The sequence below is a fragment of the Megasphaera sp. NM10 genome, from assembly GCF_000417505.1.
GTDB classification, from domain to species: Bacteria; Bacillota; Negativicutes; order Veillonellales; family Megasphaeraceae; genus Megasphaera; species Megasphaera intestinihominis.
This window is the reverse complement of the sequence record NZ_APHY01000001.1, coordinates 1-53,294: the sequence shown is the minus strand read 5'-3', so window position 1 is coordinate 53,294 and position 53,294 is coordinate 1. Positions and strand designations below refer to the sequence as shown.

The following is a 53,294-nucleotide window of genomic DNA, read 5'->3' as shown; positions in this document are numbered from 1 at the left end:
TCAGGCAGAATCTGTTATTCATGCCGTGACGGAAACCGTTAAAGCATGCGGCGTTCCAGCCATTATCAATTCAGATCAAGGCAGCCAGTTTACCAGTGATGATTACAAGAATCTGCTTCGTAACCTCAATATCCGTCAAAGTATGGACGGCAGGAGCCGCTGGGCAGACAACATCATGATTGAACGTTGGTTCCGTAGCCTCAAAACGGAGCAGCTCTATCCGAACGAATATCGCACCCCAAGAGAGCTTCGACGTCTGATTAACCAATACGTAGATGATTACAACAACATACGGCCCCACGAGGCATTAGGCTACAAGGTTCCCAACGAGTTTTACTTTGCTTGCTTCGCTGCTTAGAATAATTCTGCTTACTGCCACTCTTAAAATTTTAGAACGTGGTCTTGACAAGGGGCCCATTATAAAATACTTTCAGCATAGCCGGATCGCGCTGGTCCAATAAATCCGCTAATCGCTCTTCATGGACAGCCCGTAAAAATTCATAAAAAGATAGCGGATACAATTGCATTGTCGTCACTTTTCCAACAGGGAATGAAATACCTTTATGCAGAGCAATCCCTAATAAAGAGCCGGCAGCTATTACAGGGTACTCCGGTGCATTTTCACAAAAATACTTTAACGCAGAAATCGCTTGTGGCGCTTCCTGGACTTCATCTAAGATGATCAAAGTTTCTTGAGGCCGGATACTTTCACCAGTTTCTACCTGAAAAGCTAATAAAATGCGACGGATATCATAATCTTGTTCAAAAATCTGCTGCATCCGTGGATTATTATCGAAGTTGATGTACACTATATTCTGAAAATATCGGCGTCCGAACTCTTTCATGAGCCAAGTCTTGCCAACTTGGCGAGCGCCTTTCAAAATCAACGGTTTCCGACGAGGCGCCGTTTTCCACTTTACCAATGATTTCATTAATTCTCTTTCCAAGATTCCACCCCCTAAACAGAAAATCTTTTCCTTATTATAACATTTTTTCGCGCGACTTTTGCGTCTATCTCTACATTTTTATGCGCGACTTTCGCGGTATTCACCACATTTTTCCGCACGACTTTTCATTCTTGCATAAAAAAATTCCCCGATGCTATCGAAATAGTGGACAGCATCAGGGGATTTTATATGTTATCAAGGAAATCAACCTCTCAGACCGCCTCAGGCGGTCAGCTCTCCTATGAGGAGAGCCTTTTTAGAAGCCCGCTTTGGATAGTTCGTCTTTCATGGCCCGGCGGTTCCGGTAGGTTTCCCGCCATTCTTGGGCAATTTTGCGGGCCAGGTGCAGGCCTTCGGGATAGGTGCTGAGTTTTTTCAGGTAAAAGATGCAGTTCCGATATTGAGCGCGGCTATTCAGGCCAGGCATGGTCTTTTTCACATAGTCTGCATAGTAATCCCGGATTTCATTGCCGTATTTGTTCTTCAATACGTCTGCATATTGATCTACGTCATAGGGATTCAAATTTTCCTGCAAATCGGCCCAGAGTTCGTCGACCATTTTTTCTTCTGCCCAAAAGCGTTGACGCAGATATCGGCAAGACGGCAGCTGAAGGATTTTTGTTTTCAGTGTATTCCATTCGTCCGCATCGCAGCAGGCCTTCAAGGCTGAGACTTGCTCCAAATCATCCTGGTTGAAATGCTGAATATTTTCCCATAAAGCCTGTTTGTATCCCTCATCGTCTCCCAATGCTTGGTAGGCATGAATGAGCTTGGTGCTGTAATCCTGCTGGCAATAATCCTTATCGTCATCGATGGCCTGAGAATCACGGAGCAGTTTGACGGCTCTTTGGTAATCATTGTCTTTAAACGCATCGGAAATCAGCATGTTCCGTACCTGTCTGTTTTCATAATGGGCCTGGATATATTGCTCAATATCGGTTTGCGGATAGCCTAATTGCTGCATCGTATGAATCCGCATGACCAGATTGGTGCCATAGGTATAGCCGTAATTCCAGTCGTTGGGGTCGGATTTCGCCGATTCATGATGCTCGATTTCCGCATCCAGCCGTGCAAGCTTCCATTTCAAGGACGCCGGGTCATCAAAATCATTGTACAGCACCTCTTCGTAATAGCCGTATAGCTCATTGCCCTTGTTTTTGATTGCATCCATCTGCTGTATAAACCATTGATGCAGCTTCGGCACGTCTTCCGGTTTGGCATGACCAATGATATCGGCCCAGTAAGTTCGACATTCATCCAGACAGAGCTGCTGGTCATCTTCATCTTCAAAAGATATATCCGCCACATTGGCCGCCATGATATTGACCAGTTCCAACGCTTCCATCGTACAGGAGCGCTTAATCAGCGGCGGTATGGTGCTGCTCAAATAATCAAGGACCTTGTCCGCGAAAGCCTTACTGGCATTATATTCAATATATCCCAAGAGGTCGTAAGGAGCCAATACCCGATCTATTTCGCGTTCATATCGATGCATTTCCTGAGCAGACGGTTTGCCCCTGGAAAAATCCAGTACGATTTTCTTCTGCAAATCCCGATTGTCTTCGGCTAGCTGAAAGACGAAGTTGCGCAAATCCGATTCAGACAGCTTTTGTAAAATATCCTGCCACGACGCTTTTCCCTTGCCAGCAACAGTCGTTTCATCCAGCTCTTCATCTTCGGCGGCCAGCAGTACGGCGACCATATGCTTGCAATATTCTCCCTTTTCGGCATAGGGACAGGTGCAGTCCATTTCTTCGACCCGGCCGTCGTCCAAATCAATGGTAACTTCATATATATCACTGCCATAGACGTCGGCCGTTATCTGCTTCTCCGTGCACTTCAGATTGGAGACGTCGCCTTCTTCGTAATAGCGTTCGCCACGCTTATAGATTTTAGATGAAAAGAAGTCTCTCCAATTCCCTAAATCCATTTTTCTCACCCCTGCACGTTGTGATTTTCTTTCTTGATGCGGTTCAAATAGCGGTAAATTGTCGGTTCTGAAACGCCCAGGATCTGGGCCAGGGCATAGACGCTGCCTTTGAGGACGAAGAGGCCGTTCTTGTAGAGGTCTTCGACGACAGCCAGGCGTTCTGCCTGAGATAGGCGTTTGGCCTCGGTCCCGTAAGGGGCCAGGGTCCGCTGGATGAGATGCTGGATGGCATCGTCTACGGTCGGATACATGCTTTCTGAGATTTCGACGCTCAGGAAATGGTCATCTTCCTTCTTAGCGTTATCCTGAGGCATGCCGTCGATATGCTTCCCCGGGTCCATCAAGATGAAGGCATCCAGTTGTTTCCGCACGTCCAGATAGCGCTGGACATCGTAATTCAGACAGAGGGCCCCGATGATATTGTCTTCCTCATCATGAATAAAAAAGGTCGAAGACCGCAGGGTATGGCCGTTGACGCTCTTCCCGTAGTAATTGGTCATATATTCCTGGTCCCTTTTCTTACCGACCTGCATGAGTTTCAAAATAAAATCCGTCGCCGGCGCTCCCAGTTTACGGCTGCTGATGTCGCCATTGGCAATGGCGATGACCGATTCATCGGGATAACGCAGATCATGAAGGACGACTTCACAGTCCTTGCCCAAGGCAGCTCCCAAAAAAGGCACGATACGTTTATACATCTCTAAAATGGACATGACGTCACTTCCCCTATGTAGTATAAGAAAATTTTATCACAATGAGAATGTATAGGGCAAGAAAAAAGAGGCCGCCCCATAAAGACAGTCTCTTTTTACGTTAATCGTAGGTTGTTCATCGTTTGTCGTACGGGATTAAAAATATCACCCCATCGCAATGACCGATGAACTACGAACGCAAAACGTTTAAGCGGCTAGCAGTTAGTGGTTAGCCGCTGGTTTTAAATTTAAAGCCATTTTCTACAAACTACAAACTCCGAACTCCAAACTAATACTTACACTTCTGCAATGACTTCGATTTCGCAGAGGAAATGAGCCGGAAGTTCTTTGACGGCTACGCAGCTGCGGGCCGGTTTGCTGATGAAAGCTTTTTCGTAAATGGCGTTGAAAGCGGCAAAGTCTTTCATGTCATAGAGGAAGCACGTCGTCTTGACGACTTTCGAGAAGTCCGAGCCGGCTGCTTCGAGGATAGCGGCAATATTTTTGACAGCCTGTTCCGTCTGGGCTTCAATGCCTTCCTGGAGTTTGCCCGTCTGCGGATCGACACCAGCCGTCCCGGAAATATACAACATACCATTCGATACCATAGCCTGCGAATAAGGACCGATAGCTTTCGGTGCATTAGGGGAAACAATTACGTTCATGGAAATACCTCCTGTAAGATAGCTTTATTTTTACTAATAAAATATTATCGCGATAATAATTGATTTGCAAGCGTTATTTCGACATTTTTTATCCGAAAATGCGTCATAGCCCCCTTACAATGTTGACATATGTCATCTATAAATCTATAATAAAAGGCGTAAAGGAGGGGGTACTATGCCGAGACCACCGCGGTGCCGACGGGTCTGTTCGTTGCCTGTTTCGGCGGCTTTCGAGCCTATAGATGGCGCACAGTCAGACGATGTGATTGTCATGGGCATTGACGAATACGAAGTCATCCGCCTCATCGACTGGGTCGGCCTGACGCAGGAACAGTGTGCCGCTCAGATCAATGTGGCGCGCACGACGGTAACCGGCATTTATGATTCGGCCCGACACAAGTTGGCCGACGCCCTCATCCATGGCAAACGCCTCGTCATCGAAGGCGGCCATATCCAAGTTTGTGAACGTTCCGGCACGTGTTGTCATACCTGCTGCCGCGCCGGAAAAAAGAATACAAAGGAGAATGATCCCAATGAGTGAAAATTGTACACACGACTGTTCCAGCTGCGGCAGCTCCTGCGCTGAACGCACACAGCCCCAGAGCCTGCAGGCCGCCCCTCATGCCGGCTCGCACATCAAGCATGTCATCGCTGTCGTCAGCGGCAAAGGCGGCGTCGGTAAATCCCTGGTAACGTCCCTTATGGCCGTTGAAATGCAGCGCCGCGGCTTCAAGACGGCTATCCTCGACGCCGATATCACGGGCCCGTCGATTCCGAAAGTCTTCGGCCTGACCGACCACGCTACGGGCGATGAAAACGGTATCTATCCGGTAACGACCAAGACGGGCATCAAGGTCATGTCCATGAACCTCCTGCTCGAAGACGCAGCGGCTCCTGTCGTATGGCGCGGCCCGGTCATTTCCGGTGCGGTAAAGCAGTTCTGGACCGATGTCATCTGGGGCGATATCGACTACATGTTCGTCGACATGCCGCCGGGAACGGGCGACGTCCCGCTGACGGTCTTCCAGTCCCTGCCAATGGACGGCATCCTGGTCGTCACATCGCCGCAGGAACTCGTTTCCATGATTGTCGAAAAAGCACTGAACATGTCGGAAATGATGCACGTCCCAGTCCTGGGCCTCATCGAGAACATGAGCTATTTTGAATGTCCTCATTGTCATGAAAAACTGTCCATCTTCGGCAAGAGCCACGTCGAAGAATCGGCACAGAAATATGATATCCCCCATACGGCAAACTGCCGATCGACCCGGAATTCGCAGCCACTGCGATAAAGGCGATATCGAAGGCTATGAAGCCAGCTATATGGCAGATACCGCTTCCTTCCTGGAAGGCGTGTTAGGGAAATAATAAAAAGGCGCTGTCGCACGAAGACAGCGCCTTTTCTTGTAGGGGCGCCACGTGGGGCGCCCGCTCTGGGATATGTACGATTTCCTGCCCTGTTTGCTAGAAGAATCATCCAAATCCCTAACGGGTCGCCCACGTGGCGCCCCCTACATACTCCGAATTACAAACTATAAAAGAGCAACCTTTCAGTCAGCTTCGCTGACAGCTCTCCTATGAAGAGAGCCACTGCGGGCCACGAGCCACTAATTATTTCACATTTTTCGTAGCATCGATGCCGAGGGCTCTCATGATGCCAAAGAATACTTCGGTGTTGTCCATGACGCCCTGGAAGTATTCCGAGCCAGGACCTTCAGCGTTGAGCGGTACGTCGTCGGCAGCATGGCATTCATCACCGATGGTATCGGGAATGTTGGCCGGTACGAGTTCCCAGGGATCGCCGTCGTGATGGCGGGCCGGATTGGCTTTTTCGACGACTGTCGATACCTGATGGTATTCGGTCTTATCGCCAGCCTGCTGAGCTTCCTGTTTGGTAACGGTCTGAGAAACAGTCGGCAGCGTCGGTTTCTGCTGGAAGTGGAAGTTTTCGTAATATTCCGGATGGTTGGCATACTGGATGGCCAGGGTGACATCGGGATCAGGATTATCCGGGAAGCCATCGTGGTTGGCATCTTTGAAGGTCGGGAAGATGGAGTCGGCATAAGTGCGGACAGCTGCCAGGCCCTTCTTGCCATCCCGTTCATGGTAGGTCCCGGTAATGGAAGCGCCGTGAGCATGGTCGGCGACGACGATGATCAGGGTGTTGTCCCCGTGTTCTTTATTCCATTTCTGGGCGTATTCGATGGCCTTGTCGAATTCGATGGTGTCATACGTTGCGCGCTGCCAATCCATGGCGTGGAGCTGTTTGTCGATGGAAGCGCCTTCAATCATGGCAAAGAAGCCTTTCGGGTTCTTGCTGAGGATATCCAGGGATTTCTTGGTCATGTTAATGAGGTTCGGCTGGTCCGTATATTTGCCGAGGACTTCCGGGTTCTTGAGTATTTCACGGTCGACATAGACATTCATCGTGCTCGGATGGAACAGGCCCAGGAGCGGTTTATTATCCGGAGCGGCCATCATTTCCTTAGAATTGCTGACAAAGGTATAGCCTTTATCCTTGAATTCCTGGATGACGTTCTGGTTGTCATGGCGCTTCGAGCCCTGTTCGGACTGCGGGATGTAACGGCGCGAACCGCCGCCCATGATGACGTCCGGGCGATGATAATCTTCGAGGTATTCCGAAGCGATGTAATCCTGGTTGGCACGGCGGCGCGTATGACCGACCATGGCTGCCGGCGTGGCGTCTGTCGATTCGGCCTGGGTGATGATACCGACAGACATGCCGCGGCTGCGTTTTACGATTTCCGAAATATTTTCGACGCGCGGATCATCGAAGGGGTCTTTCGTGGAGTCTTCATAGACGCCCAAGGCGTTGACGACGGATTTATGACCTGTTGCATAGGTAGACGCCGAGTTGGCACTGTCTGTCGTCAGGGAATCGTAACCGCTGGTCGTAATCAGGCAGTTATGGGGCATTTTTTCCATGGCCAGTAAGTCATTGTACTTGCCGTTAGTCATGCCTTTGGAAATAATACGGGCCATTTCGCGGGCCTGCAGGGACATGCCGTCGCCGACGAAGAGGATGACGTTCTTGGCCTGGCGCTGAGCTTTGTCCTGAACGACGGTATAGCGGGCATCGGCCGAATTAGCGCCATCGGCATCGGTAGCCGTCGCTTTTACCGTATAGGCACCGGCTTTGGGGAAATTGACCTGATTGGCACGATATGAAATGACGCCGTTGCCTAAATCTTTAGCATCTAATTTCTGACCAAAGAATTTATCAGCCTTCTGTCCATTGACCGTAATGTCGACATTCTTCAGATTCTTTGCTTTCGATACTTCGATGTCGAAATCGAATTTGGCACCAGCCAGGAATTTCGCATTATCGACGGGAAGGATGCGGACATCTGCCGCCTGTACTCCGGGAATGAATCCTGCTAATGAGCCGCAGGCTACCATGGAAAGAATTGCTCGTTTTAACCATTGTCGTTTCATATCGTGACCTCCTGAATTTTGTAACATATTCGACACGATAAGTATAAAGTCCCTATACATAGAAAAGGTCAAATCTATGTATAATTTATGTATAATCTCAGGAAGGAGTGTATACTCATGATTTACAGCTGCATAGATATCGGTGGTACAGCCATCAAATTCGGCCTCATCGACGAAACGGGCCGGTTCCATAAGAAAGGCAGCCTGCCGACAGAAGCGGCGACGGGCGGCGGTCCGGGCATTGTCCACAAAGTCCGCTCGCTCATCCAGCGCCAGCTGGCCGACCATCCCTTAGCGGGCATCGGCATCTCGACAGCCGGCATCATCGACACGGAAAGAGGGGCCGTCGACTACGCCCTGTCCATCCCGGACTATACGGGGACGGCCTGGAAATCGCTCTTGGAAAATGAATTCCAGCTCCCCTGTATCGTCGAAAACGACACGAACTGCGCCGCCCTGGGAGAATGGTGGCTCGGCGCCGGCCGGGACATGGACTCCCTCTTCGCCGTGACCGTCGGCACCAGTATCGGCGGGGCCTTCATCGAAAAGGGCCATATCCTTCACGGAGCCTGCCGGTCTGCCGGGGAAATCGCCTATATGCGCGTCCCTGCCGGCCGCCTCCACGACGTCGCTTCGGCGACATACCTCTGCCGGGAAATGGCATGCAAAAAAGCCGCCGACCCGGAAAAGGTCGACGGCCGTACTTGCTTTGCCTGGGTCCGTCAGGGAGATGCCACGGCAGCAGCTGTCCTCGATACATTCTGCCAGAATCTGGCCGATGGCCTGGCCAATATCGCCTGCCTGTGCAATCCCGATGGCATCGTCCTCGGCGGCGGCATCATGGCCCAAGAGGATATCCTGAGGCCGAAGCTGGAAACAGCCCTGGCGGCGCGATTGCCGGCCATGATGCTGCCGCCTAAGAGACTGGCCTTCGCCAAACGGCAGAACGACGCCGGTATGCTGGGCGCGTTGTATCTATTGCTGCATCGAAAAGGCAGCTATTGATGATTCAGTTTCGTGCGGACGATGCGGGTTACTTTTTCATCGACTAAGGCCCGGAATTCCGCGTTGCTCTTATATTCCTTCAAGAGGCCGTCATACGTTTCCCGTTCGTGGGCATATTCATGGCAGACCAGGACCATATCGGCACCGGCCTTGATGGCCATGACGCCCATGTCGGCAAAGGCATAGTGCTTGGCCATGGCGCCCATTTCCATATCGTCGGAAACGATGAGTCCCTGGTAGCCGAAAGTGTTGCGCAATAAATCGGTCATGATTGGCTTGGAGACACAGGCCGGAAGATTGGGGTCCAGCGCCGGGAAGGTGACGTTCGAGACCATGATGAACATTTTCTGATTGTCTTCGCTCTTGATGAGGTTTTCAAAAGGCTTCAAATCCTGCTTCATCAAGTCATCCTTGGAACTGTTGACGCTGTCGCCGTCGATATGGGGATCCGTCTTGACTTTGCCGATGCCCGGGAAATGCTTGAGGGAACACCAGATTCCCGTCTGTTCGTAGCCGGCAATGGCTTCATGGGCGAATTGGGTCACGACGCCAGGGTCGAGGCTGTACGACCGTTCAGCCTGAGAACCGAGGTCGACGACAGGCGCAAAGTTGACGTTGATGCCCAGCTTTTTCAGGGCATCGCCCGTCGTGACGGCCCACTGTTTCGCCTGGGCCGACTGGCCGCTCTGGCCGATGGACTGTTCAGACGGTACGGGCGGGAAGGCCTTGCGCATGCGCAGGACCTGGCCCCCTTCCTGATCGAGGGCAATGAAAGGCATGACGCCGCTCTTCTTGCGGATCGTCGTGTCTATTTTTTTTGTCAAATGCTGGACCTGTTCGGGTGTATCCATATTGCGGTCGAATAAGATAACATTCCCGGCATGGCAGTATTCCAGCTGGCGCTGGCCCTGGTCGTCGATGGTCGTCCCGGCCAGGCCGATCATCATGAGCTGGCCGATTTTTACTTCCGGTGACATCTTGGCGACGAGCCGCGATGCTTCATCTTCCTGAACAGCGCCTTTAGAGGGCCCTGCCGGGCCCGCTGGCGACGGCGAACGGTCCCAGAAGAACCAGGCGCCGATGGCTGCCAGCACCAGGATAGCCAGTGCCAGGAAAATGCCGCTCTTCGTATTAGGCTTCTTCATTATATGCCAGCTCCCCGGCGATGACCGTCTGTTTTACATGGAAATCGTTGCTGTCCAGGATGGTAATGTCCGCCTGCTTCCCTTCTTCCAGAGAACCGATGCGGTCGTAGACACCGAGGGCTTTGGCCGGGTTGACCGTAGCCATGGCGACGACATCGGGAATGGAGGCGCCGGAATTGATGAGGAAATGGAGGACCACTTCGTTCATGGGGGCAATACTGGCAGCCAGGGTCCCGTCAGCCAGGCGGGCTTCACCATTCTTGACGAAGACTTTCTGGCCACCCAAGCTGGATTCGCCATCGCCCTGCAGGCAGGCCCGCAACGAGTCGGTGACCAGGATGAGGCCGTCGCGGCCTTTCATCTGATAGGCCAGTTTCTGCGCTGCCGGATGGACGTGCAAATCGTCGCAGATCAATTCACAGCAGGCGCCCTTATGGAGCAGGGCCGCGCCGACGACACCGGGTCTGCGATGGTGGAACGGCGTCATAGCATTATATAAATGCGTAACATGGCAGCTGCCGAGGGCGTCCATGCAGTCCATGGCCTGGTCGAAATCGGCCGCCGTGTGCCCGATGGACACGATAATACCGTGGTCCTGGCAGTCCTTCAGGAATTTCTTGTTCTTCAATGTTTCCGGTGCCAAGGTGATGATCTTGATGACGTCGGCATATGGTTCGAGCCAGGAAAAATCGGCAGTCTGGATATTTTCTTCCGCCTGGGAGCCTTTGTAGGCCGGGCTGATGAAAGGCCCTTCCATATGAGCGCCCAATACCTGGGCGCCGCCCTGATAGTCGTCCCGGGCCTGACGAATCCGGCTGAGGGCTTTCTCGATGCGTCCCTGTTCCATAGTCATCGTCGTCGGTACGAAGGACGTAACGCCCGTCGCCGGCAGGGCCTGCTGCATGGTCTTCAGGGCCTGGTCATCGTCATCCATAGTGTCGGCACCGGCACAGCCGTGGATGTGTTCATTGATGAATCCCGGTACGACGAAGCCGCCATTGGCATCAATGAATTCCGAGCACATGCCGGCCCGGAACTGCTTGCGCGGTACGATGCGCCAGATATCCTTTTCATACATAATGACGTGACCGTTAATGATTTCGTTCGGCAGGACAATGAGTCCGTCGATGATAGCTTTCATGTTGATTTCCTCCTAATTGTGTTCATTGCCTCCAGTATACCACAAACGGCAAGGCTGTGGAAATTGTGGATAAATGAAGTGGATAAGTTGTGTACACACTGTCAGAATGGCTATTTTATGCTTTGTCCACCTGTGTATACCTTTCCACAATGTATCCACATATTGTGCATAAATTGCCGAGAACATTTATCCACATTTTCTCAGGAATTATGCACATTATCTGCGCCATTTGTTCGTCCATTATAAATCGCGTAATCATCCCGTTTTCAGGCCGTTTTCACCGGAGGTACACATTTATCCACGAAAGTTATCCACATTTCCCCTGCGAATCCCCAAAAAGTATGCACCTGAAAAAATCAGCATAACCGTGCGCTTCACAAAAAAAATATCCACATTTCTGTCACCCTTGTGCACATGAAATGTGGATAAATTGTTCATAGATTATGGTGGAGGCTTATCCCTTAATCGACAGGGCGGCTCCAGTCAATGTGGATGCCCGTAGCCCGCCAGATATAGCACAAGGCCAGTTTCAGCATTTCCAGGCTCGATGTCGGGACGGTGCTGATGGTCTTATACTGCGCTAAATCCGTATACTGGTGCAAGACTTTTTCTGTCGTCAAATACTGGCGGGCCCGTTCATTCATGACGTCGTCGTTCAAGTGGACGCCGAGTTCTTTCGTCTCTGTATCGTATTCGATGTACCCGTTGTTGTTATCACCCGTGTGGGCAGCTACTTTAAAAATTGCCATAACAAAAACTCCTTCTTTATCGTTCTTATGTATCTTTTTCATGGGACATTTCCCAAAGAAATCCTTTCATGATGGCCGTGCGGCCAAAGCGTTTCTGCAGCTTGTCGATGGCTTCCGTCACTTTCGCCTTCGTCTCTTCATCTTCCGAGAACAAGTCGCCCTGCACCTGATAGGCCTGGAGCTGGCTGACCGTCAGGCCCAGGAGGCGGATGGGCTCATGACCTCTGCTCTTATTATACAATTTTTTTGCCGAAAAATATAACTGTTCTTCCGAACAGGTCCCTATGCTGTGCAGCGTCAAAGAGCGGGTAATGGTCTTGAAAGAGGTATAGCGTATCTTGATGGTGATGATCCGTCCCATGAGCCGGTTCTGCCGCAGCCGCCACGACACTTCGTTGGCCAGGAGGCGGAACTGTTCATCCACTTCGGCGTCGCGCGTCAGGTCATGGCTGTACGTATGCTCATTGCCGACAGACTGGGGCCGCCGCCGTACTTCCAGCGGCCGGTTATCCTGGCCCAGGGACAAGCGGTAAATCCGCTGGGCCTGATTGCCTACGATGGGCTGGAGCGTTTCGGGACTGGCCGCGGCGATGTCGCCGATAGTATGATAGCCCGCTTTTTGCAGGGCCTCTTCGGTCACCTTGCCGACGCCCCACAGGCGGCTCAGCGGCAAGGGTGCCAATATCTGCCGCTCAGTCCCATAGGGAATCCAGACCAGGCCATCCGGTTTGCGAAGGTCCGATGCCAGTTTGGCCAGGAACTTATTCGGTGCTATCCCAGCCGATGCGACGAGGCCCGTCGTCCGCCGTATTTCTTCCTTTACGGCTTTACCCATGTCGACGATATCCGGATAATGGCGCTCCATGCCGGAGACGTCGAGGAAGGCCTCATCCAGGGCCAGCGGTTCGATGAAGGGCGAGTAATGGGACAGGATCAGGCGTATCTGATGGGAAATACGCCGGTAATGGGACATGCGCACAGGCAGGAAGACGCCATTCGGACAGAGCCTGCGGGCCAGTTTCATGCTCATGGCCGAATGGACGCCATAAGCCCTGGCTTCATAAGACGCCGTCGCGACGACGCCCCGCTCCATCAGGCCGCCGACGATGACCGGCAGGCCCTTCAGGGCCGGATTATCCCGTTGTTCTACAGAAGCATAAAACGCATCCATATCGACATGCATGATCCATCGCCGTGCCATAACCATCCCTCCTCCATTCTACTTTATATTATACAACGATTGGCCGCCCTAAATATAGAGGGGCGCATTAATTCGTACAAATTATTGTTAACAATTAGACAGTCTACAGAAACACAGATTGCTTTAAAATGGCTTAGTACCGCCATTTATAAAGAAGTATACATCATTGGATTTTCATTCCGTAATATGGTAAACTATAAGAATACTAAAGAGAGGTGAAACATTATATCATGGATTTATTCCAACTGACATACTTCATCGAAGTCGCTCACAAAAAAAGCTTTACCAAAGCTTCAAAATCGCTGCACATCAGCCAGCCGTCGATCAGCAAGGGGATCAAAGCCCTGGAAGAACACTGGGGTGTCCAGCTCTTCGACCGCAAGGGGAAAAATGTAGAGCTTACGGAAACGGGTTCCTATTTGCTTCCTAAAATCGAAGAACTCATCAAGGGATTCACCCAGCTGAATGAAGAAATGGAGTCGCCACAGCTGCTCAATGCCGGTAAATTGTCCGTCGGCGTACCGCCTATGATCGGCTCTTCCGTCATCGCGCCGTTCATCGCCCATTTCATCAACAAATATCCCAAAATCGAACTGGAAATGAAGGAAGTCGGTTCCCAAGACGTCGTATTCGCCATTGATGACGGCCTCATCCAGGTCGGGTTCGTCGCCCTGCCGATTACGACAGAAATTCCTTATGAATTTTTCATCTTCCACGAAGAACCTCTCGACGTCGTTCTCTGGCCGGATCACCCCCTGGCCTCCCAGCCATCGCTGACCTTGTCGGATATCAAAGACGAAACGTTCGTCTTCTACCCAAGCGGATTCTCCCTGAATCCCTACCTGCGTTCGGCTTTCCAGGAAATCATGGCCCATCCGAAGATCGTCTGCCGTTCCAGCAACTGGGACTTCCTGGCCCAGATGGTTGCCGGCCGCCTGGGGATTTCCCTAATGCCGCACACGATCTGTCAGCGGATTTCACCGGACCTTGCCGTCTCCGTCCCCCTCGTCCAGCCCCATCTCTATTGGACCCTGGCCCTGATCTGGAAAAGCAAGGGCTATTTATCGCACCCATCCCGGACATGGTACAGTCGTTTAAAGATTATTTCAAGGATGCCAACGCGGCCATCCAGAGTGCCGCAGCCGAACATCCTTACCTTTCAGAGGAGTAGATCACGATGTCCACATCATTGCTATCGGCAGCAGAAAAAGACGAAATTTTTTCACATCAGCATGATAACGGTCCCTTCAGCGCCCTGGCCCTGGAAACGGCCTGCCTGAACTATCTGGACCGGCTGAACCGTACCTTCCGCAATCCCCTGGCAGCCCCGGCCGACCGCCGGGCAGCCCTTAAAAAGGGGATGGCCCTGGAAGAGAAACTGTTCGAGTATATCCGCCACGAGACGCCGATCAGCTATTTTGACAGCGATTTCCGCAAACAGACGAAACAGTATATCCGCATGCGGGAAATCTATGTCGACGCCCTGAACTTCACCTTCAAGCGCCACCGCTTCTGCTTCGTCCTGGACCTGCTGCGCCTGTACAGCGAAGATCCGTGCCAGATTCTCCCTGAACGGGATATCTTTAAGGCAAAATGGGAACAAGTCCTGCTCTACGACTACCTGCTCCTCGACATGGGCCAGAAGAACACGGAAGACATCGGCCGCGAAGCCGTATCCAACGGCTATCACGAATGTGACTATACCCTGGAAATCGAAGAAGTATGGAAACAGCCGATGAAAGCCGTTCCCCGCTCCCACTTCCGCTACGTCAAAGCCGCCTTGCCCTATAGCCAGGGCGCCCGGGCCATCGCAACGTGGATGAAAGACCACGCCGCCGAACTGGCACCGGCCCTCTGGGTCGTCGATACCCAGGCCATCGAAGCCCTGCGCCAAGGACCGGACCTGACCGTCACTGATGAAGATATCGCGATTATTGAGAAAACATTTTAAAAAAAAGGCTTGTTGCATGTGCGACAAGCCTTTTTTTCGTAGGGGCCGTCCCAAAGGGCGGCCCGTTGTAGCTGGCTGTTAGCAGTCAGTGGATGGTTTCAAATTTAAAAGCCATCACATTAAATGGTGTTTCAAGGCGTAGTCTACGAGTTCGGCTTTGGTCTTGCAGTTCAATTTCTGCATGAGTCTCGTCTTATAAGTCGACACGGTCTTGACCGAGAGGTGCAGTGTGTCGCCAATGGCCGACAGGGAATGGCCATGGACCAGGGCCACGAGGACTTCCTGCTCCCGCGCCGACAGGGCCGGATGCTGGCCGGCACCATCGAGGACGCCATCGAGGAGGCTCCGGGCTTCGCGTTCACTCAGGTAGCGGTGTCCGGAAACGACAGAGCGCAACCCTTTGAAAAGTTCCGCATCGAGCGTGTCCTTGCAGAGATAGCCGTCTGCACCGAGCTGCATGAGTTCCGTGACGTACTGCTGCTCACTGTACATGGTCAGGACCAGGACTTTGACATCATAATGGCGGCGCCGGATTTCCCGCAGACAGTCGATGCCATTCATGACCGGCATGGAAAGGTCCAGCAGGACGACGTCGACAGGCGTGTCTTCCAGCCGCTCCAGGACTTCCTGTCCGTTCGAGGCTTCGGCGACGACATGGCAGTCGTCCTGAGAGGCCAGCAATAGTTTCAACCCCGTCCGCAAGATACGGTGGTCATCAGCCAAGAGAATGTTCATGTTCTTCCTCCTCACTCAAATACAACGGTAGAGAAATGGTCAGCGTCGTCCCTTTACCAGGATGGCTGTCGATGGCAAAGGTCCCGTTCAATACATCTGTCCGCTCGCGCATACTGACCAGTCCTAAATGGTTATCCAGGCGAGCCCGTTCGGCCCGGTCCGCACTGAAGCCGATGCCATCGTCGCGGACAGACAAGGTCAGCTTCGACGGCAGGACGTGGAGCCCGATGGTCACGGTATGGGCCTGGGCATGACGGGCAATGTTGGTCAGCCCCTCCTGGACCATGCGATAGCAAAACAAGGCCACTGGCCGGGACACGCGCGATATGTCGCCGTCATGATGGAAGATCACGGTCAGCCCCGGCTGTGTCTGGCGATACGTGTCCAGGTACTTTTCAATGGCTACGACCAGGCCCAGGTCATCCAGCAGGGGCGGATGGAGATTGACGGCGAGATGGCGCAGGCCTTCCAAAGTCTCGCGGGTCAAATCGCGGACACCGGCGACGAGTTCCCGGACCTTTGGCTCTTCTGTCTGGTCCATGATGAGCCGCAAATAGGCCAGCATCGATACCATGGACTGGCTCGTCTCATCGTGCAGTTCCCGCGAAATGCGGCGCCGTTCGTCTTCACGGGCAGAAAAGAGCTGGTCGATGAGCCAGATACGGGTCTTCTCCTTTTCCCGCAGGGCGGTCAGCAATTTCGAGTTCTCCCGGTCTTTTACAGCCAGGCGGTTGCTCATGACATTGAAGGCTTTCGCCAGGCGCCCGACTTCATCTTTCGTCTCGACGGGCACGCGGACACTATAATTCCCGCGGCCGATTTGGCGGATGGCCTGGGCCAGGGTCTGGACAGGCCGCAAAAAAGCCCGGGCATAGCGCGTAGCCAGTACGGAAGCTGCCAGACAGATGGCCAGGATGACCAGCATGGTCTGGACGAAGCGCTTCCACATGAGCTGCATCATCGGCCGTTCCGACAAGCCGATGCGGAAATAGCCGACCAGGCCGCCATCAATGGGATAGACGACTTCCCGTATATATCCTTCCGTACTGTCGAAGGTCACAGTCTTATCGGCTCTGTCGTGCTGCACGTCGCGCCGTTCCGGCAAGCCCTTTGGCAGGCCGTCCGTAAACGTGCTGGCCAGGATACGGCCATCGGGATAAGTCACCAGGATATACCGCACCTGGTCATTCGTCTGCTGAGCATGGAGCAGCTGTTCCGTCATGGCAAAGCGGTCATCGACGAGGATATCGTTACTGATGACCTGACTGATTGAGGCCGCCAGTTCCCGCCCGGATGTATCGAGTTCGTAATTCATATAGGTGCTCGTCGAGTAAAGGAACAGGGAAGCAGCCAGCAGGCCGCAGACAAAGATTGTGCCGACGATGAGGGCGTTAAATTTTACATAGAGTGTATAGTTTCTCATATCAAGTCCCTGCCAATCGTCTCTGTTCCGCATACTGCCGTTTGAACTGCTCATAAGCCGCCGTATCGGGAGCTACGAAGCGGTCGATGACAATAGTCTTCATGGACCGCGATAAATCGGGGTTTTCGTGCATCGTATAGAATATCCGCCGCAAGGACGCCTTTTCTTCCGAGTCCAAGCTGCTGCGCACGACGATAGGCCCTGTCGGCGCTTCCGGCATCTTTTCCAGCACCCGCACCTGCCGGGCCAGCTGGGGATTCGTCTGCTCTATGAGCTCATAAATCTGGCTGTCCACGCCAGCCGCGTCGGCCAAGTGATTGGCCACGGCCCAGATGGACTTGTCATGGCCGTGAGTGAAGAAGAAGCGCTTAAAGAACTGCTCTGGCGTCGTCCCCTGCTGGGCCAGGCGGAAAGTAATGGCCAGGCAGCCAGAATAGCTCAAGGGGTCCGTAAAAGCAAAGACCCGCCCCTGGAGCTGGTGTTTATCGGTGATGTCGCTGTCTGCGGCCGTAATGATGTACGTCTGATAATACGACGAGCCATTCGTTTCGGTCATGGCCAGCAGTTCAATGGGCTCATGACCTTGATAAGCCGCATAGGCCCCAGTCGAAGAAAAGGCCACGTCGGCATCGCCATTGGCCAGCAGCGTATTCAGTTCTTCATAGGTCCGGCGCTGGATGAGGATGGCCGGCCGGTTTTCCTGCTGCGAAATATAATTGACGATCTGCTGGTATACCTGCCGCGTTTCCTTCGGCGACATGACCGACGCAAAGGCGATGCGCAGCGGCTTCGTATCCGGTTCCTCTGCAGCCGGATGCGTATCCTGAGGCTGGGTGAAGTCGATATAGCCCTGCGGACGGGCACAGGCTGCGCAGAACAAAGAAAGCATGACCAGCACGATCAGTGAAAGGACCCGTTTCATCTGTTACCTCCATAAATCATTACGTTTACTATATCATACAGGATGGAGATGCGCAAAAAGAGGTTGTCACATTAAGACAACCTCTTTCAGATTAACGAATCAATCTTCTTTCGGTTTGGCGTTCCATACGAGGAGGGCCAATACGGTCGAAGCGATGGCGGCACCGACCCAGAATTCCGTAGCCATGCCGAAATCATAGGTCTTGACGCCGTTGACGACGGTAATCGTCATGAGCTTCCCAGTGATGAATTCCTGGATAGCTGCACCGGCATAACTGAGCAGGCCGATCATGCCCATGGCTGCCCCGGTGACGCGCTTCGGTACGATATCGACAGCCATGAGGCCGCCCATGTAGCAGACCAGGGCGCCCATCGTGAAGCCGTAGAAGGTCATGCACAGCATATCCATGGTGAACGACTGCGGTGCCCAGAGGAAACCGGCAATCGACAGGGAGTAGAAAATCCCGTACAGCAAGGCCGGCATGTTGCGCTTGTGGTTAAAGAATTTGTCAGAAATGACGCCGCACAACAGAGCCCCGAAGATACCGGCTACCTGCATGTAAGCCATGACGCCGGCAGCGCCCATGATGTCATAGCCCTTCTGCGAGGTCAGATAGACGACGCCCCAGCTTTCGATGGCATAGCGGGCAATATAGACGCAGAGCGAGGACAAGCCGAGGATCCAGACGGCCGGATTCTTGACGACAGCATTCCACTGCATGGCACCGACGGATTTTTTCTTTTCTTCGTCGATCTGTTCCTGTGTCTTTTCCCCATAGTAGACAGCCCCATTCGGCAGGCCCTGCGTTTCCGGGCGGTCACTCATGCCAAAGTAGATGAAGACCGTACCGACCAGGGAAATGATGCCGGCCGAAATGAATCCCATAGACCAGTTATACATGGAGACGATGGCAGCAATGGCAAAGTAAGCGAAAGAAGAGCCGAGATTGTGGCTCGTGAACCAGATGCCATATAAGGTCCCGCGTTGTTTATTGCTGAACCACTGGTTAAGGGAAACGATAGACGGCCCGGCACCATACGACTGGAACCAGCCATTAAAGCCCCACAAGACGGCCAGGGGGACAAAGGAATTGACCAGCCCCATGCCGACCATGGTAAGTGAGGAAATGAACAGGCCGAATGAGAAAAACCGTTTATTGTTCATCCGGTCTGCCAGGAAGCTGTTGGTGAACTTCCCAAGACCGTAGGTCACAAAGAAAATAGAACCGATGATACCGATTTCCGTCGGCGTGACGATCCCCGAAGCCAGGAGCGGCTTCTTGATGACCGAGTAACTCTGGCGGATGATGTAGTAAAAGGCATAGCCGATGGTAATGGACGCAAAGACGCGCCAGCGCATGGCATTGAATTTCTTCTTAATCGCCGCGGCATCCGTCATCTGCGGAGCATCCGGAGCGGTCTTGAAAAAATTCCAAATCAGGTTGAACATAGTGAAAAACTCCTTCCGTTGCAAAAATCCGTAATCATAATTCCGCAATTTACGGTTTCTATTATAAGGAACGGATTTTGCTGACGGTAGCCGAAAAATTCTGATTTTTCTGTAGGATTTTTTCTGACATTACATGACGCGTTTGGCTCCGATGTAGCGGGCAGCCCAATAACTGCTGTCCATATCGGAGATGCTGACGCCATCGCTGGCGGCATTGATGAACTGGTGATTGCCGATATAGATGCCGACGTGGGAAATGCCCGAGTCGTACGTCGAGAAGAAGACCAGGTCGCCAGGCTGCAGGTTAGCCATGGAAACGGAATAACCTACGCCATACTGTTCGTCGGCACTGCGCGGCAAGTCGATGCCGGCTGCCGAATAGACGTAGCGCGTGAAGCCGGAGCAGTCGAAGCCGGACGGCGTCGAACCGCCAAAGATATAGGGAACGCCGATATACTGGTTGGCAATGTCGAGGATATGCGTAGCCGCCGGACTTTCGACGCGGGCCAGGCCATTATATCCGCCATTGCCGAAACGGCGGATAGGACCGTTGGGCAGGCCCTGCCCGGTAAGGGCATAAAAAGTCGACTGGCCGACGATGCCGTCCGTTTCCAGCCCATGGTCGGCCTGGAACTGGCGGATGGCCTGCTCCGTCCCGACGCCAAAAACGCCATCGACATCGACGGTATAACCATTATTGGCCAGTGCCTGCTGGATCACGCGGACTTCATTGTCTGCCGTAACAGCCGGCAAAGCGTCCGAAGCCGCCCCTCCCTGCGAAGTCCTGTTTTCCGGCATGGCTTCCCCCATGAGGGCTTCATACGTAGCGGCGCCGATGATGCCATCACAATCCAGTCCGTGGTCTGCCTGGAACTGACGGACTGCGGCCTGGGTCGAATCGCCATAGTCGCCATCCGCATCCGTATCATAACCATGCGCCGTCAAAGCCTGCTGGATTTCAGTAATCTGATGTCCCTTGTCACCGGGATGGAACGTCGCACCAGCCACCGACAGGGACGTCATGAAGCACACCCCCAGCATAACGGCTATCTTCTTTGTCGTATCCATGGAATACCCCTTTCCCAAATTTGTAACATAGATAATTAATTATACCATTTTTTTCGCCACATTTATAGTATGGGGCCATTGTCGCACGAAGGCTTATACCATCATGCGAGATTCCTTTCACTTTATAGCTTGTAGTACGGAGTTTGTAGTTTTTAGCGAAAACCTTTAAATTTAAAGCCATCTGCTGACGGCAAAAAAGGAACTGTCGCACGAAGATTTTTGCCATCATGCAAGGCCCCTTTTACTTTATAGTTTGTAGTACGGAGTTTGTAGTTTGTAGAAGATTACTTTAAATCTTTTACCATTTGCTGCAAACTAAAAACTACAAACTTAAAAGCTCAAAAAGAGGCTGTCTTAATGCGACAGCCTCTTTTTTTTTACATACGGATTTTATTAGAATTTGCCAGCTTTGGCAGCGCCTTCTACGGCTACAGCTACGGCTACGGACGCGCCAACCATGGGGTTGTTGCCCATGCCGAGGAAGCCCATCATTTCTACGTGAGCCGGTACGGACGAAGAACCAGCGAACTGTGCGTCGCTGTGCATACGGCCCATGGTATCGGTCATGCCGTAAGAAGCCGGGCCGGCAGCCATGTTGTCCGGATGGAGTGTACGGCCTGTGCCGCCGCCGGATGCAACGGAGAAGTATTTCTTGCCCATTTCGATACATTCTTTCTTATATGTACCGGCAACGGGGTGCTGGAAGCGGGTCGGGTTGGTCGAGTTGCCCGTAATGGAAACGTCGACGCCTTCGTGGTGCATGATAGCGACGCCTTCGCGGACATCGTCGGCACCGAAGCAGCGGACATTGGCCTGTTCGCTCTTGGAATACGGGATTTCACGGACGATGTTCAGTTCACCCGTTTTGTAATCGAACTGGGTCTGAACATAGGTGAAGCCGTTGATACGGGAAATGATCTGAGCAGCGTCTTTGCCGAGGCCGTTGAGGATGACGCGGAGAGGCACTTTACGAGCCTTGTTGGCATTGCGGACGATGCCGATAGCACCTTCAGCAGCTGCAAAGGATTCGTGGCCTGCGAGGAAGCAGAAGCATTTCGTTTCATCCTGCAAGAGCATCGCTGCCAGGTTGCCGTGGCCGCGGCCGACTTTGCGGTCTTCAGCAACCGAACCGGGGATGCAGAAGGACTGGAGCCGATGCCGATAGCTTTCGCAGCTTCTACAGCCGTGCGTGCATTGGTCTTGATGGCGATAGCGGCGCCAACGGTGTATGCCCAGCCGGCATTTTCAAATGCGATAGGCTGTACGTCTTTGACGATTTTATAGGGATCCAAGCCGGCAGCTGCACAGATATCGCGACATTCTTCAACGCTGCCGATACCGTATTCTTTCAGTACGCCGAGGATCTTATCAATTCTTCTGTCGTAGCTTTCAAATAATTCCATGTTTTTGCCCTCCTATTGCTGTCTCGGATCGATATACGAAGCTGCTTCTTCAAAGCGGCCATAATGGCCTTTTGCGTCTTCCATGGCTTTTGCCGGTTCAACGCCTTTCTTGATGGCTTCCATCATTTTGCCGAGGTGGATGAATTCATAGCCGATGACCTGGTTGTCTTCATCGAGTGCCATGCGGGTGACATAGCCTTCGGTCATTTCCAGATAACGCGTGCCTTTGGCTTTCGTACCGAACATGGTGCCGGTCTGGCTGCGCAGGCCTTTGCCGAGGTCGTCCAGGCTGGCGCCGATGGGGAGACCGCCTTCGGAGAATGCCGTCTGGGTACGGCCATAGACGATCTGGAGAAAGAGCTGGCGCATAGCGACGTTGATAGCATCGCAGACCAGGTCGGTGTTGAGGGCTTCAAGAAGCGTTTTGCCCGGAAGGATTTCCGAAGCCATAGCAGCAGAATGAGTCATGCCGGAACAGCCGATAGTTTCAACGAGGGCTTCTTCGATGATGCCGTCTTTGACGTTGAGGGTCAGCTTGCAGGCGCCCTGCTGCGGAGCACACCAGCCTACACCGTGGGTCAGACCGCTTACATCTTTGATTTCCTTTACCTGTACCCATTCGCCTTCTTCCGGAATCGGTGCCGGTCCGTGATATGCGCCTTTCGTGACGGGACACATATTCTTAACTTCTGTTGAATATAACATGTTCTCTTCACCCTTTCAAAATGTATGAGAAATAAAAAGTAGCACGTATAGGACTCAGTCCTTCAACTGGTCGTATATCTGTGTGAATAAAGCGCGATACATGCTGCCTTTGCGCCACAAGAATGAAAATGCGTGCATGACGGAAAAATCCTTGACGACAATGCGCCGCAGCGTCCCGTCAGCCAGTTCTTTCTGAACCGATTTTTCATATAGAAATGCAATACCGCAGTCGCGGCAGGCCAGCCCTTTGACGGCTGACAAGCTGCCTACTTCATAGCGGGCCGGGAAATGTTCCAGTGTGTACCCCTGTTCTGCCAGCTTATGTTCTAAAATCCGGCGGGCGCCGGCATGGCGTTCGCGGACGATGACCCGATAGCGCATGAGTTCAGACAGTGTCATTTCCTCCGGCGCTTCATAGCCTGTGCCGCAGACAGCGACAATCGGTTCATTAGAAAATAAGAGCGATTCATAGCACCCCTGGTCAAAGGAGCTTTCGACGATGGCGAAATCAATGGCACCATCATCCAGGGACTGGAGCAGTTTTTCAGCATCGGCAATTTCCATGCGGAGATTCATATCGTCGTTATGCTTGAGCAGGTCAGCCAACTTATCGAGAATCCCCACGCCAGCCGTTGGCGTCGCACCAAAAGACAAGGAGCGGTTATGCTGCAAATCACGGAGATGCTCTTTCAAGATGGCATCGTCATGGCTGATGGCAGTCACGGCATTCCAAAGGATGTGACCAGCCTGGGTCAGCTGCAGGTGTTTCCCCTTGTAACTAAAGAGTTTGGTCCCGTATTCGCGTTCTAAATAGCGAATATGCTGAGAAACGGCAGGCTGTGTGATGTGCAGTTCCGCAGCAGCCCGGGTATAGTTCATGTGACGGCAAACGCACAAAAATGTATGGATACGAAAATCTAACATAGCACCCTTTCCTTTCTTTGCGTTTTCCATAAGATAATTTTATGATATTTCAAAATTTTTATCAAGAAAAAAGTGGGCATTTTATGTATACACATGGGACGACTTCGCTCCCATCGATTTCGATGCGGCCCGTTTCCGTCCGCTTGTAGTAGACGAGGCCCTCATGGTATAATAAGAATAAACGATTAACTTATCAAATACAAGAAAGGATGAATCATTATGATGAAAAAAATGACGACACTCTGCGCGTCCCTGCTCCTGGCCCTGGGCTGCCTGACAGCCAATGCCATGGATTCCCAGACCCTAGTCAATAATCCCAGCCGTTACCGGGTCATCAGCACCAGCCCGGACGGCATCGTCTATGCCGATATGGATTCCCTCCGGGCCATGCAGACCATGGACTATCCAAACAGCATCGAAAACATGAACCTGACGCTGTACGTCGAAAAATACGCCGGCATCCGCGACGACCTGGTCTTCCAGATGGGCCAGGAAATCCACCAGATCAACGAATACAAAGCGGCCCTGCACGCCAACAAGCGCAAAGGGACATACGACCTGAAAGCCGATCTGACCAAGGTCTACCGGCCCGATGGAACAGACTATGCCGTCAAGATCGACACGGTCCAGTTCAAAAACGTCCGCGACATGTACACGGCCCTGCATCACTTTGCCGCCCTCACGCCGCAGAAGGATTAGTGGCTCGTGGCTAGTGGCTCGCAGTGGCTCTCCTTATAGGAGAGCTGTCAGCGAAGCTGACTGAGAGGTTTCTCTATCAACATCGTTTACAGAAAAGGGGCTGTCGCATGTGCGACAGCCCCTTTTTGAGTTTTAAGTTTGCAGCAAATGGTAAAAAATTTAAAACCATCCCCTGGCCACTAGCTGCTAACCACCAGCCACTTAAAATATTTCCCTCCGGCCCGCAGCTATTGTATAATAGAGGCAATGAATCTTTATTATATGAAATGAAGGGGACCTGACATGACGAATGAAAAATATATGAATATGATCCGCAACAATCCCTATGTAATCGACCGCATCGAAAATCCGTCGGAAGAAATGCAGCTCCTGGCTGTCCAGATGAACGGCCTGGCCCTGCAATACATCAAGCATCCTTCCGAAGCCGTCCAGAAAGCCGCCGTCGCCAACACGGCGCGGGCCATCCAATTCATCGACCATCCCTCGGAAGACATGCTCCTGCAAGCCGTCCAGTCCGGCTGGAACAACTTGAGCTATATCAAAAATCCGTCACCGGAACTCATCGACGCCGCCCTGGAACAGTCCGGCTGGGCCATCAAATATGTCAAAGACCCGGACGAAGACCTGCAGCTGCGGGCCGTAGAAAAGAATTACGACGCCATCAAATACATCCAGCATCCGACACCGGCCGTCCAGCTGGCTGCCATCCGCGGCAATTACGAAGCCCTGCGCTACATCGAAAAACCGACAGAAGAAGCGAAAGAACTGGCCATCAGCGAAAATGAACAGGCCATCCGCCTCATCCCGGACATCAGCAAAGAAGAGTTCCTCCACTTCCTCAGCCGCAACGTCCTGGTCAGCAAATATATGCCCAAGGGCATTTCCCTGACGCCCGATGACTGGCGCAACACCTTCAAGGCCGTCTTGTCCCGGGATGACGTGCCGGAAGACTACGTCCGCAACTTCATTACCTGCAGCGCCGTCGACCTGACGCCGGCTGATAAAGTCCTCCTCGTCGACGATTGCGGCAGCAAGAAGGCCCGCCGCATCACAGTAGATGAAAAATTGACATTGAAATAGGAGCGAAATCATGAACTTTACAGATACTTTCAAAAGCGTAGAATTAGTCCTCAAAGCCGGCGAAGTCCCACTGCTCGTCGGCGAAACGGGTATCGGCAAGACCTCCCTGGCCCGGGAACTGGCTGCCAAGAACGACTGGAGCCTCGTCGGCATCGACGGCAACCTCCTCAAAGAAGGGGAAATCGGCGGCCTGCCTACGGTCGAAGCGGGCACGACGATTTACGCCGTTCACCATAAACTCCGCAAAATCGACGAAGAAATCGCCAAGGGCAAGACGGTCCTCTTGTTCATCGACGAAATCAACCGCTGCGACCACGCCGTCCAGCAGGAACTGATGAACCTCATCCTCAACCGTGAAATCAACGGTTACGTCTTATCACCGTCAGTCCATATCATCGCCGCCATGAACCCGGCCGATTCCTACGACTACGAAGTCGTCGAAATGGATGCGGCCCAGCAGAACCGCTTCGTCTGGCTGTATATGGAAGCCGATTACCTGCAGTGGCTCGATTGGGCCTCGACAGCGGGCATCGAAGAAAAAGTCATGGAATTCATTTCCACCTTCCCGGAATACCTGGACAAGACCAACGAAGACGATATCAATGCGACGCCGCGCAGTTACGAACGCATTTCCAAGCTGTACTACATTTATAAACAGGACCCGTCGGCCATCCCGCAGGGCGTCTTCTACAACGTCATCCGCGGCAACGTCGGCAAACTCATCGCCCAGGAATTCGTCCATTTCGTCACGTCCGACGCCCAGCCCCTCATCGCTTATGACGACGTCTTCGGCGGACCGTCCCTGGCCCCGGCCCTGTCCAGCCGGATTGCCAGCGAAAGCCACACCCGCCTCTATCTGGCTGCCAAGAATATCCTTAAACAGCTGGAACATGAACTCCGCCTCGACGACAGCCAGGCCCAGGCGCTCCTGTCCCGCTTCGTAGCCTTCCTGGCCCTCTACCCGGTCGACCTGCGCCTCGGCGTCATGAAGGACATGAAATCCGCCAACCCCAAAGTCTATGCCTGCGCTTTGGATAACGACGACTTCATCGACAGCTACTTCGCCGCCTTCCGCTCCCTGCGATAACAGCTTATGGAACAGTCACTGCCCATTGCGGCCAATCTACTCTATCAGCAGGCATCTATCGTAGCCGACGCCGTCCTCGCCGAACAGCGCCGGACAGGGAGCGTCCCGGACGTGCCGGCCGATTTCCAAAAGAAATTCTACGCCTTCCTGGACCGCATCACCGGTCACTTGATGGAAGACAAAGACAATTTCTTCGGCTATTTCCTCTTCCAAATGGTCAAGGACATCCGCTTCGACATGGCTTCACCGACGGGGACCAACTTCAAGGGGACGCGGTATCACCTCTATTTCAACCCCATGCTCTTCCTGCCCCTGTCGCCGGAACAGATGGAGAGCACCATCAAGCACGAAATCCTCCACGTCGTATCGCTCCACCTCATCCGGGCCAAAGAACTGCGGCAGCAATACAGCAAGCTGGCCGTCAATCTGGCCATGGACGTCGTCGTCAACACCTACCTCGACCACCTGCCGCCCTTCTCGACGACCCTGGAATGGGTGAACATGAACTATGCCCTGCTATTAAAGCCCTTTGAAAGCCTGGAATACTACGTCGATAAGATTCAAGGCGCCCTGGACCTGCGGACCGACAAGAAGGACCTGCCCGAATCGGACAGCGATTCCGACGAATCCATCGCCGTGTCCTACGACCCGGCCAAGACCCATGATTTATGGGACGAAGGCGACGACATCGACGAAGAGACGCTGCGCAAATTCACAGAAAAATACATCGACGCGTCATGCAAAGGCGAACTGTCGAACTATCTGGAAAGCATGATTGCAGCCCTGAAAGATGCCCAGGAAGATCTGCCCTGGCACTGGTACCTGAAGAAGCTCGTCGGCTCCGTCACCAGCACCTGGAAAAAGACGACCATGCGCCGCAACCGCCGCCAGCCAGAACGGCTGGACCTGCCGGGCTGCCTGCGCTCCCATACGGCCAAAATCCTCATCGGCCTGGACATCAGCGGCAGCATCACCGACGCCGAATTCCGCCAGGCCATCGGCGAAGTCCTGCACCTGGTCCGCTGCTACAACCATGAAATCATCGTCGCCGAATGTGACGATGAAATCCGTCGCACCTACCGCATCCGCACTATAGACGACGTCCGCGGCCGCCTGGACATCCGCGGCGGCACAGCCTATTCCCCGGTCTTCGCCTATGCCAATACACAGCGCGTCGACCTCGTCGTCTACTTCACCGACGGCAAAGGCGAAGAAAAACTCCAGACGCCGCCCAAAGGCTACAAAGTCCTCTGGGTCCTCTCGGGCAAAGGAGATAAACTCTCCCTGAAAAAGCCCTTCGGCCTGGTCAAACGCTTGACCAAACTTCCAGAATACGACCCGTCCCTCGACTTCGACGACGTAGAAAAAGGCGGCTTCTCCATGAACCACCAGGAAGGGATCAGTATGCCGTGAGTAAAAAGGCGCTGTCGCACGAAGACAGCGCCTTTTTGAGTGGCTAGTTGTTAGTAGCTCGTGGCTCATAATTCGTAAAACCTGCCATTATACTCGAATGGGCTGTGGCGAAATCTCCCTAGCGGGCTCGCCACGTGCGAGCCCCTACGTGCGGCCGCTGGCCGCTTTTTGCGACCTGCAACCGGCCGCCTGCGGCCTGCGTTTATTTTCTCATCACCGATAAAAGAGAGCATTTTATTTTCGTTTACTTCGTTTCCTGTTTTAGCGAATCAAAAATGTAACGCCAATGCAACGAAAAAACTTTCGTTGCATTGGCGACTTCATTCAATGATTATTCTCCAGGAACGAAAGAAACGGGAACATTGACGATTATCGTCATTTATGTTATGCTACATATAGAAAAAGGTGTTGCCCGGAAACGGTCAGCCCCATTGTTTAACGAAGTAATCGCCTAGAGTTGTGGAGCTGCAAGGCGATTATTTTTTTATTACAAAGTTATCCATGGGCTTCACCCCATTTCTGGGGCTTGATTAACCGCCTGCCGTTTGGCAACACCTTGATTCAGTATAGCTAAAAATATAAAATTTGTCAAAAAAGGGACTGTCACACGTGCGACAGTCCCTTATGTGTTTAGCAAATCGAGTTAAAATAATTTTTCGTAAAGATAACGGATATCGTCCAGGGACAATTCCTTGCAGTTGTTGACTAAGAGACGGGTCTGCTGGCTTCCGGCTTTTACCAGGAAATCGAGGTCTTCTTTTTTGACGCCGAATTCGTCGAGTTTTGTCGGGATATGGACTTTGGCTACGACATCTTTGATTTCAGCAATGATATAATCTGCTTTGCTGTCGGCTGTTTCTGCATATTTTTCAGGATAGACGGCATCGCAGAGAGCGGCCAGCCGTTCTGTGCAGGCATCTTTGTTGAATTCCATGACATGCGCAATCAGGATAGCATTGGAAACACCATGGGCAATGTGGTATTTGCCGCCTAACGGATAGGAGAGGGCATGGACAGCGGTCGTACCGGAACCGGTAATGGCAACACCACCGTAAAAAGCGCCGATGAGCATTTCCGTCTTGGCATCCATATTATCGCCATCCGCATAGGCTTCACGGATGTTATGGAAAATCTTCTTGGCCCCTTCAATCGCATAGGTATCGCTGAGAATCGTCGCCTTGTTTGACGTAAAACATTCGACGACGTGAGCCAGGGCATCGACGCCAGTGGCAGCCAGGACTTTTGGCGGCAAATGGCGGATCATTTCGGCGTCGAGGATGACATAGTCCGGAATCATGCAATTATTGACGATGCCTTGTTTAGACTGTTCTTCCGGGATGGCGACAATGGAATTGCAGGTTGCTTCCGAACCGGTTCCGCAAGTCGTCGGGATCATCAGGGATTTGATATATTTCTTGGCAATCGTCGGATCTTTCAGCAAGTCGCGGACGCCATAGTCGGCACCGATGACGATGCTGGCCAGCTTAGCCGCATCCATGACGCTGCCGCCGCCTACACCAATGACCAAGTCGATATTGGCAACACTGACTTCATCGATGACGCGTTCCACATCCTGGTAGGAAGGTTCCGAAACCAAATCGTCGATAACCGTCAATTTTACAGCCGAGCAGATTTCTTCGACCCGTTTCGTAAGGCCCGCTCCTCGGACTGCCTTATCGGTAAACAGCAAGACGGACTGTGCCTTTTCCCGCTGCAATACTTCATTGATTTTTTCTACACTACCAGGGCCGGCATAAACCACGCCCGGAATGGTCAACTGACATTGTTTCATAGTATAAAAGCCTCCTTAGTGATTCCCTTTAATCCATTCTTCCGTCAGGCAAACATATTTTATCGTCTGCCGATAATACGTATAGGTTACATGAATCTTGCCATCTTTCCCCTGCTTAATCGACGGATAAGATAGTTCACGATTCTTCTTTTCGACGGAATTATTGCTCAGGCAGCTGCCATCGCCTTCCTGGATATTCCGGATATAGGGCCAGGTCTTGCCGCCATCTTCCGAAATAGCTACGGTCATCGGCGCCCGCGGGATACCCCAGACCGCTTTGCGCCCTTTCGGGTCCTGGGGAACATCCGATAAGACCCGGCGTTCTTCATCAGTGACGACGTCGTCTTCAATTTCATCATACAAGGAAGCCCGGCGCTGTTCACTGTCATTGGCATTGATATTGTTGAATACCATAGCCAGTTTGCCATCATTCAAACAAGTGGCCTGAATCGATGAGTTGTTATTGGGCAGCGATAAAGCCTGGGGTTCCGTCCAGTGGATGCCATCTTTCGATTCGCTGCGATAGATGTGATCGGCCCAGCGGCTGCGGTACAGCGCCACATAGGTTCCATCAGGCAACACATTGATGCACATATGGACACAGCCGACACTGCTCGGGACCGTCACTTCTTCCCAAGTCTTGCCTTTATCATGAGATACTTTGACAGCCGACGTATCATGATCGCCTACCCATTTTTCGCCAGGCTGGACGGCGCATCGGAAAATCGGTAATACCCAGTCACCATTGGGGAGCACCGTAATAGGCTGGCGGATAAACGTCCCCGGTTCTTCAATCAACGGTTTGATTTCAGACCACGTATAGCCTTTGTCCTTGGACTGACGATAACGGACGAAGGCCGTATCCTGATTCCCTGCTTTCTGAGCCGTATACAAGAGCCACAGAATACCATCGGGGTCTTCAAATAAAACCGGATTCTGTTCTGACCGGGTCGTATCAAAAGACAACTGCATCGGTTTCGACCAGGACGATTCGCCGCGATTCAAGCGCGACAGGAAGACAGAAATGTCACTGACCCCTTCCTGGGTCCCTGAAAACCAGACACATAATAAATCGCCATTGGAAAGTTCCAATAAATTCGACGCATGGTTCTGTGGATTTTCAGAAGGAATAAAAGCCTCCTGATAACCAGCTTGTTTATTTTCTCGAATAACGCCATCAAATGTAGTTTCCATGTTCTCCTCCTATGGCTGCTGCAGCGAATCGACAGCAACCTTGACTAATATCTTCTTAACATGAACCGGAACGTTTTCCGGATTGCAGTTTGCACGATGTACATCCCAAGGATAGCAGATGACAAAGGTTCCAGGTGTCAACGTAACGAAAACCTCATCGTCAATCGTATTATATTTCATGAAGTCCTTAGAAGCCAGGGCATCTTCTTTGACGGGGCCGGCCGTTTCGACGCGGCCGATCCCTATTTTTTCACTTCCCGACAGGATATACTGAATATCGATAAATTTTTCATGCCGTTCCGCAGCCCGCTGGGAGACGGGTTCGGTCATATACTCCGAAGCTTTGGCAAAAATCGCATCGCCTTCGATGGGATAAATCGTTCCAGGCTGCAATTCGTCCAGATTCGCTGACAATAAATATTGTATTCCCTTTTGAATCGCCGCCGGATATAACAACATTTCGTTTTGAATCGTATGAATCGTTCCGACAATCATGCCTTACATCTCCTTATTTATTTATCATCATGACCTGTCTGAGACTCAGCATTCACAGTTTGAACGCCTTCACCAGCGCCCGTTTCAGCGGGTACTACGTCGATAGGGCCCGAACCACCGGTCAGCACTTTTTCGAAGAACATAACCACAGCCGGTATGATAAGGGCAATGTAGATATTGTCAATACCGAAGGGATTGTCCAAGATGTACCAGACAGCCGTGCCGACAGCCGATACGATGAGGCCGATATTGGCACCACGCGTGCTGTTGAAGAAGGGCAGGTAGAAACCGAGGACAGCGACGACCGAAATGGTCAGGCGCAAGGCCCGCGTAAAGAAGGAAAGTTTCAGGATTTCCGGAACGCCGAAGACGAAGAGCAGGGGCAGGAAGCCGATGACGATTGAAATATAGCGCGTCATCTTTAACTGTTTTTCCGGAGCCGGTTTAAATTTAGGGACATAGAAGTCGGCTACGACGAGGGATGCAATCCCCAAGGCGACGGTACTGACACTGACGAATACAGCGGCGACGATGGACGTCGTAACGATGGCCGACAAGAACAGCGGCATATGCTGGATGAAGACAGGCAGGGCGTACAAAGCCTGCATATCCGGATACAAGAAGCGGGCGCAGACGCCGATGCCGGCCAGAATCAAACCGAGGGGCAGGCAAAGAATGACCGAGTAGAGGCAGGCCTTCTGTGCTTCATGGGCACTCTTCGTGGAAGAAATAGCCTGCATGACGAACTGTGTAGAGAAGATAGAACCAGACGTCGCGATAATCCAGGCAAAAACAGTATTCGCTCCAATATGACCATCCCAGGTAAAATAGAAATCAGGCAGGTCATCGACAATCGGCTGGATGCCGCCAGTAAGCGATAAGGCCACGGCAATGACGATGATGACCCCCAGATACTTCATAAAAGCATGGATAACTGTGACGTAGGCAACGCCCTTCATCCCGCCTAAGACATAATAGAACGTACTGACTACGGCAATAATGAGCATGGCCATAGGAATATTGACATGCATGATACGAGTCAAGGCAGCTGCCCCGCTGATGTAGTTCCCTACATTGACCAGCAGCAAAGCGGCAATCATGATGACGGAGACAATGAGCTGCGTCGAATGACCGTATTTCTGGGCAATGGCACCGGAAATCGTAAACGAACCGGACCGATATAATTTTTTGACGAAGAACAAACCATACAATAAATAGCCTACTGACGCAGCAATAACGGACCACGAAGCGGCCATACCGTATTTAAAAGCCGATTCTGCCGTACCAACCGTCGATTTAGCCCCGATGAATTCGGTCATCAGCAAAACAGCTACGATTAATGCCGGCATGGTCTTGGCTGCATTCATGAATTCACCACTCGTCTTACTGCGCAGCTTGACACTGAGCCAGCTTGTAATAGCAATGTAGATAAATACCATACCGAGAATAAACGCAGTTTCCCCGGTCGTAAACGTTACAGCTCCCATAAGGGCAGCACCTCCTAATTATGTGCAATTAATTGTACAGTTTGAAGACGTCTTCCAGTGCTTTTTTAATAGCCGGATCCGTGCAGTTCGACGGCTGGCGAGCCGGACCTACGTGATAGCCGCGCATGTTGACAGCTAATTTGACGACCGAATTCGGGTTGCCCATCTGCATGACATTGCGGAAAGCGCGGATTTTCTTCTGCGATTCATTAGCCTTTTCGATGTTGCCTTCTTTCCAGTAGTTATAGATGCTGACCATCAATTCCGGGAAGACATTGGAGCAGCCCGAAATGGCACCGGTACCACCAGCCATGAGAGCCCAGAGGATGAGGGAGTCACTGCCAGCCAATACGTTAAGGCGGGGATCTGTGTTTTCGATGTATTTCAGCATATTGTCGAAGTTGCCGCTCGAATCTTTAATGCCGATGATGTTTTCATATTTTGCCAACGTCTTGACCGTTTTCCAATCAATGGAATTACCCGTCCGTGCCGGGATGTTGTACAACAAAATCGGCATATCCACGGCTTCGGCAATAGCGCTGTAATGTTCAATCATATCCGCCTGGGAAGCCTTTACAAAATACGGGGTGATGACGGATAAGCAGTCGACGCCGCCCATCTGCTGGACTGCTTTCGACAATTCAATCGTTTCTTTCGTCGTAACGCAGCCCGTACCGGCATAGACGGGAACGCGGCCCTGGACGGCTTCGACGGCGGCTTCGATGATTTCCAGTTTTTCTTTAGCCGAAAATGCATAGAATTCGCCATTCGTCCCCAACGGGAAGATACCATGGACGCCGGCCTGAATCAAATGGTCGATAAAAGCCTGGTATTCCTTTTTGTTGAATTCTTCCGTTTCCGTCAGTGCCGTAACGACGGGGGTAATCAAACCTTCTGCTTTAAACATAATGAATATCGCTCCTTTGTGAATATATGTAAAATTTAATGTTCTGCAAATCGTTTCCCTAAATCGACGGCATAGCACATGCTGTCTGCCTTGGCGATGCCCTTGCCGGCGATATCGAAGGCCGTTCCATGGTCGACGGAGGTCCGGATGATGGGAAGGCCCAGCGTGACATTGACGCCGGAATCAAAAGCCACCATTTTCATGGGGATATGGCCCTGGTCATGATACATGGCAACGACGATGTCGTAAACGCCGTTATAGGCTTTCAAGAAGACCGTATCCGGCGGGACCGGGCCATCGACATTCAGGCCTTCCTGCTGGGCCGCCTGGACGGCCGGGATGATTTCATCGATTTCTTCCCGGCCAAAGAGACCGGCTTCGCCGCTGTGCGGATTCAAGCCAGCAACGGCAATGCGGGGCTTTTCAATCCCCAATTGTTTCATTGCACCATCGGCCAGATGAACACATTCCAATACTCTGCCTTTCGTCGCTCTGTCACAGGCTTCCCGTAAAGAGCAATGTGTCGATACGTGGACGACAGACATGCGTTCGCTCCAAAGCATCATCGTATAGGATTTCGTCTTCGTCAGGGTGGCGAAGATTTCCGTATGGCCGTCAAAGTTGTGACCGCCTTTATGGAGGGCTTCCTTATTCAAGGGAGCCGTCGTGACGACGCGGATATCGCCTTTCAAAGCATCGGAAATGGCCCTGGCAATATATTGATACGCCGCATCACCGGCAAGGGGCGATACCTGCCCGATTTCAATATCTTTGCCGATAGCCAGGTCGACGACAGAAATAACGTTGATTTTCCCTGGCTGGAAGTCCTGTACCTTTTCAATGCGTACCAGCGGCGTCGTCAGCTGAAGCTGTTGATGATAGTATTGGAGTACATCATAGCTGCCATAAATCAAGACAGATTGCTGATACTCCGGTTTAGCATCTATGGCTTTGAGGGAAATCTCCGGTCCGATACCAGCCGGGTCGCCCATAGTAATGCCTACAAGATTCGATTTCATCACATATCCTCCTATATAACAAAATAAAAATTTTATTGCTGTTTTTATTTGTTTAATTTTGTTTGTTTTTGTTAATTAAATTATAGAGTGGTACCATAAATAAGTCAATGGCTTTTATCTATATACTCCATGCTATTTTTTCATCGTTTTTTACAGACAATTTCCAATGAAATTGTATAAAAAAAGCCAGGAATGGCATACTAACGCTCATTCCTGACTTTTTTATTTTTCTATACGTATGATTTTATAACATAAAACAATATTTTAGAACTAAAAAGAAACTTTTTACTTGCATTTCAGTTCCTGGATACAACGGAAAATATCTTCTTCCGTACCAAAGGCACCGGCTTTGGTGACGATAGGCAATCCTTCCTGGCTGCCTCCCAGCAAGCGGCCTTGCACAAAACCGGGCACTATCTCCCGTTCAATATGGGACCCGCTAGCCCCTAACTGCAAAATGACGGCAATGGCCGTATCGCCACCGGTCAAAAACAAACCGCTAACGGCGGTTTCCTGCAAAATAGCCGGCACCATCCGGCTTAGGGTCTGTTTGGTAAATTCGGCCAATTCATCCGTAGAAATCCCCTTTTCCCGGCCATAGGCAGCAAAGTCTTCATAATCCTGGCGGCAGGCAGCCCCCGTGAGGACCACGCTCTGGCCAGACTGCAAAAAGTTTACGATTTTCTGAATCGCTGTCCTTCCATCCTGATTTTCATAAAGGGCCCTCATGTCCAGTGCCACGACGGGAAGGCCCCGGTTCCGGCAATACGCCAGCTGGTCCATGGTCTTGCTGCTGATGCTGCCAATAACGGCCATGGCCGGGAGCTCCCGCAGCTGTATCTGTAATAGCCCCTGGGCCAAACCGGCAGAACCGATCCACAGGACTTTCTTCCCCGTCTGACCGGCTTTTTCGGCAATCCGTTCCAGCTGCGCCTGCTCCATCGTATCAAAGGAATAAGCTAATCCGGTAAAGTCAAGACGATCGTCCTCGATGGCATCGAGGGTATAGTGACAGACCAGCTGCTGCAGGCACGTCGACAAAATCCGTTGTACGTGATCTTCCTGCAAGGGATTCCGCGGATCACGGGCGATTTCCGTATCCAGCAACGGTGTCCCATGGACGCAAAGCCGCCCCGCTTCGACAGTCCGCCCCTGCTCAGGATAAGCCGGCGCAAAGATGATGAGTTCCGGCGCATAACTATCGACAACAGCCCGGATTTCTTCTTGCAAATGACCGCGCAGCGTCGAATCGACTTTCTTATACAGAAAACGGCAGCCACCGGTTTGCTGTACCTGCTGTACGGCCGCATACACGCGGTCATAGGCTTCCTGGCCGGAAACGACGCGGCTCTCGCTGTCGATGGACAGGCTGTTGCCATTGGCTTCTATCTGTGCCGTATCCAGGATAACATCGACAGGAATCCCGTGCTTGCAAAGCTGGACGCCTGTATCATTGGCTCCCGTAAAATCATCAGCAATGATGACAAAATGATGCATGTGCTCTCCCCCTTAAACGCGGATAAACTGAACCTGGTGTTCTTCAAATAAGGACGCTTCTTCTGCACTGGCCTGATAGTCACTGACGAGGACATCCATATCCCAGAGGTCCAGGATATAATAGAGTTTATGTTTCTTGAACTTAGAATGGTCTGCCAGGAGGACGACCTTATCCGATGCCTGAAGACAAGCCCGTTTGACATCGATTTTCTCAGCATTGGCCGTCATGATGCGCCAATCCGGCGTGATGGCCTGAGTCCCTAAAAAGCAGATATCGAAATGCATGGCCCGGACCATATTGGTCGCCAAGACGCCGCACGTCGAACTGGATTCGACGTCAATATGGCCGCCTAAGAGGATGACATACAGCCCCATGACCGGAGTCAGGACCTGGGCAATGGCTAAATCATTGGTCACGACGGTCAGATTATCCCAGCGCTGTTTGGCCATCAATTCAGCCAACTCAAAATTCGTCGTACCCGCATCGAGGTAGATGCTCATAGACGATTCGATAAGAGGCAAGGCCGCTGCCGCCATGCGCCGCTTTTCTTCAATGTGGACTAATTTACGATTGCGATACGTCGCTTCTTTGACAGAAGATTCTACCAAAACAGCGCCGCCGTGGCTTTTTTCGACTAAGCCGCCTTCTTCCAAATGCTGCAAATCCCGCCGGATTGTCATCGTCGTGACATCGAGCTGCCGGGCCAGGTCATTGACCGTTACAGCTTTGTTCTTGTACAGTTCGTTTAAAATAAACTGCCGTCGTTCTGCTGGTAACATACACTTCACCTCATGTTTATCCTTACATACTTTTCTCATCATATAATGTTTGTATTTGTTTTTTTGTGTTAATCCATTATAACAAGAGAAAAAAAAAGGCGTCAAGGAAAAAGGGCTTGTCGCACGACGACAAGCCCTTTAAAGTTGTTAGTGGCTAGCAGTTAGTTGTTAGCGGATGGCTTTAAATTTAAAGGTTTTCTCTGCAAACTACAAACTCTGTGCTACAAACTATAAAGTAAACAGGGCCTCGCATGCTGTCAGAAACATTCATGCGACAGTCCTATTTAATGGTTCGTGATTCGTAACTGCCTGCCATTATACCAGAACAGGCTGTGGCGAAATCACCCTAGCGGGCTCGCCACGTGCGAGCCCCTACGTGCGGCCGCTGGCCGTTTTTTGGGCGACCTGCGACCTGTGACCTGCGGCCTGCATTTATTTTTCATCGCCTGTATGCGATTCCGTAGGGGACGCCCAGATTTTTCTGGTCTGTCAATTGCAGGATAGTTCCCTGGACGGACAGTGGCTGCGGGCGGCCCGCTACGCGCTGAGGGTTTCCCGCAGCGTCGTTGTCAGTTTGAGTCTGTCGCGGCGCAGCCGCATCTGAGTCCGAGGAAAGGCCTTAAATTTTAGAAATGGAAATCCAGTTCAGTCCGGAAGAGATTACGGTCATATTCATCCGACGTACTCCAGTGGCGTTTCTGTTTGGAATACATCGTTTCCCAGATAATGTTTTTCCACGGGGCATAACGGACACCGGCAATCCAACCCTTGGTACCATACCAAGTGGAGTTCCATTCGTCATCCCCAGCGAGCCAGCCGTTTTTGCCGTATTTAATATAACGCAGATAAAGACCATAACTGCCAGGCTTTTTATAATCAGCATCTTTGTAATTCAAACGCAAAGCGATGCTGTTGTTCTGGAAATCGGCATCGGTCTTGGCATAGTCGGCAATAAAGCGCAAGTCTTTATTTATGTTCGTAGACATACTGAGGACATAGCCATAACTTCTTAGATTCTTTTCGCCGTAACCATATTTGGGCTTGATTTTATATTTATCATTGGAATCAGCATAGTAATAGTCAATATTGCCCGAATTATTAATTTCTCCTTTGTCCAGACTGCTCTTTGCATAGGCAAGATTGATATCCAAATTCTTAGCTACAGGTCCCCAAATTGCGGCACCATAGAGGCTTTCTTTGTTGCCATCCCCGGTTGAAGCAAACCAGAACCCACTGGCCGTCAAGTTCGTTCCTTTGATGGGGACACCGAATTGCAAACCATCGGTTTCATTGCCGACGAGGACATTCTGGAAGCCTAATCCGCGCCAGGCACGGCCTATATTAATCCAGCCCAGGCCATCTTTCTTACCTTCAACCCAGATTCTCTGCATATTGCCATCGTGGCCAGACCATGTTTTTTGACCAGTGTAATTATCTTTACCATAATTATTGATGCCGCCTTCATTAGCCCTCCGATGACCGTCATTATAATGGCGGTTCGTTTCGCTTTGGAACTTGACCGTCCAGTAATCGTTGACCTTAAAGTCGCCGCGTAAGTCCATGTAAAAACGATTAGTCTGTTTATCAATAGTGCCGGAGGTCGTATCTTTGTCATAATCGTACTGTGTACGCATGAAGCCATACAATTTGACTCGGTCGATTTTTTCCTTGTTTTCCTGGATATCCTTGGTATTCTGCTCGATCTGCTTGGTGTTCTTGGCGACTTGCTGCTGCAAGACGTTGATTTCGTCGGCATATTCGGCGTGCAGTTTTTCCAGGACCGTCTTGTCCCCGAAGTTGCCGCCGCCTTTTTGCATGGCTTTGGCGACGATGCTGGCGACTTCGTAGCGGGTCATGGTGCGGCCGCCTTCAAAGGTGCTGTTGCCCATGCCTTCGATGACGCCTTCTTTTGCCAGGTAATCCAGGGCTTCATAGGACCAGTGGTCTTTGGGGACATCGGAGAAGCTGTCAGCCGATGCGGCCAGGGCCGTGCCGGCAGTGCCGAGAGTCACGGCAGCCAGGACAACCAGGGCTTTTTTATTCAAATCCATGGTAAGGACCTCTTTTCTTATAAATTATCTTCCAGCATGGCCCCTACGCTGTCATAGACTTTACGAGCCTGGTCCTGGATAGCCGGACGGGCCGTGGCGACGGTATAGCCGTTATAGCCCAGGATCATGGGCAGGTCGTTGATTTCATCGCCAATAGCCAGGATGTCCGCACCGTCCCAGCCAAAGAGGGAGAGCGTGTGGGCAATTGCCTGTTGTTTACTGATATCGGAGGGGATGATGTCGACGGCGCAGCGGTTGGGATAGGCATGGACGGTATCGCCGAAATGGGCGTTGACCTGTTCGCTCGCTGCCAGGGCATCGTCGGGATCGGTGAAGCCCAGGGAATACTGGTGAATCGTCTGGGGCAGATAGTCGATGTCGTCTTCCGTTATCGGCACGATGGGGTAGTCCCATTCTTTCGCTTCCCGCCAGACCCAGGTGCCCGGCAAATCATGGCAGAGATAGGTCCGGTCCTGCGAAGAGAAGGAGAAATGGAAGGACTTGCGGACCAGCTCCAGCTTGCTGACGGCCTTGAGGACGGCCGGTTCGATGCGGGCTTCCCAGAGGACACGGTCCTGGTCATCGCTGATGAGGCCGCCGTTATTGCAGGCCAGGTAATCATATTCGACGCCATAGTGTTTGAGCTGGGGCATGAGCATGCCGTGGTCCCGTCCGGACACGACGCCGAATTTATGGCCTGCAGCCCGCCATCTGCGGATGGCTTCGGCATCGCGGGCCGTAATGATATCGTCGCGGAACAGGGTTCCGTCATAATCGCTGGCAGCAATTTTTAACATAATAATCCTCCTCATACACGATAGATGACGGCTTCGGCCGGGCGCAATCTTCCGGCTTCCTGGGCGTCGTAGTTGCCCAGAAGGACCGTTGCGCCTTCCGTCAGCGATGCGTCATAATCGATGGTTTCGTTGGTAAAATTGACCAGCGTCAATGTCGCCTGGTCGTCTAAGATACGCTTGAAAGCGTAAATGCGTTCATCATCAGCCAGCAGCTCTTCGTAGCGCCCTCGCTGCAGGATGGCTGCCGCTTCCCCCTGGAAGCGTTCGGCCTGGATGCGGCGGTAGTACCAGAGGACCGAATCAGCATCGTGTTCTTCGCTCTCAGCACAGCACTGCAGGTAATCGTCATGGACGGGCAGCCACGGCGTCCCCGTCGTAAAGTCGGCCTGGGCTGCCGTCGTCCACTGCATGGGCGTCCGGGCATTATCTCGGCTGTGGGCCTGGACGAGGTGCAGGGCCTCTGCCGGTGCAAAGCCTTCATCCAGGGCCAGCTGATACTGGCCGTGCGTCGAAATGTCATTGTAGTCTTCGATACGGGCAAAGGCCGTATTGGCCATGCCTAATTCCTGGCCTTCGTAAATGAAGGGCGTCCCGCGCAGGCTGAACAAGATGGTCGCCATGGCTTTGGCCGCCTTCTTCTTATCCGTCCCTTCCGGGAAATAACGGTTGACACAGCGTATCTGGTCGTGGTTCTCGAAGAAGATGGGATACCAGCCATTGGCTGCCGTCGCCTGCTGGCTGTCGGACAGGGCCTTCTTGAGCTTGGTCAGGGGCCATTTTTCAGCGCGGCACCAGACTTCATCGTCAGGAAATTCCAGGTTCACATGGCTGAACTCGAAGAGCATGCTGAAAGCCCCGTCCTTACCGACCCACTGGGGCAGGTCAGCCGGCGTGACGCCGTTGGCTTCGGCGACGGTGAAGATATCGTGGCCGTCGAAGACCTTCCGGCGGAATTCGTGGAGAAAGTCGAGGATGCCCGGCGTATTAGCGATCATCTTGTGGATGGACGACAGGCCGTCGGCGCCGTCGACGGGGCCGTCTGTGAAGACGGCCGGTTTCTTGATGTAGACGATGGCATCGATGCGGAAGCCGCCGACGCCTTTGGCTATCCAGAAATTGGCCGCATCATAGAGGGCCTGGCGGACGGCCGGATTTTCCCAATTCAAATCGGGCTGTTCGACGGCGAAGGTGTGCAGGTAATACTGCTGCCGTTCTTCGCACCACGTCCAGGCCGGGCCGCCGAAGATGGAGCGCCAGTTCGTCGGCGCCGAGCCGTCTTCTTTGGCATCGCGCCAGATGTACCAGTCCGCTTTGTCGTTCGTGCTGCTGCGCATCGATTCCTGGAACCAGGCGTGCTGGTCCGACGTGTGGTCGTACACCAGGTCCATGACGACGCGGATATCCCGCTTCTTCCCTTCGGCAATGAGGGTATCCATATCTTCTATCGTGCCGTAGCGCCCGTCGATGGCCGTATAATCGCTGATATCGTAGCCGTTGTCGACCATGGGCGACGGGTAGACCGGCGTCAGCCAGATGGCCCCGACACCGAGCTTCTTGAGATAATCCAAGTGGCGCGTAACGCCTGCAATATCGCCTTCGCCGCTGCCCGTCGTGTCCTGGAAGCTGCGGGGATAAATCTGATAGACAGCCGTCTGCTGCCACCATTTCAAAGTATCCATAAAACCCTCCTAGAAAATGACAATCGGTGTTTCACCAGCGACGACAGGCTGGTCCGGTTCCTTCTTCATCTGCGGGTATTCCGTCGAGTTGGTGACGGCCATGATGACGATGTCGTTATAGCCGGCTTTGGCGATGGCATCGCGGTCGAAGCGGATCAAGGGGTCACCGGCTTTGACCTGGGCGTCCTGCTGGGTCAGCAGCGTGAACCCGTCGCCATTCATATTGACTGTATCCAAGCCGATGTGGATGAGCACTTCGGCACCGTTGCTCAGTTCCAGGCCAATCGCATGGAGCGAGCTTTCCATGATCATGGAAACGGTCGCGTCTGCCGGGGCGACGATGGTATCGCCCGACGGTTTGATAGCGACGCCATCGCCCATCATCTTCTGCGAGAAGGCATCGTCCGGTACTTCGCTGATGTCGACGAGGTCGCCGGAGACAAAGGCTTTCAGCTTCATGGAACGGTCGTCTTCATCGACGGAAGCGATGGATTCAGCAGCCGGAGCTGCCGGCGTTTCTGCCGAGGCTTCTTTCGTTTCCGGAACCGTGTTTTCTACGGCTGCCGGCATTTCCCCTTTCATGAGGGCGTCGAAGTGGCCGCGGACATTGGGCACGGACAGGCCGACGATGACCTGGATGGCGTGGCCGTTCTTGACCAGGCCAAAGGCACCGGCATTGGTGAACTTGCTGGTCGCAGCGACCTTATCCGGGTCGTTGACCGTGACGCGCAGGCGGGTTGCGCAGTTGGTGACTTCGCGGATGTTATCCGGACCGCCGAGGCAATCGAGGAAGACCTGGGCTTTCAGGGCATCGGCACCGCCGGCAATGCCTTTCTTTTCCATTTCTTTCTTGGCTTTGTATTCCGCTTTGGTGAACAATTTGTCTTCGCCGCCATCATCGGTACGGCCCGGCGTGGGCAAATCGAAGTGAAGGATGAGGAAGCGGAAGACGACGAAGTAAATGGCCGTAAAGCCGAGGCCAATGGCAATCTGCAAAATGTAGGTCCAGGCATGATAGCGGAACAAGGGGATCCAGTTCTGGACGAAGCAGTCGATGAGGCCGCCGCCGAAGTTGCCCGACAGGCCGATGAAATAGAGCGTCGCCGACAAGGTAGCCGCTAAGACGGCATGGACGACGTACAAGAGCGGAGCGACGAACAAGAAGGTAAATTCAATCGGTTCGGTAATGCCGCAGAGGACGGCTGTAATCGTAGCCGGAATGAGCAGGGTTGCGACTTTCTTGCGTTTTTCCGGTTTGGCACAATAGTACATGGCCAGGCTGCGCCGGGCAGGCCGAAGACTTTGGCACTGCCGTGGAGGGCAAAGCCGCCTTGGGGGAACATGTCCCGCAAGGAATGAGCACTGGTGGCGAAATCATTGAGGTGCTGCAGCCAGTAAGCCTGGATGCCGCCGTCGCAGACAGCCGGACCGTAAATGAAGGGCAGGTAAATAAAATGATGCAGGCCTGCCGGCAAGAGAATGCGTTCCGAGAAGGTGTAAGCCCAGACGCCGAAGATGCCGCTGGTCTTGAGGAAGAACTGGAACTGTTCGATACCGTGCTGGATAGGCGGCCAGATGTAACAGAAGAGGAGCGCCATGGGCAGCATGACCAGGAAGCCGACGGCGACGACGAAGGCCGGTCCCTTGAAGATGCCGAGCCAGTCCGGGATTTCCGTATCATAGAAATGGTTGTGCAGGTAGGCCGAGATGCAGGCAATGAAGATAGCGCCGAGCATGCCCATGTCCAGGGTCTTGATGTTGGCAATCATGGCCAGGCCCGTGCCGGCACCGGCGTTCTGACTATAGTCGACGCCGAAGTAGCTGCCGTGAAGGGTCAGGATACCGGCGATGAAATAGTTAAATACCATGTAGATGACGAAACCTTCCATGGCACAGCGGGCCTGTTCTTTCTTGGCAAAGCCAATGGGAACGGCGATGGCAAAGAGGATCGGCATCTGATTGAAGACGGTCCAGGCGCCCTGCTGGACGACGTACCAGAAATCATACCAGAGGGTCCCTTTTTCTGCCAGGCTGCCGAAGAGGCCCGTATTGCTGAAGATGATCGACAAGGCGACAGTCAGCCCGAAGAAGGCGAATAAGATGACCGGTGTGTACATAGCGCCGCCAAAACGCTGCAGTTCCTGCATCACGCGGTCCTTGTTGAATGACATAGACAATTCCTCCCGTTTGTGAAACAAAGTACATAAGCTTTCCTTAGTAACAGGATATAAAAAAAAACGCCGCGAATACAATAGATTCGCGGCGTTCTGGCACACGGCCCCCGGCCTGTAACCTGGTACATTTCCTGTACTTTGGTACAGCCTATCGGGAAGCCTCTTTTTCTTGTTTCAAATGGTGCAGATACATACAATATTTCACATACCATATCTCAGCCAGGACAAAATAAGGCATCATGGACTGAAAGGCGACGTGGTCGTCTTCCTTGTCATAGAGCTGGAAGCGGGCCGGCGAGACGTAAAAATTGACCGTCGACAGCGACGCCAGGGTATTGTCGTGCAGGCGGGTAATGGAAATGAAGGGAATGTCCCGCAGTTTCAGGGCCTGGGCCAGTTCCTTAACGGCCGGCGATTCGCCGGAGAAGGAGACGATAATGAACAAGTCGTCTTTGGTCATGGTCCGGATGAGGTTGCGGAACTCTTCCCGTGCCGGTACGTCGTAGAGCATGACGTTATCGTAGAAAAAAAGACGCTTCAGCTCCTGGACGACGTTATTCTGGACGTAGCCCGACGCATAGGTGAAAATCCGGTTGGCTTCATGGACGAGGGCGCTGGCGCTATCGAAGTTACGGCTGCACAGCTTGTCCACGGTCTGTTCATAGAAGCGCTGGAGTTCGTCCATGACATTCGTATCATAGCAGGAAATTTCCGGTTCTTCCCGCTTGAGGAGCATCTTGAATTCACCGAAGCCGTCGAGGCCTAATTTCTGGGCAAAGCGGACAATCGTCGTCGTCGAGACGTGACAGGCCTTGGCCAGTTCATGGATCGAGCTGTGGCGGACGGCAGCGCGGTGCTGCAAAATGTACTTCCAGATTCCCATATCCGTATTGTTGAGTTTCTGGCGATGGGCGTTGATGAGTTCGGCAAGTTGCATGGCTGGTTCCCCCTTCACGAAACAGGCCCCGGCGGAAAAATCCGCAGGGGCCGGGTCATAGTTTCATTATAAGGAATCCAGGGACGGACGTCAAGCTGGTGGGCGCTGTGCCGCACAGAAAAAGGCTGCCATTTTACTACAAACTACAAACTCAAAACTCCATAAGAAGCTGTCTGTATAGAATAGCACTTCCGCTGGCTGACTATTATCTACAAAGTGCCGCAGCGATGGCAGCGCCGACGGAGGCGCCGTTGCTGTTGGGGATGACGTGGATGCGCGTATTTTCGGTCGGAGCCATGCAGAAGACGCAGATGGCATCTTCGATGAGCGACGGAACGCCTTTGATCTTTTCGACCAGGCTGCCTTCGATGGCGATGGACTGTTCCGTAAAGCCCTTATCCTCTGCCAAGTGACTGAGAAGGCCGAAGCTGGCCGCCCCGATGAGCTGGGCTGCCCGGGCAAAGACGGCCCGGACCAGGGCACAGAGGCCTTCTTGCTCTTCTTCGCTGACGGCGAAACCGAGCAGTTCTTCTGCCGTCTGCTGGCCGGAAATGAGTTCGTTCATGTCGCGCGTCGTAAAATACGGGATGTCCCGTTTGAGGTATTCGCCAAAGACGACGCGGCAGACTTCGCTCAAATAGCGGCCGCCGATCATCTTTTCAAAGGGATGGTCGCCAGGCAGCTGAGACGCTTCATCGACGAGGCGGTCCCAGACCGTAGCCGGGCCGCCGTCGAAGCCGGCCGCTTCCAGGTTGACGATCATCTGCAGGGCCGGTTCATAATAGCACATGTTAAAGCCCGTGCCACAGACGATGCCGATGCGCGACGGGTTGTGCTGATAGACCGAAGAAAGGAGGGTCGCCGTCGTATCGTTGAGCAGGGCCACCGGTTCGATGCGGTCCAGGCCGGCCCGGACAAGGGCCTCTTTCAGCAGGCCATTGATGGACTGGCCGGCCACGCCGGGAACGGCGATTTCCTTGGACCAGGCGATGAGGCTGGCATCCTTGGCCGACGTCTGGTCGACGGCAAAGGAAAAGGTAAAGCCCAGTTTATAGTCGTGATTGCCGTCAGCCGCTTCCTTGACGATGGCGGCGATGAAGTCGAAGAGTTCGTCTGCCGTCTTCGACGAAGCCGTGTAGTCGTAGTCAGCGCATTTCAAGGGTTTGGCCACCTTGCTTTCTACGGCAAAGCCCTGTTCGCCCATGAGGCGGATGCGCGAAGCCCGGACGTTCGTGCCGCCGAAATCCAGGGCCAGGAAGGTCCCCGTTTCCCGTCCCGTCGGCAAGCCCAGATAGGTGCGCAGCGCCGAAAGGGAGCTCTCCTTCCCTTCCAGAGCGTCTTCGGCACTCTTCCGGAAGTGCTGTGCCAGTTCCCGCAGCTCTGCGCCGGATAACTGCAATGCCTGTCTCATTTTTTCCCAATTTTTTATCGTATCTGCCATGATCGTTGGCCTCCTGTCTGTACGCAAAAACATCTATATTCTCATGATAATGAAAAAAGGCCATAAAGACAACTCTTTTATGGCCTTTCGGTTCCGTAACACGACAATGGACGGTAGTACAAAATATGGATATTGGTACAGGCGCTGCGCGTAAAAATAAAAAGGAACCGTGCACGATGGTGAAGACCTTCATGCTCCAGTTCCTTGAATAGAGTTTGGTGGGCGATAACAGGATCGAACTGCTGACATCCTGCTTGTAAGGCAGGCGCTCTCCCAGCTGAGCTAATCGCCCAAGTGGTGACCCCTACGGGATTTGAACCCATGTTCTCGCCGTGAAAGGGCGATGTCTTAGACCGCTTGACCAAGGGGCCACATAATGTGGAATGTGGTGATCCACCCGAGATTCGAACTCGGGACACCCTGATTAAAAGTCAGGTGCTCTGCCAACTGAGCTAGTGGATCATGATTGGCAGGGGTAGTAGGATTCGAACCTACGAATGACGGAGTCAGAGTCCGTTGCCTTACCGCTTGGCGACACCCCTGTATGGCTCCTCAAGTAGGACTCGAACCTACGACAAATCGGTTAACAGCCGATTGCTCTACCAACTGAGCTATTGAGGAACAATAGCTTCCCGAAGGAAATGGAGCGGAAAACGAGACTCGAACTCGCGACCCCCACCTTGGCAAGGTGATGCTCTACCACTGAGCTACTTCCGCATGACGACTTTCTAAGTATATCACATCGGGATTGATATGTCAACGCTGTATTCCGGCGGGCCGTTGTGCCCGTCACAGTGCTTAATTATAATACCATGACGTATGAGATTTGTCAAGAAAAAAAATAGGCTGTCGCATTAAGGCAGCCTATTTTTGAGTATTAAGTTTGCAGTTTGTAGTTTTTAGTGAATGGTTTTAAATTTAAAGCCATTTTCTGCAAACTACAAACTCTGTACTACAAACTATAAAGAGAAAGGAGCCTTGCATGATGGCAAATCCATTCGTGTGACAATCCCCTACGATTTACAGCCTACGATATTTCCCCTGCCTGTCCGATGAAGCCGCGGACGACGTTGGGGATAGTCAGGTCTTTCGTTCCAGCTCCGTAGGCCACGGTGTCGTAGACGAAATCCTTCGGGCGGACGCCGGCATGCGCCAGGACTTTGACCAGGGCAGCGCCGGTCGGCGTGACCAGTTCGCCTTTGATATCCGTCGCATACCAGGGAATCCCGGCCAGGAGTTCGGCCGTCGCCGGTGCCGGGACGGGCATGATGCCGTGAGCGCAGCGGACAAAGCCGCTGCCGGCATGGAGCGGCGACGTGGCGATTTGTTCGATGCCCAGGTATTTCAGGCACCAGACCGTACCGACGATATCCAGGATACAGTCGATGGCGCCGACTTCATGAAAGTGTATCTCGTCGACGGGGACGCCATGCACCTTGGCTTCGGCTTCTGCCAGGGCCTGGAATACGGCCAGGCTCTTGGCCTTGATATCGTCCTCGATAGGTGCACCTTCGATGATCTTGGTAATTTCCGGAAGGCCCCGGTGCTGATGGTGATGATGATGGCCCGTCATATCGACGAGATGGCCCTGGCCGGCCAACTCTTCCCCATGATGCGCGTGGTGTTCATGGTGTTCGTGTCCCTGTTCATGGTCGTGATGCTCATGATGGTCGTGAGCCCCGTGGTCATGACGTTCTGCATCGAGGAGGACATTATAATAGATAGACTGGATGCCCAGCTTGTTGACGCTGTGGCACACCAAGTCATAGCCCGTCAGGTTCAGCGAGGCCATGGCCTGTTTAAAGGCTTCAAAGGGGACACCGGCCTGGATGAGCATGCCGATGAACATATTGCCGCTGATACCGGAAAAGCAATCGAGGTATAAGGTTTTCATGGAAATCGCTCCTTATTTTAAATTTTCATTCATCATCTGTACCGATGCGTCGAGCATGGTCAGGCCCATAGCCGAGCCCATGCCCTGGTCGAGGTTCTGGTCCAGTTCGACGAAGGGCTTGAGGCCCAGTTTCTTCATCTGCATCTGATGGACCGGTTCCAGATAGCGCGCCGAAGCGCAGACGTAATCGTCAATCGTCGGGCATAAGGCGCGGGCAATGAGGACGGCAGAGCCGGTGACGGCGTTGTCAAAGATGACGAGCAGCTTGCGCTGGGCTGCCGACAGGATGAAGCCGACCATGGCGGCAATGTCCGGAGCCCCGGCACGGCGCAGGAGGTCCAGGGGATCTGACGCATGGAAGTGGTGCTGGTCGATGACTTCCTTCAATTTCTCTAATTTCTGACCGGACTTCATGTGCTCCGGCAGTTCTTCCAGCTGGTCCCGGAAAAAGACAGCTGTCAATATGAAAGCCGTCAGCAGTCCCCGTTCGCCGAGGTTCCCCAGACCTACAGCCGTATAGCCTTCATCGGCCAGGTTCTGTCCGATCTGCAGGCCGCTGAAGAGGGCATCCATCATTTCATCTTCGCTCATGGCATCCTGGCGGGCCCAGAAATGGCTGCCGTGCATGACTTTTAAATTCTGTACGCCCTGCGATTCCGGGATATCTTCTTCCAGGCCCATGTCAAGGAGCATGACGCCGGCACCGATGCGGTGGGCCACCTTATTGATAGGCCCTCGGCCAGTGGCGATTTCCAGGGCGTCGGCCTTGCTGTTCTTGCCCTTGGTCTTATTTTCTCCGCCATCGACGGCATGGTCAGCTGCAAAGACGACGACGGCTTTCTGCAATTTTTCCGGATGCAGCGTCCCCTGTACACCGGCAATGCGGCCTGCCAGATAGGACAACTTGCTGTCCTGGCGTATGGTCAGACTGGCCAGGCGCTGATAGCACTCTGCCGTTTTTGCCAAATCCATCGGTTCGATGGCACTGATGACTTGTTCTAATACTTGGTCCATAATCCCCTCCGTGGCGTGAAAAGTTTGAAAAGGAGCTGTCGCAATAAGACAGCTCCTTTTTGAGTTTTAAGTTTGAAGTTTTCAGTTTGTAGTATATGGTAAAAATTTAAAAACATCTTCTACAAACTACAAACTCCATACTACAAACTAATCTTATTATAAAATTCATTATACACGAAAAAGCCAGTTATCGCTACATCATGACGTTCATCGTAGTCCGTTCATCGTTCATCGAAGCACTTCGACCAACGGCCTTCAAGGTATTATAACGAACGGCCGAATTCGTCGGTATCCATGATGGCTTTTTTGAAAGCTTCTTTGGTCAGCGGTTCGGGGACGCAGGTCCATTCGGTCAGGGCCGGAGCAGCATCAACGATGGAATCGACTTCGCCGGCTTTGATATCGAGGTCAGCCAGGGTCGTCGGGTAATGGCACTTCTTATAGAGGGCCGCTACCTGGTCGCGCAGTTCAAACTGTTTGTCATAGGTCAGCAGGACCAGGACGCCGAAGGAAACCGTTTCGCCATGGAGATGGCCTTCGACGACTTGCGGCAGGACCGTCGACGCGTTATAGAACATGTGAGCCAGGGACGAATTGTAGTAGTAGTCGCCGCCGCCCGTCGTACAGTTGGAAACGAGGCCCGTGCTGATGATGATATCCAGGACGACCTGCTGCAGGGCATAGGTGATCTTCTTGGCCTTGAAATCTTCCAGGGCCTGTTCACCATACTGCAAGAGCGGCGCCGTGCAGGCTTTGCCGATGGCCCGGCCCAGGAGGACCGTATGGAAGTGTTCCGCCGTACGGCTGGCCAATTCCGATTCACATTCTTTACTCATAGCATCGCCGATGCCGGCCCAGAAGAACTTGAAAGGCGAGTCGGCAATGATGGCCATATTGATGAAGGTATGGACCGGCGGCTGGTCGAGATAGTAGTAGCCGGCAAAGGATTTATCGGCTTTGTACATGACAGCCAGGGCCGTCGATGGAGCACAGTTGGAAGCCAGCGTCGGGAAAGCGAACAAGGCCTTGCCAGCCCGGTCAGCGACGACTTTACAGGTATCGATGGCACGGCCGCCGCCGACGGCGAAGACCAGGTCAGCATCCTGGACGGCCTGTTCACGGAGCAGGCGGTCGACGTGTTCATACGTCGCATCGTCGCCGTACCAGAGTACGCCGAGGACTTCCAGGTCCGTCTTGGCGATGGCATCGAGCAAGGGCTGTTTTGCCTTGGACAGGGCCGTCTTGCCGCCGATGATGACGACTTTTTTGCCGAAATGACGGGTAATCTTGCCGATAGCATCATAAGCATGGACGCCAATGGTAAAAGCCGGCAGAACCAAAGTATAGTCAGTTTGAGACATGATAAAAACCTCCTGTAATAATGAAAAAAGATAAGTTCAAAAGCTATAGCCATTATAGCATTGTCCACTGGCCGTGGCTAGGGTAAAAGGTTTAACTTTTCTATTCGCAATACCTATGAAAAATCGCTATGTTGACATTTATCCATATGACTTTCAGTAATTATATGGCTTATCTAGTATGTAAATTAAACGTTCATTGCTATATATAGTATGAAAACGTTTACTATAACAAATTGTAATTTGATAATGTATTTTGAGTTATAATCAGTTAGCGTACTATGCTGAGTGTACATCTTGCAATTCGGGAAAACTGCTCTATAATAAGGGAGCGTAGTGTAGTGTACCCCATTTCCAAGCGTTGTACGTTGGTATCATTTTGTTTCATACGGAAAGGGTTGCACGCATACTATTTTATCAAAGGAGGTTCTTTTTGTATGAACGGTTTGTATCTCGTTATTATTTCAGCATTAGTGTTCGTACTGGCTTACCGTTTTTACGGCGCTTTCATCGCCGCAAAAGTCTTGACGCTGAACCAGTACAAAGTCACACCGGCATTCCGCTTTGAAGACGGTCATGACTACGTACCGACCAACAAGTACGTCGTCTTCGGCCATCACTTCGCAGCCATCGCTGGTGCGGGCCCGCTTGTCGGCCCGGTCATCGCCGCCCAGTTCGGTTATCTGCCCGGCGCTTTATGGATTCTCATCGGTGGGGTTCTCGCCGGTGCTGTCCATGACATGGTCATCCTCTTCTGCTCCATGCGTTACGATGGCAAGTCCATCGCCGAAATCGCAAAAGCACAGATTGGCCAGAAGACAGGCGTAGCTACTTCTTTCGCCGTCCTCTTCCTGAATATCCTCTGCATGGCTGGCATGGCCGTCGTTATCGCCAATGCCCTGGCAAACAGCCCGTGGGGTACTTTCACCATCGGCATGACCATTCCTATCGCTATCTTCATCGGCATCTACATGCAGTTCCTGCGTCCTGGCAAGATCAAAGAAGGCACCATCATCGGCGTCATCCTCACCTTGCTGGCTGTTGTCGCTGGTCCGGCAGTCCAGGCTTCGCCGGTCTTAGGGCCCATGTTCACCATCAGCCATAACGGCATCTGCATCGCCCTGATCATCTACGGCTTCATCGCCGCAGCCCTTCCGGTATGGCTCCTTCTGGCACCGCGTGATTACCTCTCTACGTACATGAAAATCGGTACTATCGGTGCCCTGGCTCTCGGCATCCTCATCGTAGGCCCGCAGATTCAGATGCCGGCAACGACGCAGTTCTGCGCTGGCGGCGGCCCGGTCATTACCGGTGCAGTCCTTCCGTACATCTTCGTTACCATCGCCTGCGGTGCTGTTTCTGGTTTCCATTCCATGATTTCCACCGGCACGACGCCGAAGATGCTCATGAACGAACGCTCCATCCTGCCTGTCGGCTATGGTGCTATGGTTACTGAATCCTTCGTCGCTATGATGGCTCTGATTGCAGCCTGCGCCCTCGTACCGAACGATTACTTCGCTATCAACTCTTCGGCTGCACACTTCCAGGCTCTGGGCATCCAGGTCGTCGACCTGCCGCACCTGAACGAAATGGTCGGTGAAAACGTCGCTCATCGTCCGGGCGGTGCTGTTTCCCTGGCTGTCGGCATGGCTTACATCTTCTCGAACCTGCCTGGCCTCGACCACCTCATGAACTACTGGTATCATTTCTGCATCATGTTTGAAGCTTTGTTCATCATGACTATCATCGATGCTGGTACTCGTGTCGGCCGTTACATGCTCCAGGAACTCGTCGGCCACGTATGGCCGAAATTCGGTGACCCGAACTGGAAACCGGGTGCTATCGTAGCATCGGCTTTGATCTGCGCAGCATGGGGTTACCTCGTACTGAACGGCAACTTGTCCACGATTTGGCCGATTTTCGGCGTATCCAACCAGCTGTTGGCTATCATCGCCCTCTCCATTTCGTCGGTTGTCATCTGCTCCATGGGCAAAGCCCGTTACCTCTGGGTTACTGGTCTTCCCTGGGCTTTCCTGATGGTCATGATTTTCTGGGCCGACTTCCTGAACATCTTCGAAATCTACCTGCCGAAGGGTGAATGGACGATGTTCACAGTCTCCATCATCATGGCCGTCCTGGTCATCATCGTAGCTATCGGTGCTATCCGTAGATGCATCTACCTGGCTAAGACCGTACCGGCCAGCTATGATACGACAGAAACTGTCGAAGCAGAAGAACTCAAACATCTCCAGGAACTCGTTAAGACGGATAAAGCCGCTCAGCGTTTCCAGGAATTAACTATTGCTCATCACTAAGAGCGAGTAAAAAAAGGCTTGTCGCACATGCGGCAAGCCTTTTTTCTGTAGGGGCGACCACGTTGTCAAGAATAACATCGTTTACATTTTGTGCAAGGACATCCTTTACACTTTATGCAAGCACATCGTTTACAAATTTCTTCTTATTGAAGCTTTAATTTTCCTTCTAAACGAGGATCGTTGTGAATCAGATAAGCCCGTTTCATCAGGAATACTTGCTTATTTACGTCAATCTTCCCGATGATGAATTGCCTAAAGTACAAGGTTAAAATGGAGTTTCCATCCAACTTTGTCTCCCGGACAGCGACAATTTTATTGCCTAATGCTTCACTGAGAAAGTAGCCTTGTCCTCCGTAGGTGAGATAGCCGGAACTTTTGATGCGCCTTAATTCAAGGCCTTCACCGTAGTCCCAGGAACGAATCCTGCGGGGATATTTCCTTAGGCTGGATGTGTACTGCGATGCCGGAGTTTCTAACGTAAGCGATGTATGCGGCCGTCTGTTGTTGTAAAAATCCCGAAAAGCATCGAAATGGGATTGGGCATCCCGCAGATTCTTGTACAACGGACCTTGTATGCATCCCTTCCGGAACGTCTGATTCATCCGTTCCTGCTTGCCCTGTGTCTGAGGATGTTTAATCCTTCCATGAATTACCAGGACGCCCCGTTCCATSA

44 protein-coding genes, 6 tRNA genes and 3 pseudogenes are annotated in these 53,294 nt (G+C 52.4%); 11 read left to right on the top strand and 42 right to left on the bottom strand.

Annotation, left to right across the window (positions count from 1 at the left end):
* Positions 1-358: IS3 family transposase (locus tag NM10_RS00260; protein WP_020309627.1), on the top strand; the 358-nt coding region annotated here is incomplete at its 5' end.
* Positions 359-389: 31 nt separating this feature from the next.
* On the opposite strand, the gene NM10_RS00255 is transcribed toward NM10_RS00260, so the two are convergent.
* From NM10_RS00255 to NM10_RS00240, 4 genes are all read right to left on the bottom strand, one after another.
* Positions 390-947, bottom strand: coding sequence for an ATP-binding protein (locus tag NM10_RS00255; RefSeq protein ID WP_020309626.1), 558 nt, complete (start codon positions 945-947; stop codon positions 390-392).
* A gap of 256 nt (positions 948-1,203) precedes the next feature.
* Positions 1,204-2,877 (bottom strand): SWIM zinc finger family protein, encoded by a 1,674-nt coding sequence (locus NM10_RS00250; RefSeq protein WP_020309625.1) that lies wholly within the window; start codon positions 2,875-2,877, stop codon positions 1,204-1,206.
* A gap of 5 nt (positions 2,878-2,882) precedes the next feature.
* On the bottom strand, positions 2,883-3,590 hold the full coding sequence (locus tag NM10_RS00245; RefSeq protein WP_020309624.1) for a helix-turn-helix transcriptional regulator: 708 nt from the start codon (positions 3,588-3,590) through the stop codon (positions 2,883-2,885).
* Between the two features lie 275 nt (positions 3,591-3,865).
* The gene (locus NM10_RS00240) at positions 3,866-4,234 is read right to left on the bottom strand and encodes a RidA family protein (RefSeq protein WP_020309623.1); all 369 of its coding nucleotides are present in this window, start codon (positions 4,232-4,234) and stop codon (positions 3,866-3,868) included.
* 175 nt (positions 4,235-4,409) lie between these two features.
* Between NM10_RS00240 and NM10_RS00235 the strand changes: the two genes are divergently transcribed.
* Together NM10_RS00235 and NM10_RS00230 are read left to right on the top strand one after the other, a co-directional pair.
* Positions 4,410-4,775: a DUF134 domain-containing protein gene (locus tag NM10_RS00235; RefSeq protein WP_071601810.1), complete on the top strand. Its 366-nt coding sequence runs from the start codon at positions 4,410-4,412 to the stop codon at positions 4,773-4,775.
* Positions 4,768-5,602, top strand: a pseudogene (locus NM10_RS00230) (P-loop NTPase). The gene NM10_RS00235 and the pseudogene NM10_RS00230 overlap by 8 nt, the downstream one beginning before the upstream one ends.
* A gap of 243 nt (positions 5,603-5,845) precedes the next feature.
* On the opposite strand, the gene NM10_RS00225 reads toward NM10_RS00230, so the two are convergent.
* On the bottom strand, positions 5,846-7,690 hold the full coding sequence (locus NM10_RS00225; RefSeq protein ID WP_192813525.1) for an alkaline phosphatase: 1,845 nt from the start codon (positions 7,688-7,690) through the stop codon (positions 5,846-5,848).
* A gap of 117 nt (positions 7,691-7,807) precedes the next feature.
* Between NM10_RS00225 and NM10_RS00220 the strand changes: the two genes are divergently transcribed.
* Complete coding sequence (locus tag NM10_RS00220; RefSeq protein WP_020309619.1) at positions 7,808-8,695, top strand: ROK family protein; 888 nt, start codon at positions 7,808-7,810, stop codon at positions 8,693-8,695.
* Here the strand turns inward: NM10_RS00220 and nagZ are convergent.
* The 4 genes from nagZ to NM10_RS00200 all read right to left on the bottom strand — a co-directional run bounded on the left by nagZ (position 8,689) and on the right by NM10_RS00200 (position 12,931).
* Positions 8,689-9,840 (bottom strand): beta-N-acetylhexosaminidase, encoded by a 1,152-nt coding sequence (gene nagZ / locus NM10_RS00215; protein WP_020309618.1) that lies wholly within the window; start codon positions 9,838-9,840, stop codon positions 8,689-8,691. The two genes, NM10_RS00220 and nagZ, sit on opposite strands and share 7 nt — an antisense overlap.
* Positions 9,827-10,981, bottom strand: a complete 1,155-nt coding sequence (gene nagA, locus NM10_RS00210) for an N-acetylglucosamine-6-phosphate deacetylase (protein WP_020309617.1) — start codon at positions 10,979-10,981, stop codon at positions 9,827-9,829. Before nagA ends, nagZ begins: the two co-directional genes overlap by 14 nt.
* Positions 10,982-11,442: 461 nt before the next feature.
* Positions 11,443-11,730, bottom strand: a complete 288-nt coding sequence (locus tag NM10_RS00205) for a hypothetical protein (RefSeq protein ID WP_020309616.1) — start codon at positions 11,728-11,730, stop codon at positions 11,443-11,445.
* Positions 11,731-11,755: 25 nt separating this feature from the next.
* Positions 11,756-12,931, bottom strand: coding sequence for a DNA polymerase IV (locus NM10_RS00200; protein WP_020309615.1), 1,176 nt, complete (start codon positions 12,929-12,931; stop codon positions 11,756-11,758).
* 230 nt (positions 12,932-13,161) lie between these two features.
* Here NM10_RS00200 and NM10_RS00195 point away from each other — a divergent pair, with 230 nt between their 5' ends.
* Complete coding sequence (locus tag NM10_RS00195; RefSeq protein WP_036243611.1) at positions 13,162-14,211, top strand: LysR substrate-binding domain-containing protein; 1,050 nt, start codon at positions 13,162-13,164, stop codon at positions 14,209-14,211.
* Positions 14,109-14,882: a hypothetical protein gene (locus NM10_RS00190; protein ID WP_020724032.1), complete on the top strand. Its 774-nt coding sequence runs from the start codon at positions 14,109-14,111 to the stop codon at positions 14,880-14,882. Before NM10_RS00195 ends, NM10_RS00190 begins: the two co-directional genes overlap by 103 nt.
* Before the next feature lie 114 nt (positions 14,883-14,996).
* On the opposite strand, the gene NM10_RS00185 is transcribed toward NM10_RS00190, so the two are convergent.
* From NM10_RS00185 to NM10_RS00150, 8 genes and pseudogenes are all read right to left on the bottom strand, one after another.
* On the bottom strand, positions 14,997-15,617 hold the full coding sequence (locus tag NM10_RS00185) for a response regulator transcription factor (protein WP_020309612.1): 621 nt from the start codon (positions 15,615-15,617) through the stop codon (positions 14,997-14,999).
* On the bottom strand, positions 15,598-17,040 hold the full coding sequence (locus tag NM10_RS00180) for a HAMP domain-containing sensor histidine kinase (RefSeq protein ID WP_020309611.1): 1,443 nt from the start codon (positions 17,038-17,040) through the stop codon (positions 15,598-15,600). The genes NM10_RS00185 and NM10_RS00180 overlap by 20 nt, the downstream gene beginning before the upstream one ends.
* A gap of 1 nt (position 17,041) precedes the next feature.
* Positions 17,042-17,962 carry a substrate-binding domain-containing protein gene (locus tag NM10_RS00175; protein WP_020309610.1) on the bottom strand — a complete coding sequence of 307 codons (921 nt, stop codon included), beginning with the start codon at positions 17,960-17,962 and terminating at the stop codon, positions 17,042-17,044.
* Between the two features lie 99 nt (positions 17,963-18,061).
* Entirely contained in the window at positions 18,062-19,411 is a 1,350-nt protein-coding gene (locus NM10_RS00170) for an MFS transporter (RefSeq protein ID WP_020309609.1), read from the bottom strand.
* 129 nt (positions 19,412-19,540) lie between these two features.
* Positions 19,541-20,479 carry a C40 family peptidase gene (locus tag NM10_RS00165; protein ID WP_239639533.1) on the bottom strand — a complete coding sequence of 313 codons (939 nt, stop codon included), beginning with the start codon at positions 20,477-20,479 and terminating at the stop codon, positions 19,541-19,543.
* Positions 20,480-20,872: 393 nt separating this feature from the next.
* A pseudogene (locus tag NM10_RS00160) lies at positions 20,873-21,882 on the bottom strand (GGGtGRT protein).
* A 12-nt stretch (positions 21,883-21,894) separates the two neighbouring features.
* Positions 21,895-22,587, bottom strand: coding sequence for an iron-sulfur cluster assembly scaffold protein (locus tag NM10_RS00155; protein ID WP_014015341.1), 693 nt, complete (start codon positions 22,585-22,587; stop codon positions 21,895-21,897).
* A gap of 54 nt (positions 22,588-22,641) precedes the next feature.
* Entirely contained in the window at positions 22,642-23,511 is an 870-nt protein-coding gene (locus tag NM10_RS00150; RefSeq protein ID WP_020309606.1) for a LysR family transcriptional regulator, read from the bottom strand.
* 219 nt (positions 23,512-23,730) lie between these two features.
* On the opposite strand from NM10_RS00150, the gene NM10_RS00145 reads away from it, so the two are divergent.
* The 4 genes from NM10_RS00145 to NM10_RS00130 all read left to right on the top strand — a co-directional run bounded on the left by NM10_RS00145 (position 23,731) and on the right by NM10_RS00130 (position 27,790).
* A complete protein-coding gene (locus tag NM10_RS00145; protein ID WP_020309605.1) occupies positions 23,731-24,210 on the top strand; it encodes a hypothetical protein in 480 nt (159 codons plus the stop codon).
* Between the two features lie 282 nt (positions 24,211-24,492).
* Complete coding sequence (locus NM10_RS00140; protein ID WP_020309604.1) at positions 24,493-25,290, top strand: DUF4116 domain-containing protein; 798 nt, start codon at positions 24,493-24,495, stop codon at positions 25,288-25,290.
* Between the two features lie 10 nt (positions 25,291-25,300).
* Positions 25,301-26,377 carry an AAA family ATPase gene (locus NM10_RS00135; protein ID WP_020309603.1) on the top strand — a complete coding sequence of 359 codons (1,077 nt, stop codon included), beginning with the start codon at positions 25,301-25,303 and terminating at the stop codon, positions 26,375-26,377.
* Positions 26,378-26,383: 6 nt separating this feature from the next.
* Complete coding sequence (locus NM10_RS00130; protein WP_020309602.1) at positions 26,384-27,790, top strand: vWA domain-containing protein; 1,407 nt, start codon at positions 26,384-26,386, stop codon at positions 27,788-27,790.
* Positions 27,791-28,433: 643 nt separating this feature from the next.
* On the opposite strand, the gene NM10_RS00125 is transcribed toward NM10_RS00130, so the two are convergent.
* From NM10_RS00125 to NM10_RS00015, 24 genes and pseudogenes are all read right to left on the bottom strand, one after another.
* Positions 28,434-29,582, bottom strand: coding sequence for an iron-containing alcohol dehydrogenase (locus NM10_RS00125; protein WP_020309601.1), 1,149 nt, complete (start codon positions 29,580-29,582; stop codon positions 28,434-28,436).
* A gap of 15 nt (positions 29,583-29,597) precedes the next feature.
* Entirely contained in the window at positions 29,598-30,776 is a 1,179-nt protein-coding gene (locus NM10_RS00120; protein WP_020309600.1) for a sialidase family protein, read from the bottom strand.
* Between the two features lie 9 nt (positions 30,777-30,785).
* Complete coding sequence (locus tag NM10_RS00115; RefSeq protein WP_020309599.1) at positions 30,786-31,271, bottom strand: YhcH/YjgK/YiaL family protein; 486 nt, start codon at positions 31,269-31,271, stop codon at positions 30,786-30,788.
* Between the two features lie 17 nt (positions 31,272-31,288).
* On the bottom strand, positions 31,289-32,710 hold the full coding sequence (locus tag NM10_RS00110; protein WP_239639531.1) for a sodium:solute symporter family protein: 1,422 nt from the start codon (positions 32,708-32,710) through the stop codon (positions 31,289-31,291).
* 76 nt (positions 32,711-32,786) lie between these two features.
* Positions 32,787-33,665 carry a 4-hydroxy-tetrahydrodipicolinate synthase gene (gene dapA, locus NM10_RS00105; protein ID WP_020309597.1) on the bottom strand — a complete coding sequence of 293 codons (879 nt, stop codon included), beginning with the start codon at positions 33,663-33,665 and terminating at the stop codon, positions 32,787-32,789.
* Positions 33,666-33,700: 35 nt separating this feature from the next.
* The gene (gene pdxA / locus NM10_RS00100; protein ID WP_020309596.1) at positions 33,701-34,684 is read right to left on the bottom strand and encodes a 4-hydroxythreonine-4-phosphate dehydrogenase PdxA; all 984 of its coding nucleotides are present in this window, start codon (positions 34,682-34,684) and stop codon (positions 33,701-33,703) included.
* Between the two features lie 285 nt (positions 34,685-34,969).
* On the bottom strand, positions 34,970-36,181 hold the full coding sequence (locus NM10_RS00095) for a four-carbon acid sugar kinase family protein (RefSeq protein WP_020309595.1): 1,212 nt from the start codon (positions 36,179-36,181) through the stop codon (positions 34,970-34,972).
* Between the two features lie 12 nt (positions 36,182-36,193).
* Positions 36,194-36,961: a DeoR/GlpR family DNA-binding transcription regulator gene (locus NM10_RS00090; RefSeq protein WP_020309594.1), complete on the bottom strand. Its 768-nt coding sequence runs from the start codon at positions 36,959-36,961 to the stop codon at positions 36,194-36,196.
* Between the two features lie 626 nt (positions 36,962-37,587).
* The gene (locus tag NM10_RS00085) at positions 37,588-39,012 is read right to left on the bottom strand and encodes an S-layer homology domain-containing protein (RefSeq protein WP_020309593.1); all 1,425 of its coding nucleotides are present in this window, start codon (positions 39,010-39,012) and stop codon (positions 37,588-37,590) included.
* A gap of 17 nt (positions 39,013-39,029) precedes the next feature.
* Complete coding sequence (locus NM10_RS00080; protein ID WP_020309592.1) at positions 39,030-39,809, bottom strand: HAD-IIB family hydrolase; 780 nt, start codon at positions 39,807-39,809, stop codon at positions 39,030-39,032.
* Between the two features lie 11 nt (positions 39,810-39,820).
* Positions 39,821-41,488: a glycoside hydrolase family 13 protein gene (locus NM10_RS00075; protein WP_020309591.1), complete on the bottom strand. Its 1,668-nt coding sequence runs from the start codon at positions 41,486-41,488 to the stop codon at positions 39,821-39,823.
* A 9-nt stretch (positions 41,489-41,497) separates the two neighbouring features.
* Entirely contained in the window at positions 41,498-42,367 is an 870-nt protein-coding gene (locus NM10_RS15200; protein WP_442852350.1) for a glucose PTS transporter subunit IIA, read from the bottom strand.
* Positions 42,368-42,664: 297 nt separating this feature from the next.
* A pseudogene (locus NM10_RS00070) lies at positions 42,665-43,605 on the bottom strand (PTS transporter subunit EIIC); the annotation flags it as partial.
* 205 nt (positions 43,606-43,810) lie between these two features.
* Positions 43,811-44,599 carry a MurR/RpiR family transcriptional regulator gene (locus NM10_RS00065; protein WP_020309590.1) on the bottom strand — a complete coding sequence of 263 codons (789 nt, stop codon included), beginning with the start codon at positions 44,597-44,599 and terminating at the stop codon, positions 43,811-43,813.
* Positions 44,600-44,804: 205 nt separating this feature from the next.
* Positions 44,805-46,040, bottom strand: coding sequence for a hexokinase (locus tag NM10_RS00060; protein WP_020309589.1), 1,236 nt, complete (start codon positions 46,038-46,040; stop codon positions 44,805-44,807).
* 216 nt (positions 46,041-46,256) lie between these two features.
* Positions 46,257-46,332 (bottom strand) — tRNA-Val (locus tag NM10_RS00055).
* Between the two features lie 3 nt (positions 46,333-46,335).
* Positions 46,336-46,411 (bottom strand) — tRNA-Glu (locus NM10_RS00050).
* 15 nt (positions 46,412-46,426) lie between these two features.
* Positions 46,427-46,502: transfer RNA gene (locus NM10_RS00045), tRNA-Lys, on the bottom strand.
* 5 nt (positions 46,503-46,507) lie between these two features.
* A tRNA-Gln gene (locus NM10_RS00040) sits at positions 46,508-46,582 on the bottom strand.
* Between the two features lie 3 nt (positions 46,583-46,585).
* Positions 46,586-46,661 (bottom strand) — tRNA-Asn (locus tag NM10_RS00035).
* A 21-nt stretch (positions 46,662-46,682) separates the two neighbouring features.
* Positions 46,683-46,757: transfer RNA gene (locus tag NM10_RS00030), tRNA-Gly, on the bottom strand.
* A gap of 310 nt (positions 46,758-47,067) precedes the next feature.
* Positions 47,068-47,934, bottom strand: coding sequence for a LarC family nickel insertion protein (locus NM10_RS00025; RefSeq protein WP_020309588.1), 867 nt, complete (start codon positions 47,932-47,934; stop codon positions 47,068-47,070).
* Between the two features lie 12 nt (positions 47,935-47,946).
* Positions 47,947-48,948 (bottom strand): nicotinate-nucleotide--dimethylbenzimidazole phosphoribosyltransferase, encoded by a 1,002-nt coding sequence (locus tag NM10_RS00020; protein WP_020309587.1) that lies wholly within the window; start codon positions 48,946-48,948, stop codon positions 47,947-47,949.
* 263 nt (positions 48,949-49,211) lie between these two features.
* Positions 49,212-50,309 carry an iron-containing alcohol dehydrogenase family protein gene (locus NM10_RS00015; RefSeq protein WP_020309586.1) on the bottom strand — a complete coding sequence of 366 codons (1,098 nt, stop codon included), beginning with the start codon at positions 50,307-50,309 and terminating at the stop codon, positions 49,212-49,214.
* A gap of 434 nt (positions 50,310-50,743) precedes the next feature.
* Here NM10_RS00015 and NM10_RS00010 point away from each other — a divergent pair, with 434 nt between their 5' ends.
* Positions 50,744-52,621 (top strand): carbon starvation CstA family protein, encoded by a 1,878-nt coding sequence (locus NM10_RS00010; protein ID WP_020309585.1) that lies wholly within the window; start codon positions 50,744-50,746, stop codon positions 52,619-52,621.
* Positions 52,622-52,764: 143 nt separating this feature from the next.
* On the opposite strand, the gene NM10_RS00005 is transcribed toward NM10_RS00010, so the two are convergent.
* Positions 52,765-53,294, bottom strand: a 530-nt coding sequence (locus NM10_RS00005; RefSeq protein WP_020309584.1) for an integrase core domain-containing protein, incomplete at its 5' end; no start/stop codon positions are given.

Excerpts from the sequence above, each read along its gene's own strand:
- NM10_RS00250 (WP_020309625.1), bottom strand. The coding sequence starts at position 2,877 with ATGGATTTAGGGAATTGGAGAGACTTCTTTTCATCTAAAATCTATAAG.
- NM10_RS00245 (WP_020309624.1), bottom strand. The coding sequence starts at position 3,590 with ATGTCCATTTTAGAGATGTATAAACGTATCGTGCCTTTTTTGGGAGCT.
- NM10_RS00240 (WP_020309623.1), bottom strand. The coding sequence starts at position 4,234 with ATGAACGTAATTGTTTCCCCTAATGCACCGAAAGCTATCGGTCCTTAT.
- NM10_RS00235 (WP_071601810.1), top strand. The coding sequence starts at position 4,410 with ATGCCGAGACCACCGCGGTGCCGACGGGTCTGTTCGTTGCCTGTTTCG.
- NM10_RS00225 (WP_192813525.1), bottom strand. The coding sequence starts at position 7,690 with ATGAAACGACAATGGTTAAAACGAGCAATTCTTTCCATGGTAGCCTGC.
- NM10_RS00220 (WP_020309619.1), top strand. The coding sequence starts at position 7,808 with ATGATTTACAGCTGCATAGATATCGGTGGTACAGCCATCAAATTCGGC.
- nagZ (WP_020309618.1), bottom strand. The coding sequence starts at position 9,840 with ATGAAGAAGCCTAATACGAAGAGCGGCATTTTCCTGGCACTGGCTATC.
- nagA (WP_020309617.1), bottom strand. The coding sequence starts at position 10,981 with ATGAAAGCTATCATCGACGGACTCATTGTCCTGCCGAACGAAATCATT.
- NM10_RS00205 (WP_020309616.1), bottom strand. The coding sequence starts at position 11,730 with ATGGCAATTTTTAAAGTAGCTGCCCACACGGGTGATAACAACAACGGG.
- NM10_RS00200 (WP_020309615.1), bottom strand. The coding sequence starts at position 12,931 with ATGGCACGGCGATGGATCATGCATGTCGATATGGATGCGTTTTATGCT.
- NM10_RS00195 (WP_036243611.1), top strand. The coding sequence starts at position 13,162 with ATGGATTTATTCCAACTGACATACTTCATCGAAGTCGCTCACAAAAAA.
- NM10_RS00190 (WP_020724032.1), top strand. The coding sequence starts at position 14,109 with ATGTCCACATCATTGCTATCGGCAGCAGAAAAAGACGAAATTTTTTCA.
- NM10_RS00185 (WP_020309612.1), bottom strand. The coding sequence starts at position 15,617 with ATGAACATTCTCTTGGCTGATGACCACCGTATCTTGCGGACGGGGTTG.
- NM10_RS00180 (WP_020309611.1), bottom strand. The coding sequence starts at position 17,040 with ATGAGAAACTATACACTCTATGTAAAATTTAACGCCCTCATCGTCGGC.
- NM10_RS00175 (WP_020309610.1), bottom strand. The coding sequence starts at position 17,962 with ATGAAACGGGTCCTTTCACTGATCGTGCTGGTCATGCTTTCTTTGTTC.
- NM10_RS00170 (WP_020309609.1), bottom strand. The coding sequence starts at position 19,411 with ATGTTCAACCTGATTTGGAATTTTTTCAAGACCGCTCCGGATGCTCCG.
- NM10_RS00165 (WP_239639533.1), bottom strand. The coding sequence starts at position 20,479 with ATGGATACGACAAAGAAGATAGCCGTTATGCTGGGGGTGTGCTTCATG.
- NM10_RS00155 (WP_014015341.1), bottom strand. The coding sequence starts at position 22,587 with ATGTTATATTCAACAGAAGTTAAGAATATGTGTCCCGTCACGAAAGGC.
- NM10_RS00150 (WP_020309606.1), bottom strand. The coding sequence starts at position 23,511 with ATGTTAGATTTTCGTATCCATACATTTTTGTGCGTTTGCCGTCACATG.
- NM10_RS00145 (WP_020309605.1), top strand. The coding sequence starts at position 23,731 with ATGATGAAAAAAATGACGACACTCTGCGCGTCCCTGCTCCTGGCCCTG.
- NM10_RS00140 (WP_020309604.1), top strand. The coding sequence starts at position 24,493 with ATGACGAATGAAAAATATATGAATATGATCCGCAACAATCCCTATGTA.
- NM10_RS00135 (WP_020309603.1), top strand. The coding sequence starts at position 25,301 with ATGAACTTTACAGATACTTTCAAAAGCGTAGAATTAGTCCTCAAAGCC.
- NM10_RS00130 (WP_020309602.1), top strand. The coding sequence starts at position 26,384 with ATGGAACAGTCACTGCCCATTGCGGCCAATCTACTCTATCAGCAGGCA.
- NM10_RS00125 (WP_020309601.1), bottom strand. The coding sequence starts at position 29,582 with ATGAAACAATGTCAGTTGACCATTCCGGGCGTGGTTTATGCCGGCCCT.
- NM10_RS00120 (WP_020309600.1), bottom strand. The coding sequence starts at position 30,776 with ATGGAAACTACATTTGATGGCGTTATTCGAGAAAATAAACAAGCTGGT.
- NM10_RS00115 (WP_020309599.1), bottom strand. The coding sequence starts at position 31,271 with ATGATTGTCGGAACGATTCATACGATTCAAAACGAAATGTTGTTATAT.
- NM10_RS00110 (WP_239639531.1), bottom strand. The coding sequence starts at position 32,710 with ATGGTATTTATCTACATTGCTATTACAAGCTGGCTCAGTGTCAAGCTG.
- dapA (WP_020309597.1), bottom strand. The coding sequence starts at position 33,665 with ATGTTTAAAGCAGAAGGTTTGATTACCCCCGTCGTTACGGCACTGACG.
- pdxA (WP_020309596.1), bottom strand. The coding sequence starts at position 34,684 with ATGAAATCGAATCTTGTAGGCATTACTATGGGCGACCCGGCTGGTATC.
- NM10_RS00095 (WP_020309595.1), bottom strand. The coding sequence starts at position 36,181 with ATGCATCATTTTGTCATCATTGCTGATGATTTTACGGGAGCCAATGAT.
- NM10_RS00090 (WP_020309594.1), bottom strand. The coding sequence starts at position 36,961 with ATGTTACCAGCAGAACGACGGCAGTTTATTTTAAACGAACTGTACAAG.
- NM10_RS00085 (WP_020309593.1), bottom strand. The coding sequence starts at position 39,012 with ATGGATTTGAATAAAAAAGCCCTGGTTGTCCTGGCTGCCGTGACTCTC.
- NM10_RS00080 (WP_020309592.1), bottom strand. The coding sequence starts at position 39,809 with ATGTTAAAAATTGCTGCCAGCGATTATGACGGAACCCTGTTCCGCGAC.
- NM10_RS00075 (WP_020309591.1), bottom strand. The coding sequence starts at position 41,488 with ATGGATACTTTGAAATGGTGGCAGCAGACGGCTGTCTATCAGATTTAT.
- NM10_RS00065 (WP_020309590.1), bottom strand. The coding sequence starts at position 44,599 with ATGCAACTTGCCGAACTCATCAACGCCCATCGCCAGAAACTCAACAAT.
- NM10_RS00060 (WP_020309589.1), bottom strand. The coding sequence starts at position 46,040 with ATGGCAGATACGATAAAAAATTGGGAAAAAATGAGACAGGCATTGCAG.
- NM10_RS00025 (WP_020309588.1), bottom strand. The coding sequence starts at position 47,934 with ATGAAAACCTTATACCTCGATTGCTTTTCCGGTATCAGCGGCAATATG.
- NM10_RS00020 (WP_020309587.1), bottom strand. The coding sequence starts at position 48,948 with ATGGACCAAGTATTAGAACAAGTCATCAGTGCCATCGAACCGATGGAT.
- NM10_RS00015 (WP_020309586.1), bottom strand. The coding sequence starts at position 50,309 with ATGTCTCAAACTGACTATACTTTGGTTCTGCCGGCTTTTACCATTGGC.
- NM10_RS00010 (WP_020309585.1), top strand. The coding sequence starts at position 50,744 with ATGAACGGTTTGTATCTCGTTATTATTTCAGCATTAGTGTTCGTACTG.